Origin of the sequence: Janthinobacterium leeuwenhoeki (genome assembly GCF_051380795.1) — a bacterium.
Taxonomy (GTDB): Bacteria; Pseudomonadota; Gammaproteobacteria; order Burkholderiales; family Burkholderiaceae_D; genus Janthinobacterium.
Genome location: NZ_JBNYXT010000004.1, coordinates 225,158 through 273,606 on the forward strand (window position 1 = coordinate 225,158; position 48,449 = coordinate 273,606).

The 48,449-nt window shown below is 61.9% G+C and carries 45 protein-coding genes (1 of these 45 cut by a window edge); 21 read left to right on the forward strand and 24 right to left on the reverse strand.

Annotated elements, in window-relative coordinates:
- From ACQ4WS_RS05810 to ACQ4WS_RS05820, 3 genes are all read right to left on the reverse strand, one after another.
- Positions 1–315, reverse strand: the 5' portion of a protein-coding gene (locus ACQ4WS_RS05810; RefSeq protein ID WP_436474495.1) for a CheR family methyltransferase. Its footprint begins 564 nt before the window's first position; only the first 315 of its 879 coding nucleotides appear in the window; the start codon lies at positions 313–315; its stop codon lies beyond the left edge, outside the window.
- Positions 315–3,797 (reverse strand): response regulator, encoded by a 3,483-nt coding sequence (locus ACQ4WS_RS05815; protein WP_436474578.1) that lies wholly within the window; start codon positions 3,795–3,797, stop codon positions 315–317. The genes ACQ4WS_RS05810 and ACQ4WS_RS05815 overlap by 1 nt, the downstream gene beginning before the upstream one ends.
- A 244-nt stretch (positions 3,798–4,041) precedes the next feature.
- A complete protein-coding gene (locus ACQ4WS_RS05820; RefSeq protein ID WP_436474497.1) occupies positions 4,042–5,388 on the reverse strand; it encodes an MFS transporter in 1,347 nt (448 codons plus the stop codon).
- 218 nt (positions 5,389–5,606) lie between these two features.
- On the opposite strand from ACQ4WS_RS05820, the gene cyoA reads away from it, so the two are divergent.
- The 7 genes from cyoA to ACQ4WS_RS05855 all read left to right on the forward strand — a co-directional run bounded on the left by cyoA (position 5,607) and on the right by ACQ4WS_RS05855 (position 12,390).
- Positions 5,607–6,590 carry a ubiquinol oxidase subunit II gene (gene cyoA, locus ACQ4WS_RS05825; protein ID WP_436474499.1) on the forward strand — a complete coding sequence of 328 codons (984 nt, stop codon included), beginning with the start codon at positions 5,607–5,609 and terminating at the stop codon, positions 6,588–6,590.
- An 84-nt stretch (positions 6,591–6,674) separates the two neighbouring features.
- Positions 6,675–8,678, forward strand: a complete 2,004-nt coding sequence (cyoB, locus tag ACQ4WS_RS05830; RefSeq protein ID WP_436474501.1) for a cytochrome o ubiquinol oxidase subunit I — start codon at positions 6,675–6,677, stop codon at positions 8,676–8,678.
- Positions 8,671–9,309 carry a cytochrome o ubiquinol oxidase subunit III gene (cyoC, locus tag ACQ4WS_RS05835; protein WP_436474503.1) on the forward strand — a complete coding sequence of 213 codons (639 nt, stop codon included), beginning with the start codon at positions 8,671–8,673 and terminating at the stop codon, positions 9,307–9,309. The genes cyoB and cyoC overlap by 8 nt, the downstream gene beginning before the upstream one ends.
- Positions 9,306–9,692 carry a cytochrome o ubiquinol oxidase subunit IV gene (cyoD, locus tag ACQ4WS_RS05840; RefSeq protein WP_436474505.1) on the forward strand — a complete coding sequence of 129 codons (387 nt, stop codon included), beginning with the start codon at positions 9,306–9,308 and terminating at the stop codon, positions 9,690–9,692. Before cyoC ends, cyoD begins: the two co-directional genes overlap by 4 nt.
- Positions 9,689–10,531, forward strand: a complete 843-nt coding sequence (locus tag ACQ4WS_RS05845; RefSeq protein ID WP_436474507.1) for an SURF1 family protein — start codon at positions 9,689–9,691, stop codon at positions 10,529–10,531. Before cyoD ends, ACQ4WS_RS05845 begins: the two co-directional genes overlap by 4 nt.
- On the forward strand, positions 10,515–11,864 hold the full coding sequence (locus ACQ4WS_RS05850) for an ATP-binding protein (RefSeq protein ID WP_436474509.1): 1,350 nt from the start codon (positions 10,515–10,517) through the stop codon (positions 11,862–11,864). Before ACQ4WS_RS05845 ends, ACQ4WS_RS05850 begins: the two co-directional genes overlap by 17 nt.
- Positions 11,854–12,390, forward strand: a complete 537-nt coding sequence (locus ACQ4WS_RS05855) for a response regulator transcription factor (protein WP_034748067.1) — start codon at positions 11,854–11,856, stop codon at positions 12,388–12,390. The genes ACQ4WS_RS05850 and ACQ4WS_RS05855 overlap by 11 nt, the downstream gene beginning before the upstream one ends.
- On the opposite strand, the gene ACQ4WS_RS05860 is transcribed toward ACQ4WS_RS05855, so the two are convergent.
- The 11 genes from ACQ4WS_RS05860 to ACQ4WS_RS05910 form a co-directional block, all read right to left on the reverse strand.
- Positions 12,391–12,621: a hypothetical protein gene (locus ACQ4WS_RS05860; RefSeq protein WP_436474511.1), complete on the reverse strand. Its 231-nt coding sequence runs from the start codon at positions 12,619–12,621 to the stop codon at positions 12,391–12,393.
- 101 nt (positions 12,622–12,722) lie between these two features.
- Positions 12,723–13,208: a GNAT family N-acetyltransferase gene (locus tag ACQ4WS_RS05865; protein ID WP_436474513.1), complete on the reverse strand. Its 486-nt coding sequence runs from the start codon at positions 13,206–13,208 to the stop codon at positions 12,723–12,725.
- A 112-nt stretch (positions 13,209–13,320) separates the two neighbouring features.
- On the reverse strand, positions 13,321–13,686 hold the full coding sequence (locus ACQ4WS_RS05870) for a hypothetical protein (RefSeq protein ID WP_436474515.1): 366 nt from the start codon (positions 13,684–13,686) through the stop codon (positions 13,321–13,323).
- 25 nt (positions 13,687–13,711) lie between these two features.
- Positions 13,712–14,512, reverse strand: a complete 801-nt coding sequence (gene phnE, locus ACQ4WS_RS05875) for a phosphonate ABC transporter, permease protein PhnE (RefSeq protein WP_436474517.1) — start codon at positions 14,510–14,512, stop codon at positions 13,712–13,714.
- Entirely contained in the window at positions 14,509–15,321 is an 813-nt protein-coding gene (locus tag ACQ4WS_RS05880; protein ID WP_436474580.1) for a PhnE/PtxC family ABC transporter permease, read from the reverse strand. The genes phnE and ACQ4WS_RS05880 overlap by 4 nt, the downstream gene beginning before the upstream one ends.
- 11 nt (positions 15,322–15,332) lie before the next feature.
- Positions 15,333–16,145, reverse strand: coding sequence for a phosphonate ABC transporter ATP-binding protein (locus tag ACQ4WS_RS05885; protein WP_436474519.1), 813 nt, complete (start codon positions 16,143–16,145; stop codon positions 15,333–15,335).
- A 164-nt stretch (positions 16,146–16,309) separates the two neighbouring features.
- A complete protein-coding gene (locus ACQ4WS_RS05890; RefSeq protein WP_436474521.1) occupies positions 16,310–17,188 on the reverse strand; it encodes a putative selenate ABC transporter substrate-binding protein in 879 nt (292 codons plus the stop codon).
- 25 nt (positions 17,189–17,213) lie between these two features.
- A complete protein-coding gene (selD, locus tag ACQ4WS_RS05895) occupies positions 17,214–18,278 on the reverse strand; it encodes a selenide, water dikinase SelD (protein WP_436474522.1) in 1,065 nt (354 codons plus the stop codon).
- 104 nt (positions 18,279–18,382) lie between these two features.
- Positions 18,383–19,462 (reverse strand): tRNA 2-selenouridine(34) synthase MnmH, encoded by a 1,080-nt coding sequence (mnmH, locus tag ACQ4WS_RS05900; RefSeq protein ID WP_436474524.1) that lies wholly within the window; start codon positions 19,460–19,462, stop codon positions 18,383–18,385.
- Positions 19,463–19,528: 66 nt separating this feature from the next.
- A complete protein-coding gene (locus tag ACQ4WS_RS05905; RefSeq protein WP_436474526.1) occupies positions 19,529–20,218 on the reverse strand; it encodes an LrgB family protein in 690 nt (229 codons plus the stop codon).
- Positions 20,215–20,673 (reverse strand): CidA/LrgA family protein, encoded by a 459-nt coding sequence (locus ACQ4WS_RS05910; protein ID WP_436474528.1) that lies wholly within the window; start codon positions 20,671–20,673, stop codon positions 20,215–20,217. The genes ACQ4WS_RS05905 and ACQ4WS_RS05910 overlap by 4 nt, the downstream gene beginning before the upstream one ends.
- 103 nt (positions 20,674–20,776) lie before the next feature.
- Between ACQ4WS_RS05910 and ACQ4WS_RS05915 the strand changes: the two genes are divergently transcribed.
- From ACQ4WS_RS05915 to ACQ4WS_RS05930, 4 genes are all read left to right on the forward strand, one after another.
- On the forward strand, positions 20,777–21,685 hold the full coding sequence (locus ACQ4WS_RS05915; RefSeq protein ID WP_436474530.1) for a LysR family transcriptional regulator: 909 nt from the start codon (positions 20,777–20,779) through the stop codon (positions 21,683–21,685).
- Positions 21,686–21,710: 25 nt separating this feature from the next.
- Positions 21,711–22,529, forward strand: coding sequence for a glutaminyl-peptide cyclotransferase (locus ACQ4WS_RS05920; protein WP_436474532.1), 819 nt, complete (start codon positions 21,711–21,713; stop codon positions 22,527–22,529).
- A gap of 81 nt (positions 22,530–22,610) precedes the next feature.
- Entirely contained in the window at positions 22,611–23,471 is an 861-nt protein-coding gene (locus ACQ4WS_RS05925; RefSeq protein WP_436474534.1) for a hypothetical protein, read from the forward strand.
- A complete protein-coding gene (locus ACQ4WS_RS05930; RefSeq protein ID WP_436474536.1) occupies positions 23,468–24,115 on the forward strand; it encodes a hypothetical protein in 648 nt (215 codons plus the stop codon). The genes ACQ4WS_RS05925 and ACQ4WS_RS05930 overlap by 4 nt, the downstream gene beginning before the upstream one ends.
- 77 nt (positions 24,116–24,192) lie before the next feature.
- Here ACQ4WS_RS05930 and ACQ4WS_RS05935 read toward each other — a convergent pair whose 3' ends face one another.
- The 3 genes from ACQ4WS_RS05935 to ACQ4WS_RS05945 all read right to left on the reverse strand — a co-directional run bounded on the left by ACQ4WS_RS05935 (position 24,193) and on the right by ACQ4WS_RS05945 (position 25,577).
- On the reverse strand, positions 24,193–24,441 hold the full coding sequence (locus ACQ4WS_RS05935; protein WP_101481332.1) for a DUF3297 family protein: 249 nt from the start codon (positions 24,439–24,441) through the stop codon (positions 24,193–24,195).
- 181 nt (positions 24,442–24,622) lie between these two features.
- Positions 24,623–24,967 carry a hypothetical protein gene (locus tag ACQ4WS_RS05940; RefSeq protein ID WP_436474538.1) on the reverse strand — a complete coding sequence of 115 codons (345 nt, stop codon included), beginning with the start codon at positions 24,965–24,967 and terminating at the stop codon, positions 24,623–24,625.
- 208 nt (positions 24,968–25,175) lie between these two features.
- Positions 25,176–25,577: a GFA family protein gene (locus ACQ4WS_RS05945; RefSeq protein WP_436474540.1), complete on the reverse strand. Its 402-nt coding sequence runs from the start codon at positions 25,575–25,577 to the stop codon at positions 25,176–25,178.
- A gap of 115 nt (positions 25,578–25,692) precedes the next feature.
- On the opposite strand from ACQ4WS_RS05945, the gene ACQ4WS_RS05950 reads away from it, so the two are divergent.
- From ACQ4WS_RS05950 to ACQ4WS_RS05960, 3 genes are all read left to right on the forward strand, one after another.
- On the forward strand, positions 25,693–26,073 hold the full coding sequence (locus ACQ4WS_RS05950; RefSeq protein WP_436474542.1) for a hypothetical protein: 381 nt from the start codon (positions 25,693–25,695) through the stop codon (positions 26,071–26,073).
- A 6-nt stretch (positions 26,074–26,079) separates the two neighbouring features.
- Positions 26,080–26,409, forward strand: a complete 330-nt coding sequence (locus tag ACQ4WS_RS05955) for an immunity protein Imm33 domain-containing protein (RefSeq protein WP_436474544.1) — start codon at positions 26,080–26,082, stop codon at positions 26,407–26,409.
- A gap of 118 nt (positions 26,410–26,527) precedes the next feature.
- Positions 26,528–27,934 (forward strand): serine hydrolase domain-containing protein, encoded by a 1,407-nt coding sequence (locus ACQ4WS_RS05960; protein ID WP_436474546.1) that lies wholly within the window; start codon positions 26,528–26,530, stop codon positions 27,932–27,934.
- Here ACQ4WS_RS05960 and ACQ4WS_RS05965 read toward each other — a convergent pair.
- Positions 27,931–28,515: a type 1 glutamine amidotransferase family protein gene (locus ACQ4WS_RS05965; protein WP_436474548.1), complete on the reverse strand. Its 585-nt coding sequence runs from the start codon at positions 28,513–28,515 to the stop codon at positions 27,931–27,933. The genes ACQ4WS_RS05960 and ACQ4WS_RS05965 overlap by 4 nt on opposite strands.
- Before the next feature lie 202 nt (positions 28,516–28,717).
- On the opposite strand from ACQ4WS_RS05965, the gene ACQ4WS_RS05970 reads away from it, so the two are divergent.
- On the forward strand, positions 28,718–30,364 hold the full coding sequence (locus ACQ4WS_RS05970; protein ID WP_436474550.1) for a phosphoethanolamine transferase: 1,647 nt from the start codon (positions 28,718–28,720) through the stop codon (positions 30,362–30,364).
- A 67-nt stretch (positions 30,365–30,431) separates the two neighbouring features.
- On the opposite strand, the gene ACQ4WS_RS05975 is transcribed toward ACQ4WS_RS05970, so the two are convergent.
- The gene (locus ACQ4WS_RS05975; RefSeq protein WP_152280938.1) at positions 30,432–31,205 is read right to left on the reverse strand and encodes a ferredoxin--NADP reductase; all 774 of its coding nucleotides are present in this window, start codon (positions 31,203–31,205) and stop codon (positions 30,432–30,434) included.
- 233 nt (positions 31,206–31,438) lie between these two features.
- Complete coding sequence (locus ACQ4WS_RS05980) at positions 31,439–32,584, reverse strand: acyltransferase family protein (RefSeq protein WP_436474552.1); 1,146 nt, start codon at positions 32,582–32,584, stop codon at positions 31,439–31,441.
- A 258-nt stretch (positions 32,585–32,842) separates the two neighbouring features.
- Between ACQ4WS_RS05980 and ACQ4WS_RS05985 the strand changes: the two genes are divergently transcribed.
- Positions 32,843–34,348 (forward strand): DASS family sodium-coupled anion symporter, encoded by a 1,506-nt coding sequence (locus ACQ4WS_RS05985; protein WP_436474553.1) that lies wholly within the window; start codon positions 32,843–32,845, stop codon positions 34,346–34,348.
- A 78-nt stretch (positions 34,349–34,426) separates the two neighbouring features.
- Here the strand turns inward: ACQ4WS_RS05985 and ACQ4WS_RS05990 are convergent, their stop codons facing one another.
- Positions 34,427–35,329 (reverse strand): LysR family transcriptional regulator, encoded by a 903-nt coding sequence (locus tag ACQ4WS_RS05990; RefSeq protein ID WP_436474555.1) that lies wholly within the window; start codon positions 35,327–35,329, stop codon positions 34,427–34,429.
- A gap of 146 nt (positions 35,330–35,475) precedes the next feature.
- Here ACQ4WS_RS05990 and ACQ4WS_RS05995 point away from each other — a divergent pair, with 146 nt between their 5' ends.
- Complete coding sequence (locus tag ACQ4WS_RS05995; protein WP_436474557.1) at positions 35,476–36,873, forward strand: amidohydrolase family protein; 1,398 nt, start codon at positions 35,476–35,478, stop codon at positions 36,871–36,873.
- A 56-nt stretch (positions 36,874–36,929) separates the two neighbouring features.
- Here ACQ4WS_RS05995 and ACQ4WS_RS06000 read toward each other — a convergent pair whose 3' ends face one another.
- The 3 genes from ACQ4WS_RS06000 to ACQ4WS_RS06010 form a co-directional block, all read right to left on the reverse strand.
- Positions 36,930–38,879: an FTR1 family protein gene (locus ACQ4WS_RS06000; protein ID WP_436474559.1), complete on the reverse strand. Its 1,950-nt coding sequence runs from the start codon at positions 38,877–38,879 to the stop codon at positions 36,930–36,932.
- Positions 38,880–39,037: 158 nt separating this feature from the next.
- Positions 39,038–39,742 (reverse strand): hypothetical protein, encoded by a 705-nt coding sequence (locus ACQ4WS_RS06005; RefSeq protein ID WP_436474561.1) that lies wholly within the window; start codon positions 39,740–39,742, stop codon positions 39,038–39,040.
- 101 nt (positions 39,743–39,843) lie between these two features.
- Positions 39,844–40,881 (reverse strand): zinc-dependent alcohol dehydrogenase, encoded by a 1,038-nt coding sequence (locus ACQ4WS_RS06010; RefSeq protein ID WP_436474563.1) that lies wholly within the window; start codon positions 40,879–40,881, stop codon positions 39,844–39,846.
- A gap of 588 nt (positions 40,882–41,469) precedes the next feature.
- Here ACQ4WS_RS06010 and ACQ4WS_RS06015 point away from each other — a divergent pair.
- The 4 genes from ACQ4WS_RS06015 to ACQ4WS_RS06030 form a co-directional block, all read left to right on the forward strand.
- A complete protein-coding gene (locus ACQ4WS_RS06015; RefSeq protein WP_436474565.1) occupies positions 41,470–42,711 on the forward strand; it encodes a lipase family protein in 1,242 nt (413 codons plus the stop codon).
- Between the two features lie 99 nt (positions 42,712–42,810).
- Positions 42,811–43,656, forward strand: coding sequence for a phage tail protein (locus tag ACQ4WS_RS06020; RefSeq protein ID WP_436474566.1), 846 nt, complete (start codon positions 42,811–42,813; stop codon positions 43,654–43,656).
- 51 nt (positions 43,657–43,707) lie between these two features.
- The gene (locus tag ACQ4WS_RS06025) at positions 43,708–44,706 is read left to right on the forward strand and encodes a tetratricopeptide repeat protein (protein WP_436474568.1); all 999 of its coding nucleotides are present in this window, start codon (positions 43,708–43,710) and stop codon (positions 44,704–44,706) included.
- Positions 44,707–44,784: 78 nt separating this feature from the next.
- On the forward strand, positions 44,785–48,449 hold a 3,665-nt coding region (locus tag ACQ4WS_RS06030), incomplete at its 3' end, for a YDG domain-containing protein (RefSeq protein WP_436474570.1).

The following is a 48,449-nucleotide window of genomic DNA, read 5'->3' on the forward strand; positions in this document are numbered from 1 at the left end:
CACCCAGATCGTCGGCGACGGATAGGTTTTCAGCACGGGCACCACCTGTTCGCGCAAGGCGAGAAAAAACGCCGGGTCGCGGAACATTTGCGTGACCGGTACAGTCAAAATCTGTAGCAGCGTGCCAAAGGCGGCCGCGTCGTCCAGCACCAGTTGCTGCAAGGCGGACAAGTCGGCGCAATGGAAGCGTTCGAGCGCCTGGTTCAGGCGGCGCCGCTGCGAGGGCAGGGAATAGTCGCGAAAATCATAGCTGTAGCGCTGACAGATCGCATCCATCAGCGCATGCAGTTGCGCGTCGGTGGTGCGCAGGGACATCACATGCGTTCCATCTTCGGCATCCACACGCGCAGCAGTGAATACAAACGGTCGAGGTCGATCGGTTTGGCCAGGTAATCGGACGCGCCCGCCTGCAGGCATTCTTCCTGGTCATTCTTCATGGCCTTGGCGGTAATGGCGATGATGGGCAGCTTGTTGTAGCGGCCATCGGCGCGGATCAAGCGCGTCGCTTCCAGGCCATCCATGCCCGGCATCATGACATCCATCAACACCAGGTCGATATCGTCCACGCTGTTGAGCTTGCTGATGGCTTCGAAGCCGTTACGGCCGATTTCCACCACCACACCTTTCTGTTCCAGCGCATTCGTCAGGGCAAAGATATTGCGCACGTCGTCGTCCACCAGCAAAATCCTGCGCCCTTCAAAGACGCGCTCGCGGCTGCGCACCTGCTGCAACATGCCCTGGCGCTCGCTCGACAGTTCCGACTCCACCTTGTGCAGGAACAAGGTCACTTCGTCGAGCAAGCGCTCGGGTGAACGGGCGCCCTTGATGATGATGGAGCGCGAATACTTCATCAGGTTCGCTTCTTCCTCGCGGCTCAGGTTGCGGCCCGTGTAGACGATGACGGGCGGGAACGAGCACAGCTCTTCATGCTCCATGCGTTCGAGCAATTCGTTGCCCTGGATATCGGGCAGCTTCAAGTCGATGATCATGCAATCGAAAATCTGCGTTTTCAGCAACTCCAGCGCCTGTTCGCCCAGTGCCACGGCCGTGATTTCCACGTCGTCGTCGCTGATCAGGTGTACCACGCTTTCGCGCTGGCGTTCGTCATCCTCGACCAGCAGGATGCGCTTCATCTTTTGCGTGAATTTCGATTCGAGCTTGCGGAACACTTCCTTCAATTGTTCGCGCGAGCGCGGCTTGGTGGCGTAGCCGATGGCGCCCAGTTGCATGGCTTCCTGGATCTGGTCATTACCGGACACGATGTGCACGGGAATATGGCGCGTCAGCGGGTTTTCCTTGAGCTGCTGCAAGACCAGCAAGCCCGGACGGTCCGGCAAGCCCATGTCGAGCAGGATGGCGTCGGGCAGGAACTCTTCCGCCAGGCGCAAGCCTTCGTCGGCGCCGTGCGCCACCAGGCAGCGGTACTGCATTTCATGCGCGAGGTCGAACAGGATGCCGGCAAACGAGGGCTCGTCTTCGATCACCAGTACGGAGCGCTGGCCGGTCTTGCCAGCTGGCGCGCTATTCCTGTCATCCTGGAAGGTGGGCAATGGCACGGGCTTGGCGGCGGGCGCCGCCTTGGGCGCGCTGGCAGCGGGTGGTCGTGGCGCTGCAGCCGGTGCGGACGGCGCCGTGGTGACTTCCACCACGCGTTCTGGCATGACAGCCGGCAGCACCAGGGTAAACGTGCTGCCCTGGCCTGGCGTGCTGGCCAGCTCGATGCTGCCGCCCAGCAAGGCTGCCAGGTCGCGCGAAATCGACAGGCCCAGGCCCGTGCCGCCATAGCGGCGGCTGGTGGTGCCATCGGCCTGGTGGAAGGCGTCGAAAATCTTGTGCTGCTGGTCGTCGGCGATGCCGATGCCGGTATCCTGCACCTGGAAGCGCACTTGGCCGGCCTCGCCGTTGCTCACGTGCAGGGACACCGCGCCTGCATCGGTAAACTTGATGGCGTTCGACAGCAGGTTTTTCAGGATTTGCTCCAGGCGCTGGCGGTCGCTGACGAAGGACGGCGGGGCGTCCGGCGCCACCTTGACGTCTAAAATGAGTTTCTTTTGCTGCGCCTGGGCGCCGAACAGCATCCGCATGCTGCTGAGCAGTTCGTCGAATGGCACGGCGTCCGGCGTCAATTCCAGCTTGCCCGCCTCGACCTTGGAAATGTCGAGGATGTCGTTGATGAGGGTCAATAAATCGTTGCCGGCCGAATAAATGGTTTGCGCAAACGTTACTTGTTCCGGCGTCAGGTTGCCGCCGCTGTTGTCCGATAGCAGCTTGGACAGGATGAGCGAGCTGTTCAGCGGCGTGCGCAGCTCATGCGACATGTTCGCCAGGAATTCGGATTTATAACGGCTGGCCCGCTGCAGCTCTTCGGCGCGCGCTTCCAGCTGGGCGTGCGCCTGGACGATGGCCATGTTTTTCTGGTCCAGCGACAACGCTTGCACGGCCAGTTGCTCGTTCGACTGTTCCAGCGCCGCCTTTTGCTCTTCCAGGTGAGCTTGCGACTGTTCCAGCACGCGCGACTGCTCGCCCAGCTCTTCATTGGCCGTGCGCAGTTCTTCCTGCTGCACTTCCAGTTCTTCATTCAATTGCTGGGTTTCTTCCAGCACATTTTGCAGGCGCTGGCGGTACAGTGCCGCTTCCAGCGAAGTGCCAATATTGGCGGCGATCAGGTTCAGCCATTCCTTGGCGCGGGCGCTGACGGGATGCGTAAAGCCCAGTTCGATGACGCCGTTGACGACGCCTTCATTGTTGACGGGCGTCAATACCAGCTCCAGCGGCGCGCCGCGGCCCAGGCTCGACGTCACGGTCAGGTAATTCTCGGGCACTTGCTGCACATGCTTGAGGCGTTTTTCGCGCGCCGTCTCGCCCACCAGGCCTTCGCCCAGCTTGAAGACTTGCTTTTCCTTTACGCCTTGTTCGTTGAAACCGTACACGGCCGTGCGGCGCAGGCTGCCATCCTCGTCGACGATGTACAGGGTGGCCACGGCTACGTCGAGGCGGTGGGCCAGGAAGTCCAGCACGTGACGTCCCAGTTGCGGCAAGCCCAGCTGTCCGCTCGTATGCGCCGCCAGTTCCGTCTGCCCCGTGCGCAGCCAGGCTTGCTCTTGCAGCACGTCGTTATCCTTGCCGCGCTGTTCGAGCGCATCGTTGTAGATGTCGGACAGGCGCAGCAGTTCGCGCCGGCCCAGGTAGGCCAGCAAGCCGGACATGCCCAGGCTGAGGATCAGGAACACCACCACGGCGACTATGGTGCGGCTCTCGGCCGTGTCGGCCCGTTCCTGGCGCAAGCGCTGCTCCATGGACAGGAAAGTGAGGAATTCGCGGCGGATTTCGTCAAATTCCAGCTTGCCTTCGCCCTGGCGCACGCGCGCGAGGAATTCCTGGTTGTTGCGGCGCTGGGCGATTACGCTTTCCGCATAGGCCATCCACTGGTTTTGCAGCGCGCGGATGCGGCGCAAACGGTCCACCTGGATGGGGCTGTCGGCGATCAGTTCCAGCAGGGTGCTCATTTCGACGGCGATCTTGGCCTTGCCCGATTTATACGGCGCCAAAAACGTTTCGTCGCCTGTCAGCAGGTAGCCGCGCATGCCCGTTTCCAGGTCGACCGACAACTTCATGACTTCGTTCGCATTGCCGATCACCCGTTCCGAATGCTCAACCGAACGCAGGGCCGAGAGCAGGTAGGCGATCAGGCCGACAAACACGAGGGCCGTGACGACCCCGATGACCAGCGGCAAGGTGACGTTACGGGCGAGGATGCGGCGAAAGCTGAAGGAATCGATCGGGGTCTTGGCATTCATCATGTACGTGGCAGGCTGGCGCGAAAAAGCAATTTTAATTGAAATACAATTCTTCTGGTCTGTATGTATAGCGTGCGCTAGCATAGCAGCCTTGCGAACAATTACCCACGCGCAAGGTCATACAATGCGCGTCATCACACAGATGAGGTGGTGTGACATGCTTGCGAGGCATAAAAAAACGCCGGACGGTGCCGGCGTTTTTCACTGCGTTGCGCTCTGCGCTGTATATATCGCTGTATATATATCAGTCGCGGATTTCCAGCGCCCGGTTCAGGCTCAGGGCGGCCAGCGAGGCGACAGCGCCCGACAGCAGGTAGAAGCTGACATAGGCGAGGCCGAAGTTGGCCGACAGGCCCAGCGCCACCAGCGGGGCGAAACCGGCACCCACCAGCCAGGCCAGGTCGGACGTCAGGGCCGCGCCCGTGTAGCGGAAGCGGGCAGGGAAGTTGGCCGTCACGGCGCCGGCTGCCTGGCCGTAGGACAGGCCCAGCAGGCTGAAGCCGACGAGAATGAAGACGTCCTGGCCCATATTGCCGCCACCCATCAGGGTTGGCACGAAGGCGCTGAAGATGGCGATCAGCACGGCCAGCACGCCCAGGGTGGTGCGGCGGCCCACCTTATCGGCCAGCAAGCCGGAAATCACCACGCCGATGGCGGCCAGCACGGCGCCCAGCATCTGCACTTGCAGGAAGTCCGAAGCGGAACGCGTCTGGTAGACGGAAATCCATGACAGGGGGAACACGGTGACCAGGTGGAACAGGGCGTAGCTGGCCAGCGCGGCGAGGGCACCGATCAGCACGTTGCGGCCCTGGCCGCGGCTCATTTCAAATACGCTCACGGGCTGTAGTTCGCGTTCGTCCAGCAGGCGCGCATATTCATTCGTCGACACCAGGCGCAAACGGGCAAACAGGGCCACCACGTTGATGGCGAAGGCCACATAGAAAGGATAGCGCCAGCCCCAGTCGAGGAAGTCTTCATCCGTCAGGCTGGTCAGCATGAACCAGAACAGGCCGGCGGCGATCAGGAAGCCGAACGGCGCACCCAGCTGCCCCAGCATGGCGTACCAGCCGCGCTTGTTTTCCGGCGCGTTCAGTGCCAGCAGCGAGGGCAAGCCATCCCACGAACCGCCCAGGGCCACGCCCTGGCCGATGCGCAGCACGGACAGCCAGACGATGGCGGCAAAGCCAAGGTGCGAGTAGGTGGGCAGGAAGGCAATGCCGGCCGTCGACACGCCCAGCAGGAAGAGGGCGATCGTCAGCTTGGCGCTGCGCCCCATGCGGCGCTGGATCTCCATGAAGATCACGGTGCCGAATGGACGGGCGATGAAGGCAAACGAGAAGATCAGGAAGGCATATAATGTGCCCTCCAGGCGTTCTTCAAACGGAAAGAAGACGCGCGGAAACACCAGCACCGAGGCGATGGCGTAGACAAAGAAGTCAAAGTATTCGGAAGCGCGGCCGATGATCACGCCGACGGCGATCTCACCTGGGTCGATATGCGATTCGACCGTGCCGGCCCCGCGTGCGTCGCGCAGGGAGTGGGGGGAAAAGTCGGCGGGTACATCCCCGCTGGGTATGCGCGTGCTGGACATGATGATCGTCTCCAATATAGTTTCGAGTTCGGCCAACGCGTAACTTACTCCGGGTGTCTCACGCCCGGAGTAGGACTATTCATCAGGTAGTCGTAGGAAAACTCCGCGCCTACGCAGTGAAAGTCCGAGCAAAGGGGTAGGACAAAACGTCCAATTGCCAACGCGCTCCAGTGAGAATACAGTACCATATCTTCATCCCCTGTACTGGACTTTCCTGTATGTTTTCATTAAAAGTTCGTCGCGGACTGCTTCTTTTACCTCTCGCATTGTTGGCTGGTTGCAATACGGTGGTACTGAATGCGTCCGGTGACATTGCAGTTCAGCAAGGCAATCTGATTGTCATCTCGACATTGCTGATGCTGTTGATTATCGTTCCGGTAATCGCCCTGACCCTGCTTTTCGCATGGCGCTATAGAAAAAACAATACCGCGGCCAAATACGAGCCGGACTGGGACCACTCGACTCGCCTCGAGCTGATCATCTGGGGCGCGCCCCTGCTGATCATTATCGTGCTGGGCCTGCTGACCTGGATCAGCACCCACACCCTCGATCCGTATCGTCCGCTGAGCCGTATCGACGCCAACCGTCCGATTCCTGCCAGCCACAAGCCGATGATCGTCGAAGTCGTGGCGCTGGACTGGAAATGGCTGTTCATCTACCCGGAGCAAGGCATCGCTTCCGTGAATGAACTGTACGCGCCAGTCGACCGTCCGATCCGCTTCAAGATCACCGCGTCGTCCGTCATGAACTCGTTCTTCATCCCCGCACTGGCAGGTCAGATCTACGCCATGCCGGGCATGGAAACGCAGTTGAATGCCGTCATCAACAAGCCTGGTGTCTACAAGGGCTTCTCCGCGAACTACAGCGGTGCCGGCTTCTCGGGCATGCGCTTCAAGTTCCACGGTGTCAATGATGCGGACTTCGACAAGTGGGTGGCATCGGCACGTGCCGGTGGCGGCGCGCTGAACCGCGACGACTACCTGTCGCTGGCCCAGCCTAGCGAGCGCGATCCGGTGCGCCGCTACAGCAATGTGCCGACCGATCTGTACAAGGCGATTCTGAACCGCACCATCGTTTCCGACGCCCTGTGCGTGACGCCGGTCCAGCCATACAAATTGACGATGGCAAATAGCCCGGTAGCGTTTGTCACGCCAGTAGTCGCTGGCGATGCAATAGTTGAAAAGGGCGTTCAAGCCAAGTAAAGACTGCATGAATCCCGCAGCGCATTGCGCTGCAGATACTGGCGCCGCTTGCCTGGCGCCTCCCTTTTTTCTCTGAGAGTAACAATGCTAGACCATATTGATCTGACGAAGCTCATCTTCGGCCGTCTGACTTGGGATGCAATTCCATTTCACGAACCTATCCTGCTGGCGACCTTTGCAATGGTTGGCCTGGGCGGTATCGCACTTGTTGCGGCACTGACGTATTTCCGCGTCTGGGGTACCCTGTGGCGCGACTGGATCACCAGTATCGACCATAAAAAAATCGGTATCATGTACATGATCCTGGGCCTGGTCATGCTGCTGCGCGGCTTTGCCGATGCACTCATGATGCGTACCCAGCAGGCGATCGCCTTTGGCGATAATGCCGGTTTCCTGCCACCCGATCACTACGACCAGATTTTCACCGCCCACGGCGTGATCATGATCTTCTTCGTCGCGATGCCTTTCGTGACGGGTCTGATGAACTACGTGGTGCCGCTGCAAATCGGCGCGCGCGACGTGGCTTTCCCTTTCCTCAACAACTTCAGCTTCTGGATGACCACCATGGGTGCCGCCCTGGTCATGGTTTCGCTGTTCGTCGGCGAATTCGCCCGCACGGGCTGGCTGGCGTACCCACCGCTGTCGGGCATCGTCGGCAGTCCGGACGTGGGGGTAGACTATTACATCTGGTCCTTGCAGATTGCCGGGGTCGGGACGCTCTTGTCCGGTGTCAACCTGATCGCCACCATCGTCAAGATGCGCGCGCCAGGCATGACCTGGATGAAAATGCCCGTCTTCACCTGGACCGCACTGTGCACCAACATCCTGATCGTCGCCGCTTTCCCGGTACTGACGGCTGTCTTGGCCATGCTGTCGCTGGACCGCGTTGCCGGCTTTAACTTCTTCACGACGGAACTGGGCGGCAACGCCATGATGTACGTCAACCTGATCTGGATCTGGGGTCACCCAGAGGTCTACATCCTGATCCTGCCACTGTTCGGCGTATTCTCGGAAGTCGTTGCGACCTTCAGCAGCAAGCGTTTGTTTGGTTACGCCTCGATGGTGTACGCCACCTGCGTCATCATGATCCTGTCTTACCTGGTATGGCTGCATCACTTCTTCACCATGGGTTCGGGCGCCAGCGTCAACTCCTTCTTCGGTATCACGACGATGATCATCTCGATCCCGACGGGCGCGAAGATCTTCAACTGGCTGTTTACCATGTACCGCGGCCGTATCCGCTTCGAACTGCCTATGCTGTGGACGATCGGCTTCATGGTCACCTTCACCATCGGCGGCATGACCGGCGTATTGCTGGCCGTACCACCAGCTGACTTCGTGCTGCACAACAGCCTGTTCCTGATTGCCCACTTCCATAACGTGATTATCGGCGGCGTGGTCTTCGGTGTGTTTGCTGCGATTAACTACTGGTACCCGAAAGCCTTCGGCTACAAGCTCGACGCGTTCTGGGGCAAGTGCTCGTTCTGGTTCTGGTTCGTCGGCTTCTACCTGGCCTTCATGCCACTGTACGTGCTGGGCCTGATGGGCGTGACCCGCCGCATCAACCACTTTGAAGATCCATCGCTGCAAATCTGGACCATCATCGCCTGGTTTGGCGCTGTTTCGATTGCGCTGGGCATCGGCTCCATGCTGGTGCAGTTCTATGTCAGTTACCGCAACCGCGACGCCCTGCGCGACGTGACCGGTGACCCATGGGGCGGCCGCACGCTGGAATGGTCGACGTCGTCGCCTCCGCCAGACTATAATTTCGCCTTCACGCCGAAAGTGTACGAACTCGATGCATGGACTGACATGAAGAAACACGCTTACCAGCGTCCGACGTCCGGTTTCACGAAGATCCACATGCCGAAGAACACCTGGGCTGGTTTCGTGATCGCCGCACTCTCCGCACTGGTCGGTTTTGGCCTGATCTGGCAAATGTGGCTGGTCGCCAGCATCGCCTTCGTGATCATGATGATTGCCATCATCGTGCATACCTTTAACTACAAGCGCGATTACTACATTCCTGCGGAAGAAGTGGTCCGTACCGAAGACGCTTATACTAAATTGCTGAGCAGCCATGTCTGATACCATCGCCCATAACACCGGCGCCGCTGGCGCCGCACCAAGCACGCGCAGCTACTTTGTGCGCGAGCACCACCCGGAAAACGGCAGCCTGCTGGGTTTCTGGCTCTACCTGATGAGCGATTGCCTGATCTTCGCCTGTCTGTTCGCCACGTACGCCGTGGTCGGCCGCAGTTATGCGGACGGCCCGACGGGCGCCGCGCTGTTCGACCTGCCGCTGGTGGCCGTCAACACGGCCATGCTGCTGCTGTCGTCGATCACTTACGGCTTCTCCATGCTGGCCATGCAGCGCAAGCAATTGCGCAGCACCCTGGTCTGGCTGGGCATCACGGGCCTGTTCGGCCTGGCCTTCCTGGCGCTGGAAATGTATGAATTCATGCATCTGATCCACGAAGGTGCCGGTCCGCAGCGCAGCGCGTTCCTGTCCTCGTTCTTCGCCCTGGTCGGTACCCACGGCTTGCACGTGACGTTCGGCGTGATCTGGCTCGTGACCTTGATGTTCCAGCTGAACAAGCATGGCCTGACCCCGGAAAACGGCCGTCGCATGATGTGTTTGTCGCTGTTCTGGCACTTCCTGGACGTCATCTGGATCGGCGTCTTCACCTTTGTCTACCTGATGGGAGTGCTGCCATGAGCGACCACAACACACACGGCGATAGCCACCACCATGACAATCACGATCATGGCAGCCTGAAAAGCTATGCCATCGGCTTCATCCTGTCGGTGATCCTGACGGCCATTCCTTTCTGGCTGGTGATGACGAAAGCCATCACCAATTCGGGCACCATGGGCCTGGTCCTGCTGGCGTTCGCGGCGGTTCAAGTGGTGGTACACATGGTGTACTTCCTGCACATGAACACCAAGTCCGAAGGCGGCTGGAACATGATGGCGCTGATCTTCACGATCATGATCGTGGGCATTGCCATGGCCGGTTCCCTGTGGGTCATGTACCATATGAACCACAACATGATGCCGGATCTGATGCCTGAGTACATGCATACGAAAACGGCTCCATGATGAGTAATACGCGCCCAAGCAACACCGGGCGCGCCCCTGGCGCCGCATCGCAAGATGCCGCGCCAGGCCCACGCGGCATGGTCGTGCGATATGCACTGGCCCTGCTGGCGGGGATCTTGTTTGCCGGTTTCTGTGCCCTGGGCACCTGGCAAGTCAAGCGCCTGTTCTGGAAGCTTGACCTGATCGAGCGCGTCGAACAACGCGTACATGCGCCCGCAACGGACGCACCTGGACCTGCAGCCTGGGCCAGTGTCACGCCACAAACGGATGAATACCGCCATGTGCGACTCTCCGGTACGTATCTCCCCATTTTCAATACCCTGGTGCAAGCTACGACGGCACTGGGCAGCGGTTATTGGCTGATGACGCCCCTGCGCCTGGCCGATGGTAGTACCGTGCTGGTCAACCGCGGCTTCGTGCCGAAACGCGCAAGCATCGCCGCCAGCACGCCGGCCGGCATCGTCCACGTGGACGGCTTGCTGCGCATCAGCGAGACGGGCGGCGGTTTCCTGCGCGAAAACAATCCCGCCACGCAGCACTGGTATTCGCGCGACGTGGCCGCCATCGGCGCTTCGCACATGCTGACCAAGGTGGCGCCATATTTTGTCGATGCGAAGGAAAAATCGGAAACGGCCAGTGACGCACCCGTCGGCGGCCTGACCGTGATTTCCTTCCACAACAACCATCTCGTGTACGCCTTGACGTGGTTTGCGCTGGCCCTGATGGTGGCCGGCATGACGTGGTGGATCGTGCGCGAAGACAAGCGCCGTCGTGCGTGCAAGGCAGCTCAAAAGAATCTTGATCAATCGCAAGAAAGCGACCATGCCGGGCAGGATTGAAATCCTGCCCAACCGCGAGGTACTGGAACGCGGCGCCGTAGCGGCCGAGATGGAACATCCGGCCGGCCACCAGAACATGAAGCTGCTGATCCAGCTGCGCTGGCTGGCCGTGATCGGGCAGATCAGCACGATCTTCGGCGTGGGCGTGGGAATGGGCATCGCCTTGCCCGTGCCCTACATGCTCGAAGTGCTGTCCTGCCTCATCGCCTTCAACCTGGCCAGCCTCTTGCGCTGGCACGAACGCCAGCCCGTCTCCAACACGGCCCTGTTCCTCGCCTTGCTGGTCGACGTCACCGTGCTGACGGCCCAGCTCTACCTGAGCGGTGGCATCAGCAACCCGTTTGCCTTCCTGTATTTATTGCAAGTCATCCTCAGCGCCGTGCTGCTGGAAGTGTGGTCGACCTGGATCATGGTGGCCATCACCAGCCTGTGCCTGGCCGGCCTGGCCTTGCTGCCCGGCCCCTTGATCTTGCCGATCGACCCCGAGCGGGGCTTTTCCAGCCTGTACGTGCAGGGCTTGCTGATCTGTTTCATCCTGAACGCCGCCTTGCTGGTGGTGTTCATCACGCGCATCAACCGCAACCAGCGTGCCGGCGACGCCAAGGTGGCCGACTTGCGCCAGCGCGCGGCGGAAGAAGAGCACATCATCCGCATGGGCTTGCTAGCCTCGGGCGCGGCGCACGAACTGGGCACGCCGCTGGCGACCCTCTCCGTCATCCTGGGCGACTGGCGCCGTATGCCGGAACTGAGCAAGAACAGCGAATTGCTGGAAGAAATCACGGAAATGCAGGCGCAGTTGCAGCGCTGCAAGAGCATCGTCAGCGGCATTTTGCTGTCGGCAGGCGAGGCGCGCGGCGAATCGTCCGTGAAAACGACGATCAATACCTTCCTCAACGACCTCGTCGACGAGTGGCGCACCAGCAGGCCGATCCAGGGTTTCGAGTACGATAACCGCATCGAGCATGACGTGCCCGTCGTCTTCGATTCGACTCTGAAACAAACCATCTGCAACGTGCTCGACAATGCACTGGAAGCGTCGCCCGACTGGTTGCGCTTCGAAGCCACGCGCGAGGCGGACGCCTTGCACCTGGTAATTACCGATGCCGGGCCCGGCTTCGAGCCGTCGATGCTGACGCACCTGGGCAAACCGTATCAAAGCAGCAAGGGAAAACCCGGTGGCGGTCTGGGTCTGTTCCTGGTGGTGAATGTGGCGCGCACCCTGGGCGGCACGGTGACGGCGCGCAACCGGGTGCAGGGCGGGGCGGTGGTGCACCTGGCCTTGCCGCTGGCAGCCATCAAACTGGAAAGAGAAAGCGACCACCATGCAGGATGACCGTCTGTTACTGATCGTGGAAGACGACGCCGCGTTTGCCCGCACCCTGGGCCGCTCGTTCGAGCGGCGCGGCTACCAGGTCATCCTGGCCACCAATTTCGACGAGGCAAGCGCCTTGCTGGAGCAGCACTGCCCAGATTACGCCGTCGTCGATCTGAAACTCAATGGCAATACGTCCGGCCTGGCTTGCGTGCAGATGCTGCACCAGCACGATCCGGACATGCTGATCGTCGTGCTGACGGGCTACGCCAGCATCGGCACGGCTGTCGAAGCGATCAAACTGGGCGCTTGCCAGTACCTGGCGAAGCCGTCGAACACGGACGATATCGAAGCGGCCTTCGGCCACGTGGCCGGCAACGCCGACATCGAACTGACGAACCGCGCCACCAACATCAAGACCCTGGAATGGGAACGCATCCACGAAATGCTGGCCGAGACGGATTTCAATATCTCGGAAACGGCGCGACGGCTGGGCATGCACCGGCGCACGCTGGCGCGCAAGCTGGAGAAGCAGCGCGTCAAATAGCTACCGCGCAGTCTCATCTTTCTCGAATGTCAGTTCGATGACGCTGTCGTCGCTCCAGTCCTGCTCCCGTAACGGCGGCGTGAACGACGATACGCTGAATGGCACGGCTGCGGTTTTTCCTTCGAAACTGATCGTCGCAGCAAGAATGCGCCGCGGTCCGGCAAAGCTGTAGGTGCCCTTTTGCGACACGAAATTGCAGGGCCCGCCCAATGCGCTCATCGCCGTGCGCATGGCGAAAGCAGGCCATAGAGTAACAGGCGAACGCTCCAGACGATGGCGTCGAAAATCCAGTCAAGCACAGTGCATCCTCGGGGTGTGCCAACTGATTGAGCTCATGCCGGCGCCAGCCATTCCATTTTTTGCACCTGGATATGCGGATGGCTTTCCAGCGCTTCCCATTCCGGCAGGAATACAAAACCCTGCTTCTGGTAAAAGGCGGCCGCGCGGGCATTCTCGGGTGCCACGCCGAGTACCAGCCGCGCATGGCCATTGTTCACGGCACATTGTTTCACGGCCTCGACCAGCCCCTGCGCCACGGCCATGCCTCGATATTCGGATCGTACCCACATGGCGATCAGGTTGCATTCGCCATTGCCTGCCACCACTTGTGCGGCGAGGCCGATGGCTTGCTCGCCATCGATGGCGAGGAAAAACGTGCGTTGCGGTGTGCTGATGGCGCGCTGCTGCCAGTCGGCATTGGAAAAAGCGGCTGCGCTGGCGTGGCTGGCGCCAAAGGCGGTGGGGGCATCGAGCAGGGCGGCCAGGCGCGTGGCTTTCAGAGCTGGCCAGTCACTGGCGATGGTTGGGCGGATGATCATGTTGTTCAAATCTTCAGAATTTCTTAGGCGACAAGGTCAGACATTGATGTATTTGCAATATTGACGGTATTGCTGCCGCGCCGGCTCCCAACGCGTATTTATCGATAGCAACTTAGGATTGGTCCCACACTTCGATCGTCAGCAGCTGTCCCGGGGCACAGGCGGTGATGCGCTCCGGATGCACGGTAATGCAAGCGGGCCAGCCCGTCAGCTGGCCCGGCGGAAATTCGCCATCCTGCGCCTCGGCAATGCCCGCCCGCAGCAGGGGCACGATGACCTCCGCCATGGCCGTGTAGCGGTTGGGGAAACCGTTGAAGCTCAGCTGGGTCGCCTTGCCTTGCTCACACAATTGCGCGATCCAGTCCGCGCCGAACAGGCCCGCTTCCCAGGTGGCCAGAAAGGCCTCTTTGTTGACTTTCGTCATATCGGCCAGCTGCTCCGGCGTTTGCGTCGAGATAATGGTCCACCAGCCTGACATGGGCATTCCTTGTGAAAAGTAAAAATTAACGGGTCATGGCGCGGCGCAGCAGGTAGCTGAGGCCATCGACGGCGGCCACCATCAGCAGCATGGCGACGATGACGGTGGCGGCGTTCTGCATCTGGAACAGTGACAAGTGATATTTCAGCATCTGCCCCAGGCCACCCGCGCCGACCACGCCGAGGATGGCGGCGGCGCGGATATTGTTTTCCCAGCGGTACAGGGTGTAGGACATCATCTGCGGGCTGCATTGCGGCAAGGTGGCGTACAGGAAGGCCACGGCGGGGCGCGCGCCATTCATGCGCAAGGTGGCGACCGGCAAGGGCGGACAATTTTCAAACGCATCGGCAAACAATCGGCCCAGCACGCCCACCGTATGCAGCGCCAGCGCCAGGGTGCCGGCGAACGGGCCCAGGCCGGCGGCGATCAGCAGGATCGAGGCCCACACCAGTTCCGGTATCGAGCGCAGCACATTCAATATGGCGCGCGTGGCGTTGCGCGCCAGCTTGCCAAAACGGCCGCTGGCGGGCAGGGCCAGCAGTGCGCCCAGCACGGCCGCAATCAGCGTGCCGATGGCCGACATGGCCAGCGTCTCGAAGGTGGCCACGCCGACTTTCATGAGGAAGGGGCTGGCCAGCTCTGGCGGGGCGAAGCCGTGCAGGAAGTCGGCGCTCGTGCGCACGGCGTCGGCACTGAAGAATTCGCCCCATTTCAGGGGCAGGGTGGCGAAGCTGGCGATGACCAGCAGCACTAAACCGGCCAGCAGGGCCCAGGTGGACCAGCGCACGGGAGGGGAAACAGGTAGCATGGATGTGTCGTTCTTCATGCCAGCCTCCGGCGCAGCATGGCGGACACGGCGTCCGCGCCCGCCACCAGCAGCACGAACACCATCAGCATGGTGGCCAGTTCACTGCCCGCCATCATCTTCATCGATTCATCCATGCGCTGGCCCAGGCCGCCCGCGCCGACAAAACCCATGACAACGGAGCCGCGGATCGCGCATTCCCAGCGGTAAATCGTGTAGGACACCAGTTCAGCGGCCGATTCGGGCAGGGCGCCGTACAGCAAGGCTTTCAAGCGGCCGCTGCCGTTGTGGAGCAGGGCGTTGCAGGCGGACGCATCCGACGATTCGAAAACTTCCGCGTAGACCTTGCCCAGCATGCCGCAATACGTGAGCGCGATGGCGATCACGCCCGCCGTCGGTCCCAGTCCCACGATGCGTACCAGCAATAATGCCCAGACCAGTTCCGGCACGCTGCGCAGCAGCACCAGCAGCGCGCGCACGCAATGGCGCAGGGCGGCGGCCAGCGGCGACACTTGGCCAGAGCCGATGCGCGAAAGCGACAAACGCTCCGTCACCAATAAGGTCAGCGGTATGGCCCCCAGCATGGCCAGCGCCATGCCGGCCGTGGCCATGGCAATGGTTTCCCAGCTCGATACCGCTACCAGTTGCAAAAATTCCAGCGAGTGGGCGGGCGGCACGAAGCTGGCAAGGAATTGCCAGGTGGCCGCCAGGCTTTGCGCATCGAATAACATCCACGGCTTGAATTCGGCCTGCACCAGCATCGGCCACAGCACCAGCAGTACCACGACAGTGGTAGTCAAGCGCCCGCGCCAGGCGGGGTCGCGCGGCATCGCGGTGCTCGTCAGCAAAGGGGCCTCGCGGCGTCCAGGTGCGTTTCCAACGGCTCGTTCAGGGGCGCGGGATCGGCCTTGTTGCGGTACAGCTCGGCGATCATGGCGTCGCTGACCTCGCTGCTGGGCAAGTCGAAGACGATCTTGCCGTCGCGCAAGGCGACGATGCGCGTAAAACAGGCGCGGGCGATGTCCACCTGGTGCAGGCTGCAGATCAGGGTGGCGTTGCGCGCCGTCGCTTCGGCCTGCAGCACATGGATCGTCTGCAAAGCGAGTGTGGGGTCGAGCGCGGACAAGGGCTCGTCGACGAGGAAGACTTGTGCATTTGATACGAGCGCGCGGGCCATGCCGCAGCGCTGGCGTTCGCCGCCGGAGAGGCGGTCGACACGCGCATACAATTTATCCTGCAGATTGAATTTGCCCAGGGCTTCCCACGCGGCGCGCGGGTCGACGGGCACGACCAGCGAACGGATGGCCGTCCACAAGCTCCAGTGCGGCAAGCGGCCCGCCAGCACGGCGTTGACGACGCGCTGGCGCGGCGGCAAGGGCGGCGTTTGCGGCGCCAGGAACAGGCGCGCACGCAAGGCGTGGCGCCCGGCGCTGCCGATCTGCCAGGGAAAAGTGCCAAGGATGCTCAAGGTGCCGGACTCGGGGCGCAGAGCGCAGGCCAGGGTGTGCAGCAAACTGGTCTTGCCGGCGCCGGAAGGGCCGATCAGGGCGATCTGTTCACCCCGGGCCACCTCCAGGTCCAGCTCGCGCAGGGCCAGGGCATTGCTGGCGGCACCCGCGTGGTGGACGCTGACCTTGTGAAGTTGGAATGTCATGCGATGTTTCGGTTTTTTTGGGGCGGTGTCGGATTCCGCCATGCAAGGGCAACGTAGGTCGGATTAGCGGCGAAGCCGCGTCATCCGACACAGTGAAGCCAACAATGTTGTCGGATTACGGCCTCCGGCCTAATCCGACCTACGGTGAAACGCGTCGGCGTCAATTACTTCAACAGCTTCGCATCGCGCGCCGCCGCTTCGATATCCTTGTAATTCTCGGCCTTGGTGGGGATGAACTTCGTGGCGCGCTGCAGCTCGAGGATTTCCTTGCCTTCAGGCGTGGCAGGGTCCAGCGCCAGGAAGGCGTCCGTCAGCTTCTTGCGCACGACGGGGTTCATGTCGGCGCGCACGCTCCAGTTGTAGTCGTAGTAGCCGGGTGTCGTGTAGAACACGCGTACCTTGCTTGGGTCGACTTTTTTCGTTTCGAGCAGTTTTTCCCACACGGAAATGTTCAAGGTGCCCGCGTCGACCTTGCCGCCGGCCACTGCCGCCACGGTAGCGTCATGCGCGCCGGAAAACGCGATGCGTTTCATGTCCGTATCCGGATTGATCTTGGCGGCCAGCAAGTAGTAGCGCGGCATCAAATGGCCCGAGGTCGACGATTCCGAGCCGAAGGTGAAATTTTTGCCTTTCAGGTCGGACAATTGATGGATGTCCTTGCTGGTGGTCACAAACACGGAGCGGAATTTCGTGTCTTCCTCGCGCTGCACCAGGGGCACGATCTTGCCGCCGCTGCGCACGTTCGCCTGCACGAAAGTAAAACCGCCGAACCAGACCATGTCGAGCTTGTTATTGATCAAGCCTTCCACGGAGGCCGCGTAATCGGTGACCGGCGTAAATTCCACCTTCATGCCCAGCTTTTTCTCCAGATAGCTGCCCAGCGGCTTGAACTTGCGCTGCAATTCCGTCGGAGCTTCGTCGGGAATGGCGGACACGCGCAACACTTGCTGCGCCTGCGCCAGGCCGCTGTGGATGGCCAGGGTGGCGGCGACGGTGGCCAGGATGGCGGGGAACTTGTTGAATGAGTTGTGGAACATGGTCATGGGACTACCTTTAAAAAATTGTTCATTAATATACGGAAACCCCGGTACTGCCTTCCTGCATCTCGCCGATGACGACCGCGTCGTCAAAGCCTTCGGCGCGGAAAATGGCCAGCACTTGCTCGACGGCTTCCGGCGCGCACGCCACCAGCAGGGGGCCGGCCGTTTGCGGGTCCGTCAGGATCGCCTTGTCGATGGCGCTCAGGCTGTCGTCCAGCGCCACTTGCGCGCCGTAGCCCTGCCAGTTGCGGCCTGATGCGCCCGTGATGTTGCCATTTTGCGCCAGTTGCTGCACTTGCGGCAGCAGCGGCACGGCATCCATGGCGATGCGCGCCTGCAGCTTGGCGCCGCGCGCCAGTTCCAGCGTATGGCCCAGCAAGCCGAAGCCCGTCACATCCGTCAGCGCATGCACGCCGTCCAGCAGGGCCAGTTTCTTGCCCGGGGTATTCAGTTTGGTGGTGTTGGCTATCAGCGAGGCGTAGCCATCCGCATCGAGCGCATTCTTCTTCAGCGCGGCCGACAAAATGCCCACGCCGATCGGTTTGCCCAATACCAGTTTATCGCCGGCGCGTGCGCCCGCGTTGCGCTTCACTTGCGAGGGGTGCACCAGGCCCAGCACGACCAGGCCATAGATCGGCTCGACGGAATCGATGGTGTGGCCGCCCGCGATGGGGATGCCGGCCTGGGCGCAGATGGTTTCGCCGCCTTTTAATATGAGGCCGATGGTTTCCACCGGCAGCTTGTTGATCGGCATGCCGACCAGGGCCAGGGCCATGATGGGCGTGCCGCCCATGGCGTACACGTCGGAAATGGCATTCGTGGCGGCGATGCGGCCGAAGTCGAACGGGTCGTCGACGATGGGCATGAAGAAATCCGTCGTGGCGATCAGCGCCTGCTCGTCGTTGAGCAGGTAGACGGCCGCGTCATCCGAGGTTTCTATGCCGACCAGCAATTGCTTCGGCAGGGGAAAACCGCCGCTGCCCTTCAAAATGTCGGCCAGCACTCCGGGCGCAATTTTGCAGCCGCAGCCGCCGCCATGGGCAAATTCGGTCAATCGGATGGGGGTATTTGGTGTTACTGCGCTATCTGACATGGGAGTTCCTGCTGATGTTATGTACTGCTATGATCATGTTTACCCCAGACGCAAAATTCGCGGTCGTACCCTCAGGGTCCGACCCCGGTATTCTGTCTTTGGGTTCATTGCTTTCCGTTTCCGACGATAGCACATAATGCGCGCGCGGCTTGCTCAAAGGCATGTTCTGAAATATCGGGCAAGAGCAGCGGCATCGCCTGGGCGTAGCGGCTGAAGTTGCGGGCGATCGATTGCCGGTAGACGGGGTCGTAGTGCAGTACCAGCAATTCTTGCACTAGCTCGGCCATGTGGCCCGCCGTGGCCAACTGCTGCCAATGGGCAATTTTCTCCTTGCCATGCAGCTGGGTCAAAAGGGCCAGCTGCACGTTCAGGCGCGCCGGGTCGCCGACGAAATGCGCATAGTCTTGCATCAGCAATTGCACGCGCTGGTCCGTGGCCAGTTGCACGTCGGTGCAATCGGCGGCGCGCATCTTTTCCATCAGGGCATCGGGCACGCGCAAACGGCCCACTTTCTTGCTTTCCGATTCGATGAAGACGGGCAGCGCCGGGTCAAAATGGCGCAACTGCTGCCACAGCGCGCTTTCAAACGCTTTTTGCGATGGCTGGTCTTCTTCGGGCAAGCCGCCCAGCACGGAGCCGCGGTGGGCCGCCAGATCTTCCAGGTCGATCACTTGCGCGCCTTGTTTGTCCAGTACTTGCAGCAAACGACTCTTGCCGCTGCCCGTCGGGCCGCACAGCACGTTGATGAAGTCGAAGCGTTCGGGCAGGGTGGCCAGTTCGGCATTCACGTGGCGCCGGTAATCCTTGTAGCCGCCGTCGAGCTGCGTCACGGGCCAGCCGATGCGCGCCAGGATGTGCGCCATGGCGCCGCTGCGGTTGCCGCCGCGCCAGCAGTAGACGAGGGGGGACCAGGAGTGCGGATGACCGAGAAAACCTTCTTCGATATGCCGCGCGATATTTTTCGCCACCAGCGCCGCGCCCAGCTTTTTCGCTTCGAAGGCGCTCGTCTGTTTATATAAGGTGCCGACGCGCACGCGCTGCTCGTCGTCCAGCACGGGCAGGTTGATGGCGCCCGGCAAATGGTCTTCCGCGAACTCGGACGGAGTGCGCACATCGATGATGGCGTCGAATTCATGCAGGCGTGGCAAGATGTCGCTGAAGGGGAGGACTGCAGGGTATTTCATCGTGGCGCGGCTGCCTGGAATGGGGAAAGGCGTATTATCCCCGATAAACGCCGCTGGCGTGGTGGTTTAGCCCAGCAGATGCCCCAGCAGCGGCGCCAGCAGCACCGTCACGACGCCCGAGAAAATCATCGTCAGGCTGGCCACGGCGCCTTCTTCCGTGCCGGCCCGGCGCGCCACGGACAAGCCAAAGCCGTGCGCGGCCGCGCCATATGGCGCGCCGCGGGCGATGCGCATGCGCAAGGGCAGCAGTTTCAGCAGCGGTTTGCCCAGCATCAAGCCGAACAAGCCCGTCATCACCACGAAGATGCCCGTCAGCTGGGCCGAGCCGCCCATGTGGCGCGACGCTTCCAGCGCGAACGGCGTCGACACGGAGCGTGCCAGCAGGCTGCGCGCCATGTCCCCATGCACGCCCAGCAAGCGATCCAGCAGCAGGGTGGCGGCGACCGATGCCACGATGCCGGCGCAGCTGCCCAGCGACAGGGCCAGCCAGTGCCTGCGGATCAGCTTGCGCTCCTGGAAGATGGGCAGGGCGAAGGCGATGGTGGCCGGCCCCAGCAGCCAAGGCAGCCAGCGCGTCTCGCCGAAATAGGTGGCGAACGGCGTCGAGGTGGCCTGCACGATGACGATCAGTATCGCCCAGGTACAGATGGCGGGCGTCAGCAAAAAATGCGGATGGCGGCGATGTAGCGCCTGGTTGGCGTAGAACAGCACCAGGGTCAGCAGCAAAAACAGCAGCGACAGGAACAGGCTGTTCATGCTTGCGCCCTGGCTGCGCGCTGGCGCAGCAGTTTTTGCAGGCGCAGCTTGCGCTCATAACGGCACACCCATTCCACGGTGAAGGCCGTGGCCAGCATCACGCTGGCAAAGCCCAGGCCGATATTCACGAGCAGCATCAAGCCCTGCGACTTCAACAGCTGCGTAAATTGCACCACGGAGACGACCAGGGGAATGAAGAACAGCAGCATGTTGGCCAGCAGCCAGTTCGCGCCCAGTTCGATGGCGGCAGGCCGCACCCAGCCCGCCAGCAGCAGGGCCACCAGCACGAACAGGCCCACCACGCCGCCGGAAAACGGCAAGTACAGGGCGGAAGCGGCCTCGTCGGCGAGCCACCAGGCGGCAATCAAGATGCCCACTTGCCACACGGTCTGCGCGGGCTGGCGCCAGACGGGGATGGAGGGCAGGGCGGCGGTGGAACAGTGCAAGGCTTTCACGGCGGGCTTTCAAGCGGCTGGGGGAAGTTTTTATTTTAGTGACCCCACATCAAAAGATAAAATGACTTAAACTCATGATTATCATTCGATATTGGAATGCATCATGGATATCCGTTCCCTGCGCTACTTCGTCGAAGTGGTCGAGCAAGCCAGCTTTACGCGCGCGGCCGCCAGGCTGCACGTGACGCAGCCCACCGTCAGCAAGATGGTCCAGCAACTGGAACAGTCGCTGGACCTGGCCTTGCTCGACCGCGCCGGCAAGCGGTTCACCCTGACGGACGCGGGCAAGGTAGTGCTGTCGCGCGCGCATGAATTGCTGGCCCTGCACGCGGAATTGAAGGTGGAGTTGCGCGACCTGCAACATCTGGAACGGGGAGAACTGCGCGTTGGCGTATCGCCGCAAACGCATTCCACCCTGGCGCCGTGGCTGGCCGAATACCACCAGCGCTATCCGGGCATCGAACTCAAAATGTATGAGAGCGGCACGCAAGCCATCGAACGCGACTTGCGCACGGGAACGGTGGAACTGGGCACCATGCTCGATTACCCGGGCAATGCGGCCACCTGGCAGGATTTCGACGCCTTGCCCCTCGTGCGCTCGCCGCTGTGCCTGCTGGCCGCACCGGGCTCGGCGTGGCAGGGACGCGCTTCCGTGGCTCTGGCCGAGCTGGCCGACAGCCCCTTCATTTTCTATGGCGCCGCCTTCGCCCTCAACGACATCGTGCAGGATGCTTGCCAGCGGGCCGGTTTCGCCCCGCGCATCACGGGCCGCAGCGGCCAGTGGGATTTCATTGCTTCGCTGGTGCGGCTGGGCGTGGGCATCTGCCTGCTGCCGAAGATGTATTGCGATACCCTGGAGCCAGCGCAGTTTGCCGTGATTCCCCTGGACGGCCCGCCCGTGGAGTGGAATCTGATGCTGGCCTGGCGCCGCGGCGGACGCCTGTCATTCGCTGCCCGCGCCTGGCTGGAGCTCGTCAGAGCGCGCATGGCGCAGCCCGGGCGATTACAATAGGCGCTCGCCAACCACCGCCAAGAATATGAAGAACACAGGTATAGCCAGACTGAAACGCACGGCCGGCTCGCTGCTGCTGGGATTGTTATGCACCGTGGGCCTGATGAGCGAAATGGGCTATGCCCAGGCCGCCATTCCCGTATATGGCTATTTCGTCAAGAATATCTATCCGCACGACCCCCAGGCGTTTACCCAGGGCTTGCTGTTCAAGGATGGTCATCTGTATGAAAGCACGGGCCAGAACGGCCAGTCCTCCTTGCGCAAGGTGGAATTGACAACGGGCAAGGTGCTGCAGAAAAGCATGCTCGACAAGAAAGTGTTCGGCGAAGGCATCACGGGCGTGGGCGATGAAATCCTTGGTCTGACGTGGATGTCGCAGACAGGTTATGTATTCGACCAGAAAACCTTCAAACTCAAGCGCAAATTCAGCTATCAGGGCGAAGGCTGGGGCCTGGCCAGCGACAGTCAATTTGTCTACATGAGCGACGGCAGTTCCGCCATCCGCGTGCTCAACCCGAAAACCCTGGCCGAGGTTCGCCGCTTTGAGGTGAAGGCGGAAGGCCGCCCCATCGAGCGCCTGAACGAGCTGGAAATGGTCGATGGCGAGTTGTATGCGAATGTGTGGGGCGCGGACGTGATCGCCCGCATCGACCCGGCCAGCGGCAAGGTCGTCGGCTGGATCGACCTGACGGGCTTGCTGCCGCCCGGGCAGCGGGGCACGGCCAATCCCGATGCCGTGCTCAACGGCATCGCCTGGGATGCGCGCGGCAAGCGCTTGTTTGTCACGGGTAAATTGTGGCCCAAGCTGTTCGAAATCGAGCTGATCGAAATCCAGCGCCACTGATGTTTCCAATTGGGCAGTGTTGCTGACGAGGAATCGTCTATGATGTGCATCCTTCGCCCCGTGCGACCTTTACAGGATGCCATGCTGTCCCTTTCTTTCCCCCTGCGCCGCCTGGCGGCGGCCGCCAGCGTGCTTGCCGCCGTCCTGCCTGCCGCGCAGGCGCAAACGCCATACGTGCCGGTGATGAAGCAATACGGCGACTTTGTCGTCACGCGTGACCGCCACGACCCGCTCGTCACCTTGACTTTCCGCAAGCATGGCTATTGGCCCGGCGGCGCGCGCGAAGTGGTGGAAGTGCGGCCCATCAAGGCTACGCGCGAAGGCCAGCCCATGCTGCTGGCCTTTACCAAGGGCTATACGGGCCAGGGCACGATACTCATTGGCGTGCAGAATGGCGAACCGCTGATGCGTCCCATCAGTCCCATGCAGCGCGACAGCATGGTGCGCACGGAACGCGACCCCGAATGGGGCGTGCCGCAGCCGGGCCGCAGCGAGGTGCTGCTGTTTCCCCGCGACGGTCGCGCGCTCGATACGCTCACGGGCGAGCTGCTGTGGTTTGACGTGCCGGGCAGCGTCAGCGGCGATTACGCGCCCGCCATGCTGGTCTCCGTCTCGCCCGACGGGCGGCGCGGCGCTTATCTGACGAATGCGCTGACGAAGGTGGGGATTATCGTTGCCACGCGCGACGACGGTGTGGCCGGCGTCCTGGCCTTGCCGCCAGACACTTATCAACGGTGGTTGAAGCCCTTGTCGGAAGCCGCTTCCGCGCAGGCGGGCGCCGCCATCAAGGCGGGCCAGGGCCGCACGGATTCGAACCGCATCCGGCGCGAACTGGAGCTGGCCTGGTTCGGCCAGCAATTTCAATGGAAACAAGGTAAGAATGGCTTGCAAGTGACGGGCCTGGGCCTCAGCTCCGCGCCGCCGGAAGGAAACCAGCCATGATCAACCCCAAACTCATCGCCGGCTGCGTCGCCGCTTCCCTGCTGGCCGGTTGCGTGCATGGCGAGCTGTTCCCCAAGGATTATCTGGCGCAAGACATCGACAAGAGCCAGGCCCTGGTGGAAGTGGACGTCGTCTTCGGCAAAGCGCCCGATGACAAGCTGACGTCGCGCGTGACGGCCCACAACAGCGTGGAATACGCGGGCGCGCCGCATATCGTCGTGCCGTTTTATCAAAAGGGCCTCGGTTTCGACCAGGGTTTTGCCGGCACTTACATGTTTGCGGTCGTGTATCCCGTTGCCAAGGTCGAGACGGCCACGGCCAGCAGCCGCGTCTTCGGCCAGAAACTGGAGGGGCAGCAGCCGGGCAGCCCGCGCTACCGTTTCCGCGTGCCGGGCAAGGCGCAGTGGAACAGCAATGAAACTTTCATGCTGAGCTTTGAGCGCAAGGGCCGCCGCGAAGAAATCACTTTCCGCTTCAGCAACGAGCAAAGCTGCCCGTCCGCCTTCCTGGCCACCACGCCGAAATATGGTTTTCCCATCAAGGTCGTCGCCACCTTCAAGCAAAACAAGGGCTGCCTGAAAGTGTGCGACAGCCGCGACCAGTGGCCGGGATTTTGCGCCTTCCAGCCGCCGCCGGCGGCTTGACCTACCGGCTGAGCCACCCCTGCAGACGTAAAAAAGGCCGATGGGAAATCGGCCTCGATGACAACTATAGGCGTTGCTTAGCGGTAAAACGCTTCGACTTTGCCCTTCAGCTTGATCTGCAGCGGACGGCCGCGGCGGTCCAGCGACTTGGTGGAAGCGACCTTGATCCAGCGTTCGCTGATGCAATATTCTTCCACGTCAAGACGTTCCTTGTCGTTGAAGCGGATGCCGACGTCGTTCTCGAACACGGCTGCAACGTGGAAAGGGCTGCTAGGGTCGATCGACAGGCGATCGGGCAATGGGGGTAAGGTGGTGGTATCGTTCATGGGCGTAATTATCACCCAGAATGCGGATCCAGACAACGGCCTTTCGCACCTTACCCGTCGGACCGCCCATGAAATGGCGGGCCTGGCCCTACGCGACCCATGGGCCGGCACGGCGCTGCCGCACCGCCCCATGCTGCAGTAGAGTATCGACAGCTTTGCCGGCAATCAGACGATTCGGCTATCAGGATTTGTCATCATTCTTGTGGCCTTGACGTCCCGTTTCCCGTCCCGTTTCCACATGCTGATCATGCGCGCCACCGTGCGAACCGGCGCCCGAACCCGATTGTTCACTGGCGCTCCTGCCCAGACCCATTTGTTGCGCGCCCGATTGCTTGTTGCCGTCGTTCTTGTGGCTTTGGCGGCTTGCCTCGACATTCTGCTCTTGCTTGCCTCCCTGGTTGCCACCGGATGACTGGCGGGTGCCGGATGGCTTGTCCTGCTGTTTGTCCGACTGCTGCTTGTCCGACTGTTGGTTGCTCGGGTTGCTCGACTGCTTGCCGCTTTTGTCGTTGCTGTTCGAAGTCATGATCGTTAGCCCTATGGTTAGTCTGCTTCATCATCCGCACCAAGGATGGCGTAAGGATGGATTATGGATGCTCCTGCCTGGCCTCCGGCACCGTGCAGCACCGTTAAGGCCATTTTCCCTGCCGGACGCCGGCTTCACCATAGGGACACTACCTGTCGCCACGTAGGAAAACTCCGTGGTGGATGACAACCATTTCTACATTGCATTTTTACAGATGCCGTGTTTCCTGCGGCGGCGCGTCCCAGTCGTCATGCCATCCATCGACAAAGGTGACGGGCACCTGGGCCAGTTCGGCCACGGAGGCATCGTCGAGGCAGTTCACGCCGATGCCTACAAACGGGCCGCTCCGGGCAGAATCGCCGCGGCCAAACGGGCGCACACCGCAGTGGCGGCAAAAATAGTGGCGTTCGCGGCCGGCGCCGAAGCGGTATTCGCTCAAATCCTCCTCTCCTGCCAGCAGGTGGAAGGCTGTGGGCGGCACCTGGCTGGCCCAGCAGCGTACTTTCAGGCAAAACGAGCAGTTGCAGCGCAGGCTGGGGGCTGCCAGGTCGATCTCGGCCGCGAAACGCACGGCGCCGCAGTGGCAACTGCCATGGTAGGTCTTTTTCATTCCGCCTACTTTACAGGGATGCCGTACTGTCATGCAACTGCTGGCGTGGCGACTGTGCGGCATCCACCAGGGAGCGCACTATAATGGCGCCTGTTCAAGAGAGAGGAGTCGCAGCATGGAAATGCGCATGACCGACAGCCTGCGGCAACAGGCATATGCACAGGCGGCCGCCTTCGTGCAGACGCTGGACCTGCGCGATCCTGTTGCGCTGCAAAGCGAATGGGGCCTGTCGCCGGGCGTGGCCGACGAGATCATCGAGATGCTTGACAGCTATTTTTCGGCGAACCAGGCCCTGTCCCTGGCGCCGCTGGCCGAGGCCTTTGTGCCGGGCAAGGGTGGTCGTCCCGGCGTCGATGTGTATGCCACCGACGCCGGACCGCTGGGCCTAGAATGCCTGCTGCTGGCCGACGGCAAGCCGGGCGAAGCGACCTTGCACCTGGAAATGTCCGGCCACGACGGCGCGCTGCGTCTGCATTACCACTACATCGGATCCTGAAACACCATGACTGAACTGATCAGCGAAACACAACGGCGCATCTGCGACAAATTCGGCTTGCCGGCCCAGGCGCCCGAGCCCATGGTGGCCCTGGCCATCGGCAGCCTGGACCAGTCGCCCATCTACGGCACGCGCATCGTGCTGCCGGAAAACGGCACCATCAGCTGGTTCATCCACTGCGGCGAGCATGACACTGCCAGCGGCTTTTACCAGCCCCTGCATGTGGAACACTTGCACGAGATGCTGCCGCAGGTGCTCGATTACCTGGCCTTGCCCAGCGGCGCCAAATTCATTCTCGACCGGGAAGGCTATGAGGACGTGTGGCTGGCAGAGTAACTTTATCAGCAGCAATATTCTCGTTGACGTTGGTAAATTGGTATGGGATGCTGCTGTTCCGTTTTCTCTTGCCGAAAGCCGCATCTTGAAGCCACGCCTCCCGTCTGCCCTGCTTGTTATGGCGCTTGCTGCCATCGCCGCTCCCGTCACCGTGGCTGCCACTGCCGCCCCCGCCAGCGGGCTGCAGGCGTCCCGCGCGGAACAGGAGATTGACGCCTTCTTGCGCAACGAAATGCAGGAGCGCCAGATTCCGGGGCTGCAACTGGCCGTGATACAAGGTGGCAAGGTCGTGTTGAAGCGCAACTTCGGCCTGGCCAGCTTGCAATACCAGGTACCAGTGACGGACGCGAGTCTGTTTTCCATCAATTCGGCAACGAAAGCGTTTGCGGGCGTGGCCGTGATGCAGCTAGTACAGCAGGGCAAGATCGACCTGGCGGCGCCCATCGGCCGGTACCTGACGGGGCTGCCGCCAGCCTGGCAAGCTGTGACGGTGACGCAATTGCTCAACCATACTTCTGGCTTGCCTGACGTGCTGGACCAGCGCAGCGGCAAGCTGGTGGGGCCGCAGCCGGACGATGCCGATGCGGCGTGGGCAGCCGTGCAGGCGCTGCCCGTGGAAGCCAAACCAGGCGAACGCTACCGCTACAACCAGACCAATTACGTGTTGCTGGCGCAATTGATCGAGCGGCAAGGCGGGGCGCCCTTGACCACTTTCATCCAGCGCGGGCAGTTTGACGCGGCGGGCATGCCGCATAGCGGCTTTGGCGACGCGAAGGACGTGGTCGCCAACAAGGCCAGTTCCTATGTGCTGAAGCGGGGCGGCAAGGGCTACCGCAATGTGATCGAAGACTTTCCCGTGTTCATGCGTGCGGGCGCGGGCATCAACAGCAATGCGGGCGAACTGGCCAACTGGCTCATCGCGCTGCAGTCGGGGCGCCTGCTGGCGCCCGCCAGCGTGGAAAAGCTGTGGCAACCGACCAGCTTGAATGACGGCAAGCCGGCGCCGTGGGCGCTGGGCTGGCCCACTATCGGCCGCGATGGCCACCGCGCCGTGGCCGGCATCGGCGGCGCCCGCTCGGCCTTTTATGTGTATCCGGACGATGGCCTGGCCGTCATTATCCTCAGCAACCTGGCCGGCGCCCAGCCGGAACAGCTGATCGATACCATCGCCGGCTTCTATCTTCCCGCCCTGCGCCAGCAGGCGGCCGGCGCTGGTTTCGAAGGGCTGGACAAGCAACTGGCGGCCATCCGGCGCCAGCATGGGCTGTCTGCGCCCACCGAAGATGACTTGAATGCCTGGGGCTACCGCTTGCTGGGGCGGCAACAGCCGAAACAGGCGCTCGCCGTCTTCCAGCTAGGTGTGCAACTGTATCCGCAAGGGGCAAATGGCCACGACAGCCTGGCCGAAGCCTACGAGGCCGACGGCGCCAAGGCGCTGGCCATCACGCATTACCGCCGCTCGCTGGAACTGAACCCGGGTAACACGCACGCCGTGGCGCGCTTGCGCGTGCTGGCCCCCGACTAGCGTTCTGCCCGGGCCGTCTTGCCGTGCTCGGCGCCGTGCATGGCCAGGTAGGCGGCCAGGTTGTCATCAGCGATGCCCAGTGCGCGCAAGACCTCGGCCGTAAAGCTGACGGGCGCCGTGCCGGGCGCCGTGATGACGCGCTGGTCGGCCACGGCCCACGGCACATCCTGGTACAGGGCGGCGCCCGCATAGCCGGTCTGCGTCAGGTTGTCGGCGCCATTGGAAGTATGGCGCACGGTGTCGAGCACGCCTGCCTGTGCCAGCACGCGCGTGCCGTCGCAAATGCCGGCCAGCACGATATTCTTGGCGCGGGCCGCGCGCAGCAAGGGACTCAGGTCAGGCGCCTTGCCGCTTTGCCAGTGGCTGCCGCCACACACCATCAGCAAGTCGAGCTCATCGAACACAATATCTTCCAGCGCCAGTTGCGGTGTAACCAGCATGCCGCCGGATGAGGTGACGGGCAAGCCGCCCGGCGTGGCGAACTGCGTGTAAAAGCCGTAATACAGGCGCGCCGTGGAATTGATCAGGGCGGTTTCCCAATCGGCAAAGTTCTCGGTCAGTATGGTGATGGCACGGGTCATGAAAAGTCCTGTCGCAGGTGGAGATATCAATAGTACAGGCTGATGGCCAGCCTGCTGGTGCCGAAATCATAATAAAAAGCACTGACAATTTCTGTCAGGAGCACGCAAGAAATGCTGCTCCGCGTTGCAAGGGACTACGCTACAATCGCTGGCCCGTCCGCTCGGGCCTGTCCCCGTCGAACGTTTACTATCTACTGCCTCCATGCTGATTCTGTTCTTGCGTGTCCTGTTAAGTCTTGCTGGCCTGCTGCTGTTCTTCCTCTTCGATCAGTTAAGTGCGAACGAATGCCTGAAATTGTGCGTGTTGTTGGCAGCCATCCTGCTGGGCGTGGGCGGCGTGTTGCATGCCTGGCGCAGCAGCACCAGCGCCAGCGCGATCAGCGTCCTGGTGCGCATCGTGGTGCCCGTGTTTTACCTCGACGCGGCCATCAAAGGGTTTTTGCGTGGATATTTTGGCATGCGGCCGAATCCGAATGCGGTCTTACAAGCCATGTTTGCGACAGATCAAGCCGAAACGGGCGAGTTTTTCCTGCACAACAGCGTCGCCCTGGCGCAAGCGGCCGGTTGGTTCGTGCTCGTGACGGCGGCGGTGCTGCTGGCCGACCGTCACCTGTTGCGCTGGCAAGCGGCGCGCGCTATGAGTGTGCCGGGCCTGCCGCAAAAAGGCTTTGCTGCCAGCATGGCCGTCTTTCTCGTGCTGCTGCACGTCAACACCACCATGCGGCGCGAAAATCCGGCCCTGTTCTGGCCACTGCGCTACCAGCAGTACAGCGCGCAGCTCGACGCGATGAAGTCCATGCAACATGCGCTGACGGCTGCCATGGCCGCGCCGCGCGACTGGCAAGTGCGCTATGTGGGCGAGGATGCGTGCACCGTCATCCTGGTGATCGGCGAGAGCACCAACCGCGCCTCGATGTCGCTGTATGGCTACCCGCGCGCCACCACGCCCCGGCTCGACGCCATGCGTGAGAAGCTGCTGGTGTTCAATGATGTCATTTCGCCCGCGTCCAGCACGGTGGAATCGATGATGACGATGCTTACGCCGGCCGATATTGGCAACCCCGATGCGTGGGTGGCCAAGCCGAATTTGCTGATGCTGGCGGAGGCGGCTGGCTACAAGACCTTCTGGGTCTCTAATCAGACGCGCAACGACGGCTGGATCGGTCTGCTGGCGGGCGAGGCCGATGAAAGCGAGTTCATCAACTACGGTACTGGCCGTGGCGAAAACAATTTCGACGGCAACCTGTTCCAGCCATTCGCCCATGCGCTGCGCGACGACGCGCCGAAAAAGCTGATCGTCGTGCACTTGCTGGGTGCCCATCCTAGTTATGACATGCGCTATCCCAGCCGCTTTGCGCATTTCGACCAGGCGCAGGACGCCGTCAGCGCGCAGATGGCCAGCCAGGGCAGGTCTGACTGGATACGCAACCAGCGCGATGCGTACGATAACGCTATCCGCTATGGCGATTACGTGCTGGGCACGCTGATCGGCATGGCGGAAAAGGCCAAGACCGACCGCGCCGCCTCGCTGCTGTTCGTTTCAGACCATGGGCAGGAAGTGGGCTACAGCCGCAATCACGCGGGCCATTCCGCCTCGGACAAGAGCGGCTATGAAATTCCCATGTTGATCTGGAGCAACCGGCAAGCGCCGCAATCGATGGCCGCGCGCGCCGCGCTGGAAAGCCGGCCATATCAGACCGACAAGCTCGATGCGACCGTGCTGGGCCTGCTGAAGATCGAGACGCGCTATTACTCGGCGCATGATGATATCCTCAGCGGCGGCTTTCAGCCCGTGCAGCGCTTCATGAATGGCTTGCAATACCAGCGCGGCGCGCCGCTGGCCCGTTGATCCACCAATAAAAAAGCCGGGCCCCGCCGCGAAAAGCGGCGGGGCCCGGCTCCTGTGGTGTTGCGGATTACTTCTCGGCGAACGCGCGCTCGACAACGAAGTCGCCTGGCGTCGAGGTATTGCCTTCCTTGAAGCCACGCGCTTCCAGCATTTCTTTCAGGTCGCGCAGCATGTCCGAGCTGCCGCAGATCATGACGCGGTCTTCGGCAGGATTGAGTTCCGGCAAGCCGAGGTCTTCGGCCAGCTTGCCGTTCTCGATCAGTGCCGTGATGCGGCCCATGTTGCGGAAATCTTCGCGCGTCACGGTCGGGTAATAGCGCAGCTTGTCGCTGACCATTTCACCCAGGAATTCGTGCTGCGGCAGGTGCTCTTCCAGCAGCTCGCGATAGGCCAGTTCATCGACCTGGCGCACGCCGTGCACGAGGATCAGCTGGTCGAAGCGCTCGTAGATGTCCGGATCGCGCACGATGCTGAGGAAAGGCGCCAGGCCCGTGCCCGTCGACAGCATGTACAGGCGCTTGCCTGGCAGCAGGTAGTCGGACACCAGGGTGCCCGTCGGCTTGCGGCCGACGATGACGGTGTCGCCCACTTGCAAGTGCTGCAAACGCGACGTCAATGGGCCGCCCGGCACCTTGATGCTGAAAAATTCCAGGTGGTCTTCGTAATTGGCGCTGGCGATACTGTAGGCGCGCAGCAGAGGCTTGCCATCGACGCGCAGGCCGATCATGGTGAAATGGCCATTCGAGAAACGCAGCGACGGGTCGCGCGTGGTGGTAAAGGAGAACAGGGTATCCGTCCAGTGGTGCACGCTTAAAACGCGCTCTTCATTCATCGAACTCATAGTATTTGTTGGCTGGTCAAAAAAATGGTTAGTTGCTGGCAACTGCTGGCAAAAGTGAAACCCTGTGTAGGCCCAGTCGCTATTGTACTGGCGTCCACACGAAATTGTTACCGTCTATCGCCGCCATTGCTGCCGCACGCGGTGCCGACATTATAGTGCCGTTGGCAAGTTTGGGCTGAAAACCACCGTGAAACGCGCAGGCGGCATGCGGACTCTTGACCTGGCTCAGTTTTTCAAGGCGCAGCTCCAGGGCTGTCGCCGGTGCGTGCAGGCACGGCCGTGACGACGCCTCGGAAGCGCTGGCGCAGGGCGGTATTGGCCGGTTCGGACACATAGCGGGCGACGAGGGCGGCCGCCAGCGCCGTCGCGGCCAGGAAAAGCGCCAGCCACGGCAGGCGCTCCGCGTAGGCCAGGCCCGCCTTGTCGACCACATTGCGCATGGCGGCCAGTATGATGATATGGAACAGGTACAGCTCATAGCTGTGCCGTCCCAGCCATTGCAGCGGACCGGGGCGGCCCTGGCTGGCCCCCTGGCGCGCCGTGGCGCCCACGATGAAGGCGGCACTGGCCAGCGAGATCGCACTGAAGCCGAAGACTTCATGGCCGCCGATGCCGCGCACATACAGGGCCGCCAGGGCCAGGCCCGCTAGCCAGCGCAAGAGTTGCCCGGCACGCGCACCCGGCTGCCAATGTTGTGTCAGCAGGGCCGTCAGGCAGCCGATGGCGATGGCGTCGAAACACGCGATATAGCCATACATAAAATAGATTTCGTTGTCCGCGTGCAGGCTGCGATAGACGGGGCCGGCCACCATGGCAACGCCGCACAGCAGCATGATCCAATGGCGCTGGCGCAGGAAGCGGCACGACAGCGGCAGCAGAAGATAAAACATTTCCTCGACAGATAGCGACCAGTACACGTTCAGGCAGTAATTGAAATAGCCAGCGCTTTGCATCAGTACGTTGTGCCAGAAGGTTAGTACGGAAGCAATGGCGATGACGAAATAGCTGGCTGGCAAGTCCTTGCCGCCGTCCGAATTGGCAAAGAAGGGCACGTCGAGCACCCCCAGCAGCACGATGAGGGACAGGGCCAGCAGCAGAGACGGCAGCAGGCGGGCGATGCGGTAGAGATAGAACGCGGCCAGGTCGATGCGCGCCAGGTCGCTCCAGCGGCGTAGCGAGGTCGAGGTGATCAGGTAGCCTGAAATAACGAAGAACATGGTCACGCCATAATTACCCTGGTAGGCGGCGCCCAGCAGCCAGCCTGGCAAGGCCGAGAGCGGGCTGTTCTTCAAGCCATAGGCCAGCGCGAAGTGCAGCAGCAGCACGCACAGGATGGCCGCCCCCCGCAAGGCGTCGATATGATGGTTACGTGCCTGCACTGGCTTCCTCGTTGGATTGGGCGACATGAGGGGCACTATGCGACATATGTCGCTCGCAGGTCAACGATTTTGCAATTGGCGGAACGGCGCGCCAAATGGCGCCGGGAACGGGGACATCTTGCGTGTATGATATTGCCGAACAGAATTGTTGGGCATCTGTCATCTTTGAAGGTGCGTTTTTCCTGCGCGCCAGCCCAAGACTCTGCGCGCACCATGCCGCTTGCCAGGATGCCTGACCCACAGCGAAAGGTAATAAAGATGTATACAACACTGCGCGACATGTTCCTGCATTTCAAGCAAGCCGTGCCATTCCGCCTCGTCCCCGCCCTGATCTGCACCGCCTTGCTGCTGAGTATGCTATTGCTGCCGGCGCCGGACGGCTTGACGCCCAAGGCCTGGGGCCTGGTGGCGATTTTCCTCACCACCATCCTGGCGATCATCCTGAAAGTCATGCCGATCGGCGTGATGGCCATGATGGCCATCGTTATCGTGTCCTTGTCGCAAGTAACGTCGACCTCGTCCAAGGGCGCCATCACGGATGCGCTCAGCAGTTTCTCGAATCCCCTGATCTGGCTGATCGTCGTGGCGATCCTGATTTCACGCGGGCTGAAAAAGACGGGGCTGGGCAGCCGCATCGGCCTGCTGTTCATCTCCCTGCTGGGCAAGCGCACCATGGGCATCGGCTATGGCCTGGCGATTTGCGAACTGGTGCTGGCGCCATTTACGCCGAGTAACACGGCGCGCGGCGGCGGCATCGTCCACCCCGTCATGAAATCGATTGCCAATGCCTTCGATTCGGATCCAGCCAAGGGCACGGAAGGTAAAGTTGGCACCTATCTGGCCCTCGTCAATTACCACGCCAACCCCATCACGTCGGCGATGTTCCTCACAGCCACGGCGCCCAATCCGCTGGTGGTCGACTTCGTGGCCAAGGCCAGCGGCCAGAGTTTCCACCTGACGTGGACCACCTGGGCCCTGTGCATGCTGCTGCCGGGCCTGGTCTGCCTGCTGCTCATGCCGCTGATCATCTACTGGCTGTCGCCGCCGGAACTGAAAGCGACGCCGGACGCCGTCACCTACGCCAAGGCGGAACTGAAAAGCATGGGCCCGCTGTCGCCATCGGAAAAAGTCATGCTGGGCACCTTCGCCCTGTTACTGCTGCTGTGGGCCAACGTGCCCGCCATGCTGTTCGGCCCCGCGTTTTCGCTCGATGCGACGGTGGTCGCCTTTGTCGGCTTGTTCGTGCTGATCATTACGGGCACCATCGACTGGGACGACGTGCTGTCGGAAAAGAGCGCCTGGGATACCCTGGTGTGGTTCGGCGCCCTGGTCATGATGGCCGAGCAGCTGAACAAGACGGGCGTGATCGCCTGGTTCTCGGCCGGCATGAAGGCGGCGATTGTCGCCAGCGGCATGGACTGGCTGCCGATAGCCGCCGTCCTGGTGCTGGTGTTTGTATTCTCGCATTACTTCTTTGCCAGCACGACGGCCCACATCAGCGCCATGCTGCTGGCCTTCCTGACGGTGGGCCTGCACCTGATTCCGGCCGCATACCACGTGCCGTTCATGCTGATGATGACGGCCGGCTCGGCCATCATGATGACCCTGACCCACTACGCGACGGGCACCTCGCCCATCATCTTTGGCAGCGGCTTCGTGACGATGGGCAACTGGTGGCGCGTCGGCTTCATCATGTGCGTGGTGGAATTGCTGATCTTTGCCGTCGTCGGCACGACGTGGTGGAAGGTGCTTGGCTACTGGTAAGGCACTACAACTCGTGCATATCGTGGTTTCAAAGCTGTGCACGCGATGCGCTGCGCCAGGAGGCAGCGCTCAGAGCAGTCAAATCAAGCTGGTATTGCTAAACAGCTCGGTCGTCCAATCGGTGAACGCCCGCATCGCAGGGGATAGAAAGCGCTGATGGGGGTAGAGTAGCGATACCGGCACCGGCGGCGGCCGCCTGTCGGCCAGCACTTCGACCAGTTTTCCGGCCCTCAAATGGTCGCTCACGAGAATCTCGGCCAGTTGCATCAAGCCGTGGCCGTCGAGGCACAGCTTGATGTACAGCTCAGTCTCGTTGACCGCTACCGTGCCAGGAACCGGCACGGCAATGCTGATACCGTTTTGGACGAAATGCAGATCGCCCCCTCGACGCGGTGTAGTGGAAAAATAGTGGACCGCCCTGTGTCGCTGCAAAACCTCCAGAGCCTCGGGAACACCGCGTTCGGCCAGGTAGGACGGCGCCGCGCAGGTGATCCAGCGCAGCTCGCCCAAGCGGCGCGCGATCAGCGTCGAGTCTTCTAAACTACCGGTACGGATGACGCAATCGACGCCTTCCTGTATCAAGTCCAGCTGGCGATCATTGACGCCAATCATCAGGTAGATGTCCGGGTAGCGTTGCTGGAATTGCCGCAACTGCGGCAGGATCACGGCATGGGCAATGCCGCCCGGCATATCCACGCGCAGCCGTCCTTGCGGGCGCTCACTCGAGCCTTGCAGGCTAGCTTCGGTGTCGGCTATCAGCTCGAGTATGTCGCGGCAGCGGTGAAAGTAGCGCTCGCCTTCCGGTGTCAGGCTGAGGTTTCTCGTGGAGCGGTTCAGCAGGCGCGTCTGCAAATGTGCTTCGAGCCGCTTGATGATGCCGGTGACCGACGAGGCAGGCAAGCCCAAGGTTTCTGCCGCGCGCACAAAACTCCTGCCCTCGACCACGCGAAGGAATACTTGCATTGCTTGTACGCGATCCATGTCTTGTCCGGTAGCGGTAAAGGGAAAGGCACTATAACTCAACATTGTTCGGATTTTCTGCATGGTGAAAACACTCGGGGCTACTTTTTCCGCGTGCCTGCCTGCAATAGACTGCGTGCAGCCCATAACTTGCAACAGGATTAACCATGCTTGAACACGCCCCCCAATTGCTGCCTATTCTCACGCCGCTTGCCACCGTCCCCCACAAGATGCTGATCCGGGGCGCGACCATCATCAGCATGGATGGCAATATCGGCAATTTGCCCAAGGGCGACATCCTGATTGCCGATGGCGCCATTGCCGCCATCGGCTTGCACCTGGAGGCTGACGGCGCCGAAGTAATCGATGCTGCAGAGATGATCGCCATTCCGGGCATGGTCGATACCCATCGTCATTCCTGGGAAGGCCAGCTGCGCCGCATCAATCCCAATGCGGCGACGCTCGAGGACTATTGCAACGCCACGCATTTCTCGTTTGCCAAATACTACCGGCCGCGCGACATCTACGTGGGCAACCTGGTCACGGCCTTGGGTTGCATCGATGCCGGCATCACCACCGTGATCGACAACTCCCACAACAGCCGCACAGGGGCGCACTCCGACGCGGCAGTCGAAGCACTGCTCGATACCGGCATCCGCGCGGTGCATGCATCTGGGGCACCTGTATCGGGCGTATGGGATGAGGCGCATTGGCCAGGCAACCTCGCACGGCTGCAGGCCAAGTATTTCACCAAATCCGACAGCCTGGTGACACTGGCCATGATGGCGCAGCTGGAACCGGAGCAGTGGGCCGTTGCACGAAAACTGGGTATTCCCATCGTGACCGAGTTTTTTGGCGGAGGCATGGCCGCCGAGCTCGAAGGTCTGCACCAGCAGGGCTTGCTTGGCAGCGACAACATTTTCAACCACTGCACTTGCCTGCCGGAATCGGGCTGGAAAATCTTGCGCGAGGCAGGCGTGCGCGTCAATGTCTGTCCCCGTTCGGATGCCCACTATGGTATCGAGGACGGCATGTACGCCTGGCAAGCGGCGCTCCACCACGGCATACGCCCTGGGCTGAGTGTCGACAACGAGACCTCATATAGTGGCGATATGTTCATGGAAATGCGTGTGGCCTTCTACCTGCAACGGGTCATGGGGCATGGCCAGCGCCTGCATGGACATCACCATGCGCCGGCGCCAACGAATGCGTTCCGGCTGCTGGAAGCTGCCACGATCGACGGCGCCGCTTGCGCGGGGCTGGAAGGGCGCATCGGCAGCCTGGCGCCAGGCAAGCAGGCCGACCTGGTACTGATACGCACCAGCGACCTCAACCTGTACCCGGTCAACAACGCCATCGGTACCGTGGTGCACGCGGCAGAGCGCAGCAACATCGATACCGTCATTATCGGCGGGCGCGTACGCAAACGCGGTGGCGTCGTGCCGGGAGTTGATCAGGCAAGGTTACGCGCCGCGATTGACGAATCTTGCGCTCATCTGTTCAATGCCGCCGGTTACCAGCCCGACCTGTTTGCCGAATCGTTCGCAGCGCTTCACCCGGCATAGGGCATTGCTCACGCCAGTACCGGAAGGAACAGCTTGCTCGTGCCGGTACTTCTGGATCAGGCTGGCTTGCGCTTGCCTGCCGCCACGCGGTTCCAGCCATAGCCGGCGACGATGATGACCAGGATGGCCGCCTGCGCCAGCAGGGTTTCCGCCGTGGGCAGGATGCCCAGCAGGTCGATGCGCATGAAATCGACGGGGGTGACGCCGACCCAGCCCGCTTCCTGCAGCGCGGCCACGCCTTTACCCATCAGTATCACGGCCAGTACGGCAACGAAGGCGGAAGTCCACGAGAAGAACTTGCCGATAGGCATGCGGGCGCTCGTGCGCAGCAGTGCCCAGGCGATCACGACCAGTAGCACGATGGCTACCAGGAAGCCGCCCAGCAGGGCGCCGCCGTTGCCATCCGCCGCCAGGGCTGAATAGAACAGCACGGTTTCAAAGACTTCGCGGTAGACGGCGATGAAGGCCAGGGCGAACAGGCCCCAGGCGGAGCGGCGCGACATCGCTGCCGTGAGTTTCTCGTGCAGGTATTCCTGCCAGCGTCCGGCGCTGCTCTTCTGGTGCATCCACAAGCCCACGCTGAGCAGGACCAGGGCAGCAAACACGGACCCAAGACCCTCGCTCACTTCACGGCTGGCGCCGCTGATGGTCACCAAATACGTTGCCGCCACCCATGTCAGGCCGCCTGCCACCAGCGCGCTGGCCCAGCCCGCATGCACATAGGGCAGCACATCATTGCGCTTGGCCTTGCGCAGGAAGGCGATGATGCCGATCACGATCAGCAGCGCTTCCACGCCTTCGCGCAGCAAGATCGTCAGGGCGCCGACAAAGGTCGTCATCGGCTCGGCCTTGGCGTCGCCCAGTTCCGCTTCCACGTGGGTAAACAGTTGCTGCAGCTTTTCGCCCGCCGCGTCGGCGTCGGCCAGCGTGCCCTTGGCCACGGCGGATCGGTAAGCCAGCATGGCGTTTTCCACCGCCAGCAGCAGCGATTTGTTGCGCGCGCCGACCATCGGCTCAATCGGCTCGAAGCCGTCCAGGTAGGCCGACAGGCCCAGGCGGGTGGCGCCCGCGCGGTCGCCCGCGTGCATGGCGGCCAGGCTTTCCGCCAGGCGCAAACGCGACGGGGCCAGGCCGGCCGGCTTGTGCGCCTCGGCCTTGCCAGGGTTGCTGCGCAAGTACGCCGTCAAGGCTTGCGCCTCGTCTGCACCGAGCTTGGCGGCAACGGCTTCCGGCGTCAGGGTCGTCACTGCGGCCAGGTCGGCGTACAGGTTTTTACTGCGCGGATCGTCCTGCCACAGCTTTTCGCCGCGCACGCTCGCCGCCGCATCGTGCGACATGCCGCCGACATAGAAAGCCAGGTCCCAGCGCTCGTTTTCGGACAACTGGCCGAAACTGGCCATCGAGGTGCCGGCCACGCCTTGCGAAATGACCTGGTACAGCGCCATCAGGCTGCGCGACTGCGCCCGTTCGCCATCCGTGAAAGCGATCGGCTTCGGTTCCAGGCTGGCTGCCAGCGGACCATCGCCGCCGCCGGCCACGCCATGGCACGAAGCGCACTGGGCCGCATACAGGGCCGCGCCGCGCGCCAGATTGGGCAGTACTTTCGGCGCTACGGGAATCGGGTAGGCAGCAATCAGCAAGCCATTCGCGTGGTGTGCCAGGCGTTTGACTTCCACGCCGTCCGCCTTGGCCACGACGGCCTGGCGCAGGTCGGCGATGGCGGCGGCGATGACCGCCTGCGAGGCGTGGGCGGGCAGGGCGGTGATCTGCGTCGTCGCGTTGTCCGTAAAATCGAGCATTTCCGCGTATTCCGCCTCGCTGACCACCTTGCCGTGCTCGACGGCGCCGCTGTAATCGACGGCAACGTAGTCAATCAATTGCCACAATTGCTTGGCACCGGCGCTGGCATCGGTCGCTTGCGCCTGCGCGCCTCCGGCCAGCAACAGGCTGAGGCTGGCGGCCACGAGCGGGTAGCAGACGAGCCATTTCTTGATAGAATTGAACATGATTCTCATTCTCATTTGTCGTTAACCCGGCGACTATAGGACAGACCGTGCGGGGTGTCAACGGCGCGCGGCTGCGCGTGGCGGCAAACAGCGCTGCCCTGGTCAATATGCTTGATCAGGGCAGCGTGCCTGGAGAATGGAACGAGGGGGAGTGAAGCCTATGGCTTGGATGCCGGTTTCGCGTACAGGCCCCTGGCCAGGCCATTGTCCGCATCATCCACTTTCAGGCCACCCTTGACGACGCGCAAGGCCAGCTTCTGAAATGCCTGCCCTCTGAGCCACTTTGAGTCGGTGACGGCGAAGGCGGCGATGCGTTCCTGTGCGCGCTCGGGCGGCACGGCCAGCCATTGATAGTCGACTTTTGCCCCCTGGCGGCGCAAGCCGGCGCGCACCCAGCGCTCCGACGCCGGCATGCGGACGATGGCGTCGCCGTTCGCCACGCTGATGGCCGTGGCCGTCTTGCCGCTGTGCGCTTCGAACTTCACTTCCACGCCGGCCATCGGCCCCAGTTGGGGGAAGCCGACGATGGCCACCCACAAGCCCGCTTCGGCGGGTTTCTGGATGCGCATTTCCGATTCCTCGAACACGCGAAACTGCGGCTCCTTGCCGCCGTTGCCCGCCACCAGGGTCACCATGTCGCCGGCAACGCGCCACTCGCCGCTGGCTTGCTCGTCGGTATTGCCATAACTGAGCATCCATTCGAAGGTGCCGTCCTTTTTCAGCAGCAGTTCGGAGCCCGTTTCCATGACGCCTTGCAGGTAATAGTGTCCGGGCAGCGAAGGCGCAGCCGGGTCAGCCGCGCGGGCAGCAAGTGGCCAGGCAAGGGCGGCGCAGGCCAGTAGGCCGCAGAGGGATTTCTTCATTTCTGTGTCCTCGATGTGTTCATTATGATATGCCATTATAGCAACGGCAATTCCTTGCCGTCGCAGCATAGAGCACACCGCCCGCGCGGCCGCAGTACTGATCAGTTGCTGCTGAAATCGAGCACCACGCGCGAAGCGACCTTGCCATGTTCCAGGCGGTTGAAGATATCGTTGATGGCCGACAGCGGCTGCAATTCGATGCCGGCCTTGACCTTGCCAGTGGCGGCGAAGGCGAGCGCCTCGGCCATGTCCTGGCGCGTACCCACAAAAGAGCCGCGTATCGTCACGCAATTGGCCACCACGTCGAACAGCGGCGTGGGGAAGTCGCCCGGCGGCAAGCCCACCAGCACGCAGGTGCCGCGCTTGCGCGTCATCGCCACCCCTTGCTGGAAGGCATTGATCGACGGCGCCGTGATCAGCACGCCGTGGGCGCCGCCTCCCGTCGCTTCGCGCAAGGCTGCCACGGGGTCGCCCTGGCGCGCATTGATGGTCACTTCGGCGCCCAGGGCGCGCGCGTGTTCCAGCTTGCCTTCATCGATATCGACGGCCGCCACGCGCAAGCCCATGGCCAGCGCATATTCGACGGCCAGGTGGCCCAGTCCGCCGATGCCGGACACGGCCAGCCACTGGCCCGGCCGCGCGCCCGTTTCCTTGATGCCCTTGTAACTGGTCACGCCGGCGCAGATGATGGGCGCCGCCTGCACGGCGGACAGCCCGTCCGGAATATGCGCGACGTAGCGCGGGTCGGCCAGGATGTATTCGGCGAAGCCGCCATTCTTGGTGTAGCCGCCGAACTGCGCCTCGGCGCACACGGTTTCCCAGGCGGCCAGGCAATGTTCGCAATGCCCGCAAGCCGAGTAAAGCCAGGGCACGCCGACCCGGTCGCCCAGTTGCACCTCGGTCACGCCCGTGCCCATGGCCACCACCAGGCCGATGCCTTCATGGCCGGGAATGAACGGCGGCGACGGCTTGACGGGCCAGTCGCCACGCGCCGCATGCAAATCCGTGTGGCAGACGCCGCACGCTTCCGTCTTGACGAGGATCTGGCCGGGGCCGGGCACCGGCACGGGTACCTCGCGCAGCACCAGCGGCTGGCCCAGTTCTTCGACGACGGCGGCTTTCATGGTAGTGGGTGTCATGGTATTCCTTTTGAAGTTGGTCATGCGTAGTGCAGGACGCAGGGCGTGAGCCATGGTCTCTTGCATAGAGACTTGCGAATGATCCTATTCTGCTGCACACGATACAAAAATTGATTGATCTACATCAATATAGTGGCGCACCTTACTTCAATATTTGAACTTTATCAGCCATCCACGCCACCATTCAATCCCTTCGGACGATGCTGTATATAAGACGCACTATGAAAGACGAGGTGCGCAATATGCCGATTATCCGATGCCGCCAATGAATTGAATGGTCTGGCCTCATTCCTCCCTCGTCCATAAGGAGGTGCTGGACGGCGTCACAATTGGTCACTTCCTGTGGGTATTGGTGGTTTGTTATTTAAGTAAGCCACTCACTATACTTAGGCAAATTGAACCCGATAAAGATATTGCCAAAGGAAACAATGGACATACCCCGATTCTCTCTCCATGCATCCGGCTTTCCTGTTTCTGGTATCGGAAAAAAATGTCTGCATATCCATCCTGGCGAGAAAAAAACCAGCTGACCCACTGTAGTTGGCGCCGTTTCTATTCCCCAGCGTTCCGCTTTTTTCACGAAAGTCCTTGGACAAGAAAGAGATCATGCCAGCAAATTTTGATGTTTTTCAGCAGACGTTCGCCCTGTCGTTGTTGTCGAATCTGGCTTCTGACTACATAGCAAACGAGCGTTATACCCCGGGCTCGCATGGCGACCCGCTGGAAGCCCAGCTTGCGGCGAATATCCAGGCGACGTTGCCCATGCCGGTGGTGACGGCGGGGCTGGGGAGCGGCTGGCAAATCGCCTGGGGGCCGGCCGTGTGGCGCGGAGCAGACTCCAGGGTGGCGCACAATGCGGCGCTGGTTTTCTACAACCCGGAAGTAATATATGAGGATGGGACCAGGGCTGCAACGTATGTCGTGGCCATTGCCGCCACCAATTTCATCTCCGGTTATGATTGGATCGTGGAAGATTTCACGGTGTCTTCAACCGTCAACTGGACGCAATACCATCCCGCAGTACCGTCTGCCACAGCCGTTTCACACGATGCTCTCATGCCGCTCATTTCCAAAGGCACGGCGACTGGCGTGGCACATATTGCAGCGCTGACGCCAACAGATCCGGCGCATGGAAAAACCAGTCTGTCCGACTTTATCCGACAGCTCAATGGCACGCTCAGCGAAGGCGCGCGCATCGTGTTCACCGGGCATAGCCTTGCCGGCGCGCTGGCCCCGACGTTTGCCCTGTACCTGAAGGAACACGGCGCCTTGTCGGCATTTGAACGGGTACTGGTTTACCCGACCGCGGGCGCGTCTCCCGGCAATGGCAGTTTTTCCAGGCGCTTTGCCTGCGCCTTTCCGCGCCAGGCTGGCGGAGAGCAACCCTGGCAGAGCTGGAACGTCTTGATCCACAACCAGTACGATATCGTGCCGCATGCCTGGTCGCTGGGCACGCTGCTGCAATTGCTGACCATTTATGGCAACTCCGATGCCGAAGGCGGGGTAAAGCTGCCGGAACTGATGTATGGCGTGGTGCTGGCTGCACTGGCCGATTCTGCCGCCTCGAAAACACTGTATGCCGCGCTGCCGGGCGCGCAACTTCCAGGCGCGCCTCCAGGTCCTGCCCCGGCAACGGCGGCGGCGTATCTGGCCATGGCAGGGATCGAGCATGTCAAGGCGTATATCGCCGAGATTCTCGGCGAGGATTTTCCTGCCATCGGACACGGCCCGACTGTTTCCGGCGTTATCGAACTCAAGGATGCTCAGCGGCGGATTGCGGAGCTGGTAAGCATTCTGGAAAAAATTCTTCATCCTGGCGCTGGCGGCTAGTGAAGGGCAGGTGCATCGATGACCTTCAAGCGCACTGGCAATGCAAAAAGTTTACGCAGTACATAAAACGATTGCTTTACATAACATAAAGGGGAAGTAATGAAATCTGTAGTCAAGAAGCACTTTTCTCGCGCCGCACTGATCGCCGGCATCGTATCGGCCGCCTGGACGCCGAACAGCTATGCCTGTTCCGACACCCCCGTCCTGGCGAGCATCTGCATCATGGCCGTGCCATTCAATTTCGGCAGTTTCAATCGGCAGTACGTGCTGGCCGCCGGCCAGGACATGCCAATCAATGCCAATGCGGCGCTGTATTCGCTGATCGGCACTACTTACGGCAACACTGGCACGAGCATGTTCAAGCTGCCTGACCTGCGCGGCAGGTTCGTGGTTGGCGCCAACGGCACGAGCTACATGGCCGGCGACAAGGCGGGGAACGATGCCATCAGTCTGACAGTTGCACAGTTGCCACCGTTTTCCATCAAGGTGGGCGCCATTCCAGTCGATCTGAGCAAGCTGAAGGTCAGCGTGGACTTACCTGCGCTGAACGGCACGGTAGCCATTGCCGCTGCCACGGGCACCGGCACGGTAACGGACTTGAAAATGAATGTGGCCAATACGACCAACGGCGTCGCTTCACCTTCGGGCGCCTACCTGGGCAAGGCACCTGCTGCTTCGTCCAGCATCTATGTCTCGTCGGCACCGGATGCGACGCTGAATGCCGGCGCCATCAGCGGCGGCAGCGTGTCGGTCACGGTTCCTGCCAGCACGGCCAGTGTGTCGATAGCCGCCCAGACGCTGGCAGGCGCCATTAGCGGCACCGCAACGGCCGCAGGCCCGACGATTACCTTCGGCGGCGGTGATGCAATTGATAACAGGCCGTCTTACATTGCATTGACGTACTACATCGCGGCCACCAACGGCATGTATCCAAGCCGGGACTAAGCTTGCCCTTGACGATCTGATCGTCCTTGAACCGGTGGCATGTGGATGCGCATGCCACCACTGATAACTTTATCTGGAGCATTTACTTTGCGTATCCTGGCTGTTGCAGCGCTGATCGCAGCGCTGCTTGTCGCGTTACAGGCCGGCGCCGCGCCACGCGAGCTGAGCACTGAATTGAAGCAGGCCGACAAGGCACTGGCCGCTCACGAATATGCGCTTGCCTACAAGGCATACGCACGCGTCGCCGCCCGCAACCCCCTGGCGCAATTCAACCTGGGCTTGATCGAGCGCGAAGGGTGGGGCCGCGCGCGCAATCCGGCCGCCGCCTGCGCCTGGTTCGGCAAGGCTGCGCAGGGCAACATTCCGGCCGCGCATCAGTTTTTTGGCGATTGCCTGGCTGGAGGGGGCGGCCAGGCGGCCGACGGCAAGGCGGCCGAAGCGTCGTACCGCAAGGCGGCGCAGGCGGGCATCGCCTATGCGCTGTGTTCTGCCGGTCAGATGTACATCCGCGGGCAGGTCGTCGGCAAGGATGTCGAGCACGGCCTGGGGCTGTGCGCGCAAGCGGCGCAGGCAGGCTCGGCGCCGGCCATGCTGCGCATCGCCGATTATTACAAGGATGGAACGGAAGTGCCGCAGAATCTGGCGGCCGCGCGTTACTGGTATCAGCAGGCCGCGGAAAACCGCGACCATCTGGCGCAATACCGCCTGGGCGTGATGCTGGGGCAGGGCGAGGGCGGCGACGCCAATCCGGCGCTGGCCCTGTCATTGCTGGAGCATGCCGCTGCCGAAGGGTATGCCCCGGCCTATTTGCCGGTGGCCATTCTGTATGCCAACAGCGCGCCGGACCCGGCCACTGGTGCGCTGACGCCGGCCAGCCTGGCGAAGATATATATGTGGAACAGCGCTGCCAGAGCCACCACAAACAATGCGGCAACACTGGCCGAGATCGAGCGTATTGCTCAACTGGTCAATCAAGTGATGCCGGCAGAGTGGAGGCCCGTGCTTGACCGGCGGGTTGCCGAGCATTTGGGCAGATTTTCTGCCAATTAATTAACGTACAGACAACAAGCGGCATGCCATCTGCGCATCGAGCCGCCAACCAGAGAAACCACCATGCGCCATGCTTCCATGAACAGAATTTATCGACTCATCTGGAGCCATGTGCACCACGCCTGGGTCATCGTGCCGGAACGTACCAGGGGCCGGGGCAAGGCCGCCAATCGCAGTATCCTCTTCAGCGCCTTGCTGGCCGCCGCCCCTGTCGCCATGGCGGGGCCGGCAGGCGGTCAGGTGACCGCCGGCAAGGGCTTCATCAGCCAGAACGGTGCCGCCACCACGGTGACGCAAGCGAGCCAGAACCTGTCATTGCACTGGCAGTCGTTCAATACCACGGGCCAGGAAACGGTCAATTTCGTCCAGCCGTCGGCCAGCGCCATTGCCGTCAACCGCATCGGCGACACGAACGCCACGCAGTTCTTCGGCCGCCTCAATGCCAATGGCCAGGTCTACCTGATCAACCCGAATGGCGTGCTGTTTGGCGCCGGATCGCACATCAACGTCGGTGGCCTGGTGGCCTCCACGCTCGATATCGGCGATGCGGACCTGAATGGCGCGACGCGCCATTTCAGCGGCAGCGGCAAGGGCAGCATCATCAACCAGGGGACCATCAATGCGGCCCATGGCGGTTATGTTGCTCTCATCGCCAATACGGTCAGCAATCAAGGCAGCATCAACGCGGGTGCGGGTGCGGCGGCGCTGGGCGCCGGCAGCGACGTCACGCTGTCGTTCGCCGGCGATAGCCTGGTGCATATGCAGGTCAAGCAGAGCACGCTGAACAACCTGGCCGAAAATGGCGGCCTCATCAAGGCCGACGGCGGCGCGGTCTGGCTTTCTGCCGGTGCCAGGGATGCGCTGCTGGCCAGCGTGATCAATAACACGGGCATCGTTCAGGCGCGTAGCGTGCAGAATGTCAACGGTTCCATTGTGCTGGCGGCGGGCAGTGCGGGCAGCGCGACGAATAGCGGCACGCTCGACGCGTCCGGTAGCGGCGGCGCAGGCGGCGGCAGCGCGAAAGTGCTGGGTGGCACGGTCAAGCTGGCGGCAGGCAGCGTGATTGACGTGTCTGGCGAGGGCGGCGGCACGGCATTGGTCGGCGGCAATTTCCTCGGTGGCGGCAGCGAGCAACGCGCGCACACCACCCTGGTCGACGCTGGCGCCTCGATCAAGGCCGATGCCATCAGCCGCGGCAATGGCGGCAATGTGGCGGTCTGGTCCGACAACAGCACGCAATTCAATGGCAGTATCACGGCGCGCGGCGGCGCGCTTGCCGGCAACGGTGGCAAGGTGGAGACCTCCGGCAAGGCCTTGAACGTCAACGCCAGCGCCGCCGTCAGTACGGCTGCGCCGCACGGCGCGGCGGGAGAATGGCTGCTCGACCCCGATGATATCCTGATCGGCAATGCCAGTATCTGGGGAAATGGTTACGGCATCAATATCGACACGCGCGTCCTGTCGACGGCGCTCAATAGTGGCAACGTGACCATCAAGACCACCGGCGCTTCCGCCAGTTGCACGGGCACGACGTGTACCCCTGGCAGCGCCGGCAATGGCGATATCATCATCCTCGATGGCATCGGTTTCGGCAATGACTACTCCGTCGTCGGCTATCCCAGCATCCCTAACTGGACCAGCAATACGACGCTGACGCTGAGTGCCTATCGCCATGTTCAGTTCAAATTAACTCATAATGTACCTTTTGCGGGAACGTTCAACGATCTTGGCGGAGGCATCGAGGCTCAAGGGGGCGGCAACATCGTGCTGAGGGCCGACAATGGCGCCAGGGGCATGGGCACGGTCATTTTTGACGACCCCAGCGCCATTCATAGCAATATTTTCCTCGTAGGTGGTGCAAGCGCCGTCAGCATCTATTACAACCCGAGCAGCTATGACACGCCGACGGATTATACGCTGTACATCAACAATCCCGGTCAGCTGACTGCTTATATGGCAGTCAATTTGAGCGCTACGATAGCACCCAAAGTCTATGACGGCACGATGAACGCCGGATTGGCCGGGCTCAACAGCTTGCTGACCATGCCGACCGGACTGACGCTCAATACTGCCGGCCAGGCGGCCACTTTTGCCGACAAGAATGCCGGCGCCAACAAGTCGGTGACGATCACTGGCGTCACGTTCAGTGGCGGCGGCACCACGATTGCCCATGTTGGCCGGCACTATTACCTGAATGGCCTCGACAGCAAAACGGGGACGATCACGCCCAAAAGCATCAACGTCAGCGGCTTGTCCGCCAGTGACAAGACCTACGATGGCACGACCAGCGCCACGCTCACGGGGGCGGGCATTTCGGCGTCAGACCTGGTTGGCGGCGATATCGTGTCCCTGGCCGGTGGCGCCGCCACTGGTACGTTCGCCGACGCCAACGCCGGTACTGGAAAAACCGTCGCCGTCACTGGCTATGCGCTGACGGGCATGGATGCGGCCAACTACACTCTGGTGCAGCCGGTCGGCGTGACGGCCACCATCCACAAGGCCGACCTGATCCTGTCGGGCGGCAAGACCTACGACGGCGGCACGTCCGTGGCGGGCGGCACGCTGACGGCCACTGGCGTGGCCGGACAGACCTTCAGCGTCACCGGCGCCGGCGACGCGTCCAACCTGGTAAGCAAGAATGTGCAAGCCGGTGCGGCACTGGGCAGCACCACGGGTCTCGGCCTGGGCAGCAGCGGCAATGGCGGCCTGGCGGGCAACTACAATGTGCTGGGCACGGCGGGCAGCAGCTATACCGTCACCGCCAAGGGCATCACCCTGACGAGCATCGGCGCCGTGGACAAAACCTACGATGCGACGACGACGGCGACCTTGAATACGGCGAATGTGGCGTACTCCGGCATGATCGCGGGGGACAACGTCACCCTGGGTGGCCAGGGTGTCGGCCACTTTGCAACCAAAGATGCCGGCGCGAATAAAACCGTTACCGTCTCTGGCTTCAGCCTGGGCGGCGTGGACGCCGGCAACTACGTCGTCACGCAACCGACGGGCCTGACGGCGACCATCGGCAAGGCGGACCTGGCGGTGTCGGGCATAGGCGCCGTGAATAAAACCTATGATGCAAGCGCCGGCGCAACACTGAGCGGCACGGCCGGCGTGAACGGCTTGCTGAGTGACGTCGTCTCGCTCGTCGGCACGGGTAGCGGCAGCTTTGCCGACGCCAATGCCGGTACTGGAAAAACCGTCAGCGTCAGCGGCTATGCGCTGACGGGCATGGATGCGGGCAATTACAACCTGGTGCAGCCGGCCGGCGTGACGGCCACCATCCACAAGGCCGACCTGGTCTTGTCTGGCGGCAAGGCCTACGATGGCTCGGCGGCTGTCGCGGGCAGCACGCTGACGGCAACCGGCGTGGCGGGACAGACTTTCAGCGTCAGCGGTTCCGGCGATGTTTCCAACCTGGCCAGCAAGAATGTGCAAGCAGGAGCGGCGCTGGCTAGCGCCACGGGCCTCATGCTGGGCAGCAGCAATAATGGCGGCTCGTCCATCAACTACAATGTGCTGGGCACGGCGGGCAGCAGCTATACCGTCACCGCCAAGGGCATCACCCTGACGGGCATCGGCGCCGTGGACAAAACCTACGATGCGACGACGACGGCGACCTTGAATACGGCGAACGTGGCGTACTCCGGCATGATCGCGGGGGACAACGTCACCCTGGGTGGCCAGGGTGTCGGCCACTTTGCGACCAAGGATGCCGGCGCGAATAAAACCGTTACCGTCTC

What these genes read in the sequence shown, in the direction of transcription:
- ACQ4WS_RS05935 (WP_101481332.1), bottom strand. Translation starts at nt 24,441, where the DNA reads ATGAACGATACCACCACCTTACCCCCATTGCCCGATCGCCTGTCGATC.
- ACQ4WS_RS05880 (WP_436474580.1), bottom strand. Translation starts at nt 15,321, where the DNA reads ATGCCGCGCGACCCCGCCTGGCGCGGGCGCTTGACTACCACTGTCGTG.
- ACQ4WS_RS05975 (WP_152280938.1), bottom strand. Translation starts at nt 31,205, where the DNA reads ATGAGTTCGATGAATGAAGAGCGCGTTTTAAGCGTGCACCACTGGACG.
- ACQ4WS_RS05945 (WP_436474540.1), bottom strand. Translation starts at nt 25,577, where the DNA reads ATGAAAAAGACCTACCATGGCAGTTGCCACTGCGGCGCCGTGCGTTTC.
- ACQ4WS_RS05855 (WP_034748067.1), top strand. Translation starts at nt 11,854, where the DNA reads ATGCAGGATGACCGTCTGTTACTGATCGTGGAAGACGACGCCGCGTTT.
- cyoA (WP_436474499.1), top strand. Translation starts at nt 5,607, where the DNA reads ATGTTTTCATTAAAAGTTCGTCGCGGACTGCTTCTTTTACCTCTCGCA.
- ACQ4WS_RS05890 (WP_436474521.1), bottom strand. Translation starts at nt 17,188, where the DNA reads ATGACCATGTTCCACAACTCATTCAACAAGTTCCCCGCCATCCTGGCC.
- ACQ4WS_RS05960 (WP_436474546.1), top strand. Translation starts at nt 26,528, where the DNA reads ATGGCGCTTGCTGCCATCGCCGCTCCCGTCACCGTGGCTGCCACTGCC.
- selD (WP_436474522.1), bottom strand. Translation starts at nt 18,278, where the DNA reads ATGTCAGATAGCGCAGTAACACCAAATACCCCCATCCGATTGACCGAA.
- ACQ4WS_RS05930 (WP_436474536.1), top strand. Translation starts at nt 23,468, where the DNA reads ATGATCAACCCCAAACTCATCGCCGGCTGCGTCGCCGCTTCCCTGCTG.
- ACQ4WS_RS05955 (WP_436474544.1), top strand. Translation starts at nt 26,080, where the DNA reads ATGACTGAACTGATCAGCGAAACACAACGGCGCATCTGCGACAAATTC.
- ACQ4WS_RS05995 (WP_436474557.1), top strand. Translation starts at nt 35,476, where the DNA reads ATGCTTGAACACGCCCCCCAATTGCTGCCTATTCTCACGCCGCTTGCC.
- ACQ4WS_RS05970 (WP_436474550.1), top strand. Translation starts at nt 28,718, where the DNA reads ATGCTGATTCTGTTCTTGCGTGTCCTGTTAAGTCTTGCTGGCCTGCTG.
- ACQ4WS_RS05850 (WP_436474509.1), top strand. Translation starts at nt 10,515, where the DNA reads ATGCCGGGCAGGATTGAAATCCTGCCCAACCGCGAGGTACTGGAACGC.
- ACQ4WS_RS05870 (WP_436474515.1), bottom strand. Translation starts at nt 13,686, where the DNA reads ATGTCAGGCTGGTGGACCATTATCTCGACGCAAACGCCGGAGCAGCTG.
- ACQ4WS_RS05865 (WP_436474513.1), bottom strand. Translation starts at nt 13,208, where the DNA reads ATGATCATCCGCCCAACCATCGCCAGTGACTGGCCAGCTCTGAAAGCC.
- ACQ4WS_RS05965 (WP_436474548.1), bottom strand. Translation starts at nt 28,515, where the DNA reads ATGACCCGTGCCATCACCATACTGACCGAGAACTTTGCCGATTGGGAA.
- ACQ4WS_RS05915 (WP_436474530.1), top strand. Translation starts at nt 20,777, where the DNA reads ATGGATATCCGTTCCCTGCGCTACTTCGTCGAAGTGGTCGAGCAAGCC.
- ACQ4WS_RS05885 (WP_436474519.1), bottom strand. Translation starts at nt 16,145, where the DNA reads ATGACATTCCAACTTCACAAGGTCAGCGTCCACCACGCGGGTGCCGCC.
- ACQ4WS_RS05920 (WP_436474532.1), top strand. Translation starts at nt 21,711, where the DNA reads ATGAAGAACACAGGTATAGCCAGACTGAAACGCACGGCCGGCTCGCTG.
- ACQ4WS_RS05925 (WP_436474534.1), top strand. Translation starts at nt 22,611, where the DNA reads ATGCTGTCCCTTTCTTTCCCCCTGCGCCGCCTGGCGGCGGCCGCCAGC.
- ACQ4WS_RS05990 (WP_436474555.1), bottom strand. Translation starts at nt 35,329, where the DNA reads ATGGATCGCGTACAAGCAATGCAAGTATTCCTTCGCGTGGTCGAGGGC.
- ACQ4WS_RS06010 (WP_436474563.1), bottom strand. Translation starts at nt 40,881, where the DNA reads ATGACACCCACTACCATGAAAGCCGCCGTCGTCGAAGAACTGGGCCAG.
- ACQ4WS_RS05815 (WP_436474578.1), bottom strand. Translation starts at nt 3,797, where the DNA reads ATGAATGCCAAGACCCCGATCGATTCCTTCAGCTTTCGCCGCATCCTC.
- ACQ4WS_RS05940 (WP_436474538.1), bottom strand. Translation starts at nt 24,967, where the DNA reads ATGACTTCGAACAGCAACGACAAAAGCGGCAAGCAGTCGAGCAACCCG.
- ACQ4WS_RS05860 (WP_436474511.1), bottom strand. Translation starts at nt 12,621, where the DNA reads ATGCGCACGGCGATGAGCGCATTGGGCGGGCCCTGCAATTTCGTGTCG.
- ACQ4WS_RS06005 (WP_436474561.1), bottom strand. Translation starts at nt 39,742, where the DNA reads ATGAAGAAATCCCTCTGCGGCCTACTGGCCTGCGCCGCCCTTGCCTGG.
- ACQ4WS_RS06020 (WP_436474566.1), top strand. Translation starts at nt 42,811, where the DNA reads ATGAAATCTGTAGTCAAGAAGCACTTTTCTCGCGCCGCACTGATCGCC.
- ACQ4WS_RS06000 (WP_436474559.1), bottom strand. Translation starts at nt 38,879, where the DNA reads ATGTTCAATTCTATCAAGAAATGGCTCGTCTGCTACCCGCTCGTGGCC.
- cyoB (WP_436474501.1), top strand. Translation starts at nt 6,675, where the DNA reads ATGCTAGACCATATTGATCTGACGAAGCTCATCTTCGGCCGTCTGACT.
- ACQ4WS_RS05985 (WP_436474553.1), top strand. Translation starts at nt 32,843, where the DNA reads ATGTATACAACACTGCGCGACATGTTCCTGCATTTCAAGCAAGCCGTG.
- ACQ4WS_RS05845 (WP_436474507.1), top strand. Translation starts at nt 9,689, where the DNA reads ATGATGAGTAATACGCGCCCAAGCAACACCGGGCGCGCCCCTGGCGCC.
- phnE (WP_436474517.1), bottom strand. Translation starts at nt 14,512, where the DNA reads ATGAAGAACGACACATCCATGCTACCTGTTTCCCCTCCCGTGCGCTGG.
- cyoC (WP_436474503.1), top strand. Translation starts at nt 8,671, where the DNA reads ATGTCTGATACCATCGCCCATAACACCGGCGCCGCTGGCGCCGCACCA.
- ACQ4WS_RS05905 (WP_436474526.1), bottom strand. Translation starts at nt 20,218, where the DNA reads ATGAACAGCCTGTTCCTGTCGCTGCTGTTTTTGCTGCTGACCCTGGTG.
- ACQ4WS_RS06025 (WP_436474568.1), top strand. Translation starts at nt 43,708, where the DNA reads ATGCCACCACTGATAACTTTATCTGGAGCATTTACTTTGCGTATCCTG.
- ACQ4WS_RS05820 (WP_436474497.1), bottom strand. Translation starts at nt 5,388, where the DNA reads ATGTCCAGCACGCGCATACCCAGCGGGGATGTACCCGCCGACTTTTCC.
- cyoD (WP_436474505.1), top strand. Translation starts at nt 9,306, where the DNA reads ATGAGCGACCACAACACACACGGCGATAGCCACCACCATGACAATCAC.
- ACQ4WS_RS05950 (WP_436474542.1), top strand. Translation starts at nt 25,693, where the DNA reads ATGGAAATGCGCATGACCGACAGCCTGCGGCAACAGGCATATGCACAG.
- mnmH (WP_436474524.1), bottom strand. Translation starts at nt 19,462, where the DNA reads ATGAAATACCCTGCAGTCCTCCCCTTCAGCGACATCTTGCCACGCCTG.